Origin of the sequence: Paralcaligenes sp. KSB-10 (assembly GCF_021266465.1) — a bacterium.
GTDB lineage: Bacteria > Pseudomonadota > Gammaproteobacteria > Burkholderiales > Burkholderiaceae_B.
Genome location: NZ_CP089848.1, coordinates 1,891,419 through 1,946,778, shown reverse-complemented (window position 1 = coordinate 1,946,778; position 55,360 = coordinate 1,891,419). Strand labels below are relative to the sequence as shown.

General features: G+C 58.1%; 55 protein-coding genes, 1 tRNA gene, 2 pseudogenes and 1 riboswitch (2 of these 59 only partly in view). Of the genes and pseudogenes, 31 read left to right on the top strand and 27 right to left on the bottom strand.

Annotated features, from left to right (window positions below; all coding sequences use genetic code 11):
• Together truB and typA are read left to right on the top strand one after the other, a co-directional pair.
• Positions 1-482: the 3' portion of a tRNA pseudouridine(55) synthase TruB gene (gene truB, locus LSG25_RS08840; protein WP_232744293.1), read on the top strand. It extends 274 nt beyond the left edge of the window; only the last 482 of its 756 coding nucleotides appear in the window; its start codon lies beyond the left edge, outside the window; its stop codon occupies positions 480-482.
• Entirely contained in the window at positions 479-2,299 is a 1,821-nt protein-coding gene (gene typA, locus LSG25_RS08835; protein ID WP_232744292.1) for a translational GTPase TypA, read from the top strand. The genes truB and typA overlap by 4 nt, the downstream gene beginning before the upstream one ends.
• Positions 2,300-2,420: 121 nt before the next feature.
• Here typA and LSG25_RS08830 read toward each other — a convergent pair whose 3' ends face one another.
• From LSG25_RS08830 to LSG25_RS08820, 3 genes are read right to left on the bottom strand one after another with little or no spacing between them, the layout of a single operon-like run.
• Positions 2,421-3,221: a thiazole synthase gene (locus LSG25_RS08830; protein WP_232744291.1), complete on the bottom strand. Its 801-nt coding sequence runs from the start codon at positions 3,219-3,221 to the stop codon at positions 2,421-2,423.
• 2 nt (positions 3,222-3,223) lie between these two features.
• A complete protein-coding gene (locus tag LSG25_RS08825) occupies positions 3,224-3,445 on the bottom strand; it encodes a sulfur carrier protein ThiS (RefSeq protein ID WP_232744290.1) in 222 nt (73 codons plus the stop codon).
• Positions 3,446-3,461: 16 nt separating this feature from the next.
• Positions 3,462-4,517 carry an FAD-dependent oxidoreductase gene (locus LSG25_RS08820; protein ID WP_232744289.1) on the bottom strand — a complete coding sequence of 352 codons (1,056 nt, stop codon included), beginning with the start codon at positions 4,515-4,517 and terminating at the stop codon, positions 3,462-3,464.
• Between the two features lie 179 nt (positions 4,518-4,696).
• Here LSG25_RS08820 and LSG25_RS08815 point away from each other — a divergent pair, with 179 nt between their 5' ends.
• From LSG25_RS08815 to LSG25_RS08805, 3 genes are read left to right on the top strand one after another with little or no spacing between them, the layout of a single operon-like run.
• A complete protein-coding gene (locus LSG25_RS08815; RefSeq protein ID WP_232744288.1) occupies positions 4,697-5,503 on the top strand; it encodes an IclR family transcriptional regulator in 807 nt (268 codons plus the stop codon).
• 18 nt (positions 5,504-5,521) lie between these two features.
• Positions 5,522-6,502: an AAA family ATPase gene (locus LSG25_RS08810; protein WP_232744287.1), complete on the top strand. Its 981-nt coding sequence runs from the start codon at positions 5,522-5,524 to the stop codon at positions 6,500-6,502.
• A 5-nt stretch (positions 6,503-6,507) separates the two neighbouring features.
• Positions 6,508-8,214, top strand: a complete 1,707-nt coding sequence (locus tag LSG25_RS08805) for a cobalt chelatase (protein WP_232744286.1) — start codon at positions 6,508-6,510, stop codon at positions 8,212-8,214.
• On the opposite strand, the gene pta is transcribed toward LSG25_RS08805, so the two are convergent.
• Positions 8,192-9,208, bottom strand: a complete 1,017-nt coding sequence (gene pta, locus LSG25_RS08800) for a phosphate acetyltransferase (RefSeq protein ID WP_232744285.1) — start codon at positions 9,206-9,208, stop codon at positions 8,192-8,194. The genes LSG25_RS08805 and pta overlap by 23 nt on opposite strands.
• Positions 9,209-9,412: 204 nt before the next feature.
• Entirely contained in the window at positions 9,413-11,209 is a 1,797-nt protein-coding gene (xsc, locus tag LSG25_RS08795; protein ID WP_232744284.1) for a sulfoacetaldehyde acetyltransferase, read from the bottom strand.
• A gap of 440 nt (positions 11,210-11,649) precedes the next feature.
• Here xsc and LSG25_RS08790 point away from each other — a divergent pair, with 440 nt between their 5' ends.
• Together LSG25_RS08790 and LSG25_RS08785 are read left to right on the top strand one after the other, a co-directional pair.
• Positions 11,650-12,042: a nuclear transport factor 2 family protein gene (locus LSG25_RS08790; protein ID WP_232744283.1), complete on the top strand. Its 393-nt coding sequence runs from the start codon at positions 11,650-11,652 to the stop codon at positions 12,040-12,042.
• 74 nt (positions 12,043-12,116) lie between these two features.
• Positions 12,117-13,520 (top strand): FAD-binding oxidoreductase, encoded by a 1,404-nt coding sequence (locus LSG25_RS08785; RefSeq protein ID WP_232744282.1) that lies wholly within the window; start codon positions 12,117-12,119, stop codon positions 13,518-13,520.
• A 134-nt stretch (positions 13,521-13,654) separates the two neighbouring features.
• On the opposite strand, the gene LSG25_RS08780 is transcribed toward LSG25_RS08785, so the two are convergent.
• The 6 genes from LSG25_RS08780 to LSG25_RS08755 form a co-directional block, all read right to left on the bottom strand.
• Positions 13,655-15,178 (bottom strand): PLP-dependent aminotransferase family protein, encoded by a 1,524-nt coding sequence (locus LSG25_RS08780; RefSeq protein WP_232744281.1) that lies wholly within the window; start codon positions 15,176-15,178, stop codon positions 13,655-13,657.
• A gap of 244 nt (positions 15,179-15,422) precedes the next feature.
• Positions 15,423-16,250, bottom strand: a complete 828-nt coding sequence (locus LSG25_RS08775) for an ABC transporter permease subunit (protein ID WP_232744280.1) — start codon at positions 16,248-16,250, stop codon at positions 15,423-15,425.
• Positions 16,243-17,055: a taurine ABC transporter ATP-binding protein gene (locus LSG25_RS08770; protein WP_232744624.1), complete on the bottom strand. Its 813-nt coding sequence runs from the start codon at positions 17,053-17,055 to the stop codon at positions 16,243-16,245. The genes LSG25_RS08775 and LSG25_RS08770 overlap by 8 nt, the downstream gene beginning before the upstream one ends.
• An 88-nt stretch (positions 17,056-17,143) precedes the next feature.
• Positions 17,144-18,181, bottom strand: coding sequence for a taurine ABC transporter substrate-binding protein (tauA, locus tag LSG25_RS08765; protein WP_232744279.1), 1,038 nt, complete (start codon positions 18,179-18,181; stop codon positions 17,144-17,146).
• Positions 18,182-18,529: 348 nt separating this feature from the next.
• Positions 18,530-20,011: an NAD-dependent succinate-semialdehyde dehydrogenase gene (locus LSG25_RS08760; RefSeq protein WP_232744278.1), complete on the bottom strand. Its 1,482-nt coding sequence runs from the start codon at positions 20,009-20,011 to the stop codon at positions 18,530-18,532.
• An 83-nt stretch (positions 20,012-20,094) separates the two neighbouring features.
• Complete coding sequence (locus LSG25_RS08755) at positions 20,095-20,721, bottom strand: TIGR00730 family Rossman fold protein (RefSeq protein ID WP_232744277.1); 627 nt, start codon at positions 20,719-20,721, stop codon at positions 20,095-20,097.
• A 52-nt stretch (positions 20,722-20,773) separates the two neighbouring features.
• Here LSG25_RS08755 and polA point away from each other — a divergent pair, with 52 nt between their 5' ends.
• The 3 genes from polA to LSG25_RS08740 all read left to right on the top strand — a co-directional run bounded on the left by polA (position 20,774) and on the right by LSG25_RS08740 (position 25,395).
• Positions 20,774-23,491: a DNA polymerase I gene (gene polA, locus LSG25_RS08750; protein ID WP_232744276.1), complete on the top strand. Its 2,718-nt coding sequence runs from the start codon at positions 20,774-20,776 to the stop codon at positions 23,489-23,491.
• Positions 23,492-23,539: 48 nt separating this feature from the next.
• Positions 23,540-24,325, top strand: a complete 786-nt coding sequence (locus LSG25_RS08745) for a dienelactone hydrolase family protein (protein ID WP_232744275.1) — start codon at positions 23,540-23,542, stop codon at positions 24,323-24,325.
• An 80-nt stretch (positions 24,326-24,405) separates the two neighbouring features.
• On the top strand, positions 24,406-25,395 hold the full coding sequence (locus LSG25_RS08740; RefSeq protein WP_232744274.1) for a threo-3-hydroxy-L-aspartate ammonia-lyase: 990 nt from the start codon (positions 24,406-24,408) through the stop codon (positions 25,393-25,395).
• A gap of 176 nt (positions 25,396-25,571) precedes the next feature.
• Here LSG25_RS08740 and LSG25_RS08735 read toward each other — a convergent pair.
• Positions 25,572-25,886, bottom strand: a pseudogene (locus LSG25_RS08735) (aldo/keto reductase); the annotation flags it as partial.
• Positions 25,887-25,889: 3 nt separating this feature from the next.
• On the opposite strand from LSG25_RS08735, the pseudogene LSG25_RS08730 reads away from it, so the two are divergent.
• Positions 25,890-26,252, top strand: a pseudogene (locus LSG25_RS08730) (LysR substrate-binding domain-containing protein); the annotation flags it as partial.
• Here LSG25_RS08730 and LSG25_RS20495 read toward each other — a convergent pair.
• Positions 26,157-27,017, bottom strand: coding sequence for a hypothetical protein (locus LSG25_RS20495; protein ID WP_370635974.1), 861 nt, complete (start codon positions 27,015-27,017; stop codon positions 26,157-26,159). The pseudogene LSG25_RS08730 and the gene LSG25_RS20495 overlap by 96 nt on opposite strands.
• A gap of 121 nt (positions 27,018-27,138) precedes the next feature.
• Here LSG25_RS20495 and LSG25_RS08720 point away from each other — a divergent pair, with 121 nt between their 5' ends.
• The 3 genes from LSG25_RS08720 to LSG25_RS08710 all read left to right on the top strand — a co-directional run bounded on the left by LSG25_RS08720 (position 27,139) and on the right by LSG25_RS08710 (position 29,482).
• Positions 27,139-27,291, top strand: coding sequence for a hypothetical protein (locus LSG25_RS08720; RefSeq protein ID WP_232744273.1), 153 nt, complete (start codon positions 27,139-27,141; stop codon positions 27,289-27,291).
• A 204-nt stretch (positions 27,292-27,495) separates the two neighbouring features.
• Positions 27,496-27,909 (top strand): VOC family protein, encoded by a 414-nt coding sequence (locus tag LSG25_RS08715; RefSeq protein ID WP_232744272.1) that lies wholly within the window; start codon positions 27,496-27,498, stop codon positions 27,907-27,909.
• A gap of 61 nt (positions 27,910-27,970) precedes the next feature.
• Positions 27,971-29,482, top strand: a complete 1,512-nt coding sequence (locus LSG25_RS08710; protein ID WP_232744271.1) for a DHA2 family efflux MFS transporter permease subunit — start codon at positions 27,971-27,973, stop codon at positions 29,480-29,482.
• Here LSG25_RS08710 and LSG25_RS08705 read toward each other — a convergent pair.
• Positions 29,479-29,934, bottom strand: a complete 456-nt coding sequence (locus tag LSG25_RS08705; RefSeq protein WP_232744270.1) for a CopD family protein — start codon at positions 29,932-29,934, stop codon at positions 29,479-29,481. The two genes, LSG25_RS08710 and LSG25_RS08705, sit on opposite strands and share 4 nt — an antisense overlap.
• Positions 29,935-29,994: 60 nt before the next feature.
• A riboswitch (FMN riboswitch) is annotated at positions 29,995-30,142 on the top strand.
• A gap of 86 nt (positions 30,143-30,228) precedes the next feature.
• Here LSG25_RS08705 and LSG25_RS08700 point away from each other — a divergent pair.
• The gene (locus tag LSG25_RS08700; RefSeq protein WP_232744269.1) at positions 30,229-30,756 is read left to right on the top strand and encodes a 6,7-dimethyl-8-ribityllumazine synthase; all 528 of its coding nucleotides are present in this window, start codon (positions 30,229-30,231) and stop codon (positions 30,754-30,756) included.
• Here the strand turns inward: LSG25_RS08700 and LSG25_RS08695 are convergent.
• The 6 genes from LSG25_RS08695 to LSG25_RS08670 form a co-directional block, all read right to left on the bottom strand.
• Positions 30,730-30,891: a DUF1328 domain-containing protein gene (locus LSG25_RS08695; RefSeq protein WP_232744268.1), complete on the bottom strand. Its 162-nt coding sequence runs from the start codon at positions 30,889-30,891 to the stop codon at positions 30,730-30,732. The two genes, LSG25_RS08700 and LSG25_RS08695, sit on opposite strands and share 27 nt — an antisense overlap.
• A gap of 19 nt (positions 30,892-30,910) precedes the next feature.
• A complete protein-coding gene (locus LSG25_RS08690; RefSeq protein WP_232744267.1) occupies positions 30,911-31,111 on the bottom strand; it encodes a CsbD family protein in 201 nt (66 codons plus the stop codon).
• A 264-nt stretch (positions 31,112-31,375) separates the two neighbouring features.
• Entirely contained in the window at positions 31,376-33,064 is a 1,689-nt protein-coding gene (locus LSG25_RS08685; protein ID WP_232744266.1) for an ABC-F family ATP-binding cassette domain-containing protein, read from the bottom strand.
• A gap of 205 nt (positions 33,065-33,269) precedes the next feature.
• On the bottom strand, positions 33,270-33,683 hold the full coding sequence (locus LSG25_RS08680; RefSeq protein ID WP_232744265.1) for an RcnB family protein: 414 nt from the start codon (positions 33,681-33,683) through the stop codon (positions 33,270-33,272).
• A 205-nt stretch (positions 33,684-33,888) separates the two neighbouring features.
• Positions 33,889-34,425 (bottom strand): DUF6622 family protein, encoded by a 537-nt coding sequence (locus LSG25_RS08675; RefSeq protein WP_232744264.1) that lies wholly within the window; start codon positions 34,423-34,425, stop codon positions 33,889-33,891.
• A gap of 64 nt (positions 34,426-34,489) precedes the next feature.
• Positions 34,490-34,828: a hypothetical protein gene (locus tag LSG25_RS08670; protein WP_232744263.1), complete on the bottom strand. Its 339-nt coding sequence runs from the start codon at positions 34,826-34,828 to the stop codon at positions 34,490-34,492.
• Between the two features lie 338 nt (positions 34,829-35,166).
• Here LSG25_RS08670 and LSG25_RS08665 point away from each other — a divergent pair, with 338 nt between their 5' ends.
• Together LSG25_RS08665 and LSG25_RS08660 are read left to right on the top strand one after the other, a co-directional pair.
• Entirely contained in the window at positions 35,167-35,541 is a 375-nt protein-coding gene (locus tag LSG25_RS08665; RefSeq protein ID WP_232744262.1) for a DUF3597 domain-containing protein, read from the top strand.
• 197 nt (positions 35,542-35,738) lie between these two features.
• The gene (locus tag LSG25_RS08660) at positions 35,739-36,572 is read left to right on the top strand and encodes an SAM-dependent methyltransferase (RefSeq protein ID WP_232744261.1); all 834 of its coding nucleotides are present in this window, start codon (positions 35,739-35,741) and stop codon (positions 36,570-36,572) included.
• 95 nt (positions 36,573-36,667) lie between these two features.
• Here LSG25_RS08660 and LSG25_RS08655 read toward each other — a convergent pair whose 3' ends face one another.
• From LSG25_RS08655 to LSG25_RS20455, 3 genes are all read right to left on the bottom strand, one after another.
• Positions 36,668-37,375, bottom strand: coding sequence for a Crp/Fnr family transcriptional regulator (locus LSG25_RS08655; protein WP_232744260.1), 708 nt, complete (start codon positions 37,373-37,375; stop codon positions 36,668-36,670).
• Between the two features lie 169 nt (positions 37,376-37,544).
• Entirely contained in the window at positions 37,545-38,264 is a 720-nt protein-coding gene (locus LSG25_RS08650; RefSeq protein WP_232744259.1) for a Crp/Fnr family transcriptional regulator, read from the bottom strand.
• A gap of 235 nt (positions 38,265-38,499) precedes the next feature.
• A complete protein-coding gene (locus LSG25_RS20455; protein ID WP_232744258.1) occupies positions 38,500-38,772 on the bottom strand; it encodes a collagen-like protein in 273 nt (90 codons plus the stop codon).
• 374 nt (positions 38,773-39,146) lie between these two features.
• On the opposite strand from LSG25_RS20455, the gene LSG25_RS08640 reads away from it, so the two are divergent.
• From LSG25_RS08640 to LSG25_RS08630, 3 genes are all read left to right on the top strand, one after another.
• Positions 39,147-39,323 carry a CsbD family protein gene (locus LSG25_RS08640; protein ID WP_232744257.1) on the top strand — a complete coding sequence of 59 codons (177 nt, stop codon included), beginning with the start codon at positions 39,147-39,149 and terminating at the stop codon, positions 39,321-39,323.
• 24 nt (positions 39,324-39,347) lie between these two features.
• Positions 39,348-39,773 carry a PRC-barrel domain-containing protein gene (locus tag LSG25_RS08635; RefSeq protein WP_232744256.1) on the top strand — a complete coding sequence of 142 codons (426 nt, stop codon included), beginning with the start codon at positions 39,348-39,350 and terminating at the stop codon, positions 39,771-39,773.
• An 83-nt stretch (positions 39,774-39,856) separates the two neighbouring features.
• Positions 39,857-42,154 (top strand): nitric-oxide reductase large subunit, encoded by a 2,298-nt coding sequence (locus tag LSG25_RS08630; RefSeq protein ID WP_232744255.1) that lies wholly within the window; start codon positions 39,857-39,859, stop codon positions 42,152-42,154.
• Positions 42,155-42,194: 40 nt separating this feature from the next.
• Here LSG25_RS08630 and LSG25_RS08625 read toward each other — a convergent pair.
• The 3 genes from LSG25_RS08625 to htpX form a co-directional block, all read right to left on the bottom strand.
• A tRNA-Ala gene (locus tag LSG25_RS08625) sits at positions 42,195-42,270 on the bottom strand.
• A gap of 66 nt (positions 42,271-42,336) precedes the next feature.
• Positions 42,337-43,998 (bottom strand): Na/Pi cotransporter family protein, encoded by a 1,662-nt coding sequence (locus tag LSG25_RS08620; protein WP_232744254.1) that lies wholly within the window; start codon positions 43,996-43,998, stop codon positions 42,337-42,339.
• A gap of 222 nt (positions 43,999-44,220) precedes the next feature.
• Positions 44,221-45,102 carry a protease HtpX gene (gene htpX, locus LSG25_RS08615; protein WP_232744253.1) on the bottom strand — a complete coding sequence of 294 codons (882 nt, stop codon included), beginning with the start codon at positions 45,100-45,102 and terminating at the stop codon, positions 44,221-44,223.
• Positions 45,103-45,254: 152 nt separating this feature from the next.
• Here htpX and LSG25_RS08610 point away from each other — a divergent pair, with 152 nt between their 5' ends.
• Together LSG25_RS08610 and LSG25_RS08605 are read left to right on the top strand one after the other, a co-directional pair.
• The gene (locus tag LSG25_RS08610; RefSeq protein ID WP_232744252.1) at positions 45,255-46,151 is read left to right on the top strand and encodes a DMT family transporter; all 897 of its coding nucleotides are present in this window, start codon (positions 45,255-45,257) and stop codon (positions 46,149-46,151) included.
• Positions 46,152-46,162: 11 nt separating this feature from the next.
• Positions 46,163-47,032, top strand: coding sequence for a sulfurtransferase (locus tag LSG25_RS08605; RefSeq protein ID WP_232744251.1), 870 nt, complete (start codon positions 46,163-46,165; stop codon positions 47,030-47,032).
• Between the two features lie 27 nt (positions 47,033-47,059).
• Here the strand turns inward: LSG25_RS08605 and LSG25_RS08600 are convergent, their stop codons facing one another.
• Positions 47,060-48,208, bottom strand: coding sequence for an aromatic ring-hydroxylating dioxygenase subunit alpha (locus LSG25_RS08600; RefSeq protein WP_232744250.1), 1,149 nt, complete (start codon positions 48,206-48,208; stop codon positions 47,060-47,062).
• A gap of 228 nt (positions 48,209-48,436) precedes the next feature.
• On the opposite strand from LSG25_RS08600, the gene LSG25_RS08595 reads away from it, so the two are divergent.
• From LSG25_RS08595 to LSG25_RS08555, 9 genes are all read left to right on the top strand, one after another.
• Positions 48,437-48,739: an exodeoxyribonuclease VII small subunit gene (locus LSG25_RS08595; protein WP_232744249.1), complete on the top strand. Its 303-nt coding sequence runs from the start codon at positions 48,437-48,439 to the stop codon at positions 48,737-48,739.
• Between the two features lie 2 nt (positions 48,740-48,741).
• Complete coding sequence (locus LSG25_RS08590) at positions 48,742-49,656, top strand: polyprenyl synthetase family protein (RefSeq protein ID WP_232744248.1); 915 nt, start codon at positions 48,742-48,744, stop codon at positions 49,654-49,656.
• A gap of 135 nt (positions 49,657-49,791) precedes the next feature.
• Positions 49,792-51,660: a 1-deoxy-D-xylulose-5-phosphate synthase gene (gene dxs, locus LSG25_RS08585; protein WP_232744247.1), complete on the top strand. Its 1,869-nt coding sequence runs from the start codon at positions 49,792-49,794 to the stop codon at positions 51,658-51,660.
• Between the two features lie 152 nt (positions 51,661-51,812).
• The gene (gene folE2 / locus LSG25_RS08580; protein WP_232744246.1) at positions 51,813-52,619 is read left to right on the top strand and encodes a GTP cyclohydrolase FolE2; all 807 of its coding nucleotides are present in this window, start codon (positions 51,813-51,815) and stop codon (positions 52,617-52,619) included.
• Positions 52,620-52,799: 180 nt separating this feature from the next.
• Positions 52,800-53,177, top strand: a complete 378-nt coding sequence (gene rpsF / locus LSG25_RS08575; RefSeq protein WP_232744245.1) for a 30S ribosomal protein S6 — start codon at positions 52,800-52,802, stop codon at positions 53,175-53,177.
• 40 nt (positions 53,178-53,217) lie between these two features.
• Positions 53,218-53,520 carry a primosomal replication protein N gene (gene priB, locus LSG25_RS08570; RefSeq protein ID WP_232744623.1) on the top strand — a complete coding sequence of 101 codons (303 nt, stop codon included), beginning with the start codon at positions 53,218-53,220 and terminating at the stop codon, positions 53,518-53,520.
• A gap of 103 nt (positions 53,521-53,623) precedes the next feature.
• Entirely contained in the window at positions 53,624-53,896 is a 273-nt protein-coding gene (rpsR, locus tag LSG25_RS08565; protein ID WP_232744244.1) for a 30S ribosomal protein S18, read from the top strand.
• 15 nt (positions 53,897-53,911) lie between these two features.
• The gene (rplI, locus tag LSG25_RS08560; protein ID WP_232744243.1) at positions 53,912-54,367 is read left to right on the top strand and encodes a 50S ribosomal protein L9; all 456 of its coding nucleotides are present in this window, start codon (positions 53,912-53,914) and stop codon (positions 54,365-54,367) included.
• Positions 54,368-54,489: 122 nt separating this feature from the next.
• Positions 54,490-55,360: the 5' portion of a replicative DNA helicase gene (locus LSG25_RS08555; protein WP_370636004.1), read on the top strand. It continues 512 nt past the right edge of the window; 871 of the gene's 1,383 nt are visible here — the first part of the coding sequence; it begins with the start codon at positions 54,490-54,492; its stop codon lies off the right edge, out of view.

The window sequence follows — 55,360 nt, the reverse complement described above, 5'->3', positions numbered from 1 at the left end:
ATATTGTGTTTCAGGCCATTGCGCCGTTTCCGGGAATTGCAAGAGACGATCTGGAGCGGGTTCTGCCTGCCTTTCGCGGCGAGATCGAACAGGTCCCGCCTATGTATTCCGCCCTGAAGCGCGACGGCAAGCCGCTGTACGAATATGCGCGACTAGGCATCGAGCTGGATCGGCCGGCTCGGAAAGTAACGATTTACAAACTGGAAATTTTGAGTTTTACCGGGCATGAAGCCCATCTTGCGGTTCATTGCAGTAAAGGCACCTACATCCGGACCTTGGCACAAGACATTGGTCGCCAGCTCGGTTGTGGTGCTCACCTGACTGCATTGCGCCGCACGCAGGTGGGGTCGTTTTCGTTGGACGATGCGGTTGCTCTTGAAGCATTGCAGGCCATGCCCACACCCCAAAACACTTTAATTGCACTCAATGCCTTGCCTGCCGGCTTGTTGCCTGCAACCCTTACACAAAAGGATGAATTATGAATCGCGCTTTGCGCAATGTGGCGATTATCGCTCACGTCGATCATGGCAAAACCACGCTGGTCGATCAGTTGTTACGCCAATCAGGCACTTTCCGCGACTATCAACAAGTATCCGAACGCATCATGGATTCGGGCGACATTGAGCGAGAACGCGGTATTACCATCCTGGCTAAAAACTGTGCCGTCGAATACGAAGGCACGCACATCAATATCATCGATACTCCGGGGCACGCGGACTTCGGCGGCGAAGTGGAACGGGTCCTGTCCATGGTCGACGGCGTATTGCTGCTGGTCGATGCGGTCGAAGGGCCTATGCCTCAAACCCGCTTTGTGACGCGCAAGGCGCTGGCGCTGGGCTTGAAGCCTATCGTAGTGGTCAACAAGGTGGATCGCAATGGAGCGCGCCCAGAGCATGTGGTCAACGCCACGTTCGATTTGTTCGACAAGCTTGGCGCTACCGAAGAGCAGCTGGATTTTCCTGTGATCTATGCGTCGGGCCTGTCGGGTTATGCGGGCTTGACGCCGGACGTGCGCGAGGGCGATATGCGGCCCTTGTTCGACGCCATACTCGAATATGTGCCGCAGCGCGAAGATGATGCCGAAGGTTCGTTCCAGTTGCAGATCATCTCGCTCGATTACAGCAGCTACGTGGGCAAGATAGGCGTGGGCCGCATCAATCGCGGCCGCATCCGTCCCGCGCAGGATGTCGTGGTCAAATTCGGTCCCGAGGGCGACATCATCAAGGGGCGTGTCAACCAGGTCCTCAAGTTCAAGGGGCTGGAACGCGAACTGGTCGATGTGGCCGAGGCCGGCGATATCGTGCTGATCAACGGCATCGAAGATATCGGAATCGGATGCACGCTCATGGATCCTGCCAATCCGGAACCATTGCCGATGCTGCGCATCGACGAGCCGACGCTGACCATGAACTTCATGGTCAATACCTCGCCGCTGGCCGGCCGCGAAGGCAAGTTCGTGACCAGCCGCCAGTTGCGCGATCGTCTCGACAGGGAACTCAAATCCAATGTTGCCTTGCGCGTGAAAGACACCGATGACGACAAAGTGTTCGAAGTATCCGGCCGTGGCGAATTGCATCTGACCATCTTGCTTGAAAACATGCGCCGCGAGGGCTACGAGTTGGCCGTATCGCGCCCGCGAGTCGTTTTCAAGGAAGTGGACGGCGTGCGCCTCGAACCCTATGAGCTGTTGACGGTCGACGTCGAGGACGGCCACCAGGGCGGGGTCATGGAAGAACTGGGCCGGCGCAAGGGCGATCTGCAGGACATGGCCGCCGATGGCCGTGGCCGCACCCGCCTCGAGTACCGCATACCGGCCCGTGGCCTGATCGGTTTCCAGAGCGAGTTCCTGACGCTCACTCGCGGCACGGGGCTGGCCAGCCACATTTTCGACGATTACGCGCCGGTGCGCGAAGGTGGAGTGGGCGAACGCCGCAATGGAGTGCTCATCAGCCAGGACGACGGCGCCGCGGTTGCCTATGCGCTCTGGAAATTGCAGGAGCGTGGCCGCATGTTCGTCGCTCCGGGCGAGCCCTTGTACGAGGGCATGATTATCGGCATCCATAGCCGCGACAATGATCTGGTGGTCAATCCGATCAAGGAAAAAAAGCTCACCAATGTGCGCGCTTCGGGTAAAGACGAGCATATCGATCTGGTGCCGCCCATCCGCATTACGCTGGAATACGCGGTCGAGTTCATCAGCGACGATGAGCTGGTCGAAGTGACTCCCAAGTCGATACGCCTGCGCAAACGTTATCTGACAGACCAGGATCGGCGTCGCATGTCGCGCGAAGCCGCGTAGGGCTTGAAGAATCGGCCCGGGCAGGGCCGGAGAAAACCGCTATGGGGCTACTATTAGCCCATAGCGGTTTTTTTTATACTCATGCCGCACTGGCTACGCTTTTGCAAGCGCAGGGCGTCGGTCAGGCCAGCACAAAAGGCCTGCCTGTTACCGGCGTGGTGGCAACGGCCATGTCCTGTTCGGCCATAATACCGGCCTGATAGGCCTTGTGTCCGGCATCGATGGCGAGCTTGAAGGCCTCGGCCATGAGGACCGGGTTGTGCGCATTGGAGACCGCCGAGTTCAACAGCACCGCGTCGAACCCCAGCTCCATGGCCTGAATGGCATCCATGGGAGAGCCGATACCGGCATCGACAATGAGAGGAACGTCGGTGATGCGCTCGCGCAGGGTGCGCAAGGCGTAGGGGTTGATCAGACCCTGGCCGGAGCCGATCGGGGCCCCCCAGGGCATGAGCACGCGGCAGCCCGCATCGAGCAGGCGATAGCAGGTGACCAGGTCGTCGGTGCAGTAGGGAAAGACTTCAAAACCCTGCTTGACCAGCTCGGCGGCGGCATGCACCAGTTCGACGGGGTCCGGCTGCAGGGTGTAGCTGTCGCCTATGACTTCCAGCTTGATCCAATTGGTATCGAAAACTTCCCGCGCCATCTGGGCCAGTGTGATGGCTTCGGCGGCGGTATGGCAGCCCGCCGTATTGGGCAGCAGGCGCGCGCCGCTTTGCCTGATGAGTTCGAAGTACCCCTGACCCTGGACGTTCGACACAGGCTTGCCGCTGCCTTCGGCCAATTGGCGCTTGAGCCCCACGGTAACGACCTGGGCTCCGGAGGCCTGAATGGCCTGTTCGAGTATGAGCGGCGACGGATAGCCGGCCGTACCTAGAAAAAATCGGCTGGACAGTGTGATATCGGCAATTTCAAAAGACATGTCTAGCCTCCGGTAATGGGTTCGAAGGTGGTGACGACGTCCTGGTCGTTCAGAACCAGGCTGGCACGAGCCTGCCTGGCGACGTGCCTGCCGTTGACGGCGCTGGCGACAGGCGTGTGGCGCTCATCGGGAGAAGGGCGCAGAGCGTTCAGCAGCTCTGCGAGTGTCGACTCCCGGGCGATGGTGTGTTCGGCGCCATTGACGGTAATGCGGATAGTGCTCACAGTTGACTCTATAAGGTTACGCTTCAAAATTCAGCTCGGCCAGCGCATCGTCGACCAGGGCCGGGGCAATCAGCCAGCCATGCCGGAACAGGCCATTGATGCGTGTCAGCCCGGTTTCATGTTCGATGCGCGGCAGATTATCGATCAGGGCCGGGCGCAGATTGGTTTCACTGTGCACCACGCGTGCTTCGGCCAGGGCTGGCATGACGCTGTGGGCCGCGGCCAGCAGTTCGACTGTGCTGCGCAAGGATACCGGAGACCGGTCTTCGCTTTCGAGTTCCGAGGCGCCGACAACAATCACATTGTCCGATCGCGGAACCATATAGACGCGATGGCGGGGATGCAGCAGGCGGATGGGACGGTGTAATTGTACGTTAGGCGCGTGCAGCCAGAAAATTTCACCGCGCACGCCCCTGACGTTTCTGCACGACAGCAGCTTGGCCGGCCCGGCGGGAGCATCGCCGCGCGCGCCCGTACCGCGCACATCGAACACCCAGTCGAAGCGGTAGTCCTGGCTCGACGTGTGCAAGGTGTAGGCCGAAAGAGAGGCTACCCTGCTGTTCCAGTGCCAATGCACGGCGTCGGCCGAGGCATATAGCGCTTGCATGGCTTCGACGGTATTCAGGTGCCCTTCATGGGGCAGCAGCCAGGCTTGCGACGGCCCTTGTATGTCTGGTTCAAGCCGGGCAAGTTCTTGCATGGGCAAGGCTTGCGGCCGGTGCTGCTCGGGCGCCTTTTGCATCAGCAGGTCAATCATGCGGCGAGCTGCCCCCACGTCGTGCCGGTGGGCCAGCAGCAGGCTGCCGGCCCGGTCGAACGAGGCGTGTCGTCGCAGGGAGGGAATGATTTCTGCCCAGCGCTCGATCGAGCGCAGGCCGTGGTTGAAGACATTGATATCGGCCGATTCGAGCTCGGCGGTGGGACTGAGCATGCCTGCTGCGGTCCATCCGGCTGCTCCCCTGGCATCGGGGCCACTGGCGGGATCGAAAACACTAAGCTCGTGGCCCTGCCGAGAGAGCACATAAGCAAGCAGGCGGCCCAGCAAGCCTGCTCCCGCAACACCTATTTTCATTTGCAATACACCTGCCGCGATTTGGGTTCGCCTGTTTGGATACAGTCGAATTCCCGAAAACACCGCATAATTAGTTCCGATATGTTGGATTTTTGTAAAATTTAGGCGTTCTATGCCTTTAAGTCAATATTAAATTCTAAAAAACGGTACAATTTATTCCTATTTTTGAGATTCAGCTTATGGACACTGCGAATACCTCTATTATCGACGAGAACAAAATCGATGGTAATACCCCGACCATGCGCTTGTTCGCCTTGCTCGAGGTTATTGCACAGAAAGATCAGTTTTTTTCTTTGCAAAGCCTGGTCGAGGAACTGGGCTTGCCCAAGCCTACTTTGCATCGCATGCTGCAGCAGCTTGAAGGCGCGGGAATGATCCAGCGCGATGGCGATGGGCGTCAATACAGTACCGGCTTGCGTTTGCGTCGAATGGCTGAAAATTTGTTGCTCAACAACACCGTTCATGGTGCGCGTCATTCGGTGCTGCGTCAATTGGTCGAGGAAGTTGGCGAGAGTTGCAACATCACGACATGTTCCGGCAGCGAGGTGCTGTATCTCGATCGCGTAGAAACCATTGCGCCACTGCGTTTTTACCTGCACCCGGGTTCGCGGGTACCGGTGCACTGCTCGGCCAGCGGCAAGCTGTTTCTGGCGCAAATGACGCAATTGCAGCGCCGTCGTCTGCTGGCGCATGTGCCCTTGACCAAATATACCGACAAGACGCTGATTACCTACGATCATCTCGACAGCGAAATCGAGCGGGTGCGCCGCGATGGCTATGCGGTGGACGACGAAGAGTTTTTCCCGGGGCTGCTGTGCGTGGCGGTGCTGGTGCCGGTCGCCAGCGGTAAATCGAACATGGCTGTTGCGATACAGGCGCCCATTATGCGCATGACGGCCGAGAAGTCCTTGCAAAGCCTGCCGGCTTTGCAGCGGGCCGCAAGGTCCTTGGCGGCAATCGAAGCGGCCAATGGCGAGAACGTTTAGCTTATTCAGGAATTTCTTATGTCCGAGGCCCACTCATTAACGCTGCCGCCGGTTCATTCTGTTTCGGCTCAAGCCTTGTTCGGCCTGGATACGCGTATTGAAGTCCCGGCCTTTGTCGAGCGCGACGAACATGTCCCCGAGATAGATCCGGTCTATCGATTCAATCATGATGTAACGCTGGCGATTCTGGCTGGATTCTCCCGCAATCGGCGCGTGATGGTGCAGGGTTTGCACGGCACGGGAAAGTCCACCCATATCGAGCAAATCGCCGCTCGTTTGAATTGGCCCTGCGTGCGCGTGAACCTGGACGGCCACATCAGCCGTCTGGATCTGGTGGGTAAAGACGCTATTGTGGTGCGCGACGGCCTGCAGATTACCGAATTTCAGGAAGGCATCGTGCCGTGGGCCCTGCAGCGGCCGGTCGCCCTGATTTTCGACGAATACGATGCGGGCAGGCCCGACGTCATGTTCGTGATCCAGCGCATCCTCGAGCGTGAAGGCAGTTTTACCCTCCTGGATCAAAACCGCGTTATACAGCCCCATCCTTATTTCCGTCTGTTTGCGACCTCCAACACGGTGGGCCTGGGCAATCTGAACGGCATGTACCATGGCACTCAAGTGCTTAATCACGCCCAGATCGACCGCTGGAATATTGTCGCAACCCTGAATTACCTCGGCGCTCACGAAGAAGTGGCCATAGTTCTTGCCCGGGTGCCCGAACTGGACACGGAACGGGGGAGGCGCCTGGTCGCCGCCATGGTGAGTGTGGCTGCGCTGACCCGCAAAGGTTTCGAGGTGGGCGACCTGTCCACGCTGATGTCGCCGCGAACGGTCATTACCTGGGCCGAGAACCTGCAGATTTTCGGCGATGTCGAACTGGCGTTTCGCCTGTCGTTCCTGAACAAATGCGAAGAGGTCGAGCGCCCCATCGTGGCCGAGTATTACCAACGCAGTTTCAACGACGAGATTCTCGAATCGAGTCTGCATGCCCTGAGGTAGGGGCCATGGGCGAGCTTCGGCAACGATCGCGCTATCAGCAACAGGTCGAAGAGCTGTGTGCCGCGGCATTGCGGGCCCTGACGGGCAAAGCGCAGGCGCATTTCGAAGGAGGCCGGCTGTACGACGCTCAGCGGCCCGTGCCGGCTTATGCGCCGCACTTGCGCCTGAATCCCGATATCGATACCTTGAGCTCTTATCGGGGAGTGGCCGACGGCCTGGCCCTGCGCCTGCAATTTTCCGATGCCCTTTTACATGAAACGCTGGTTCCCACCGAGCCGGTTGCGCGGCTGATTTTCGAGTGGCTTGAACAGCTGCGCGTGGAATCTCTGGTGCCGGAAGCATTGCCTGGAATGCGGGATAACCTGGAGCGCCGGTATCGTACCTGGAGCGAAGCTTTCCTGAATTCAGGTTCGACGGAAACCAGCTTGGGCATATTGCTTTTTGCCGTATCGCAGATCGTCTGGAGCCGACTCACGGCGCATGAGCTGCCCGAGCCCGTACAGGATTTGCTCGAGCCCACCCGCGCGGCACTGGCGCCGGCGCTGGGCAGTGCTTTTGCCGGGATCCGCCGGCATCGTCGCGACCAGGCCCGCTTTGCCGTCCATGCGCTGGAGATCGCTCGCGACATTGCCTTGCGTGTCGAGAGCGAATACGAAGATAGTCCGCCGGCGGTGTCGGCACGGCAGAATGCGTTCAGCCTGTGGCTCGATTTCGAGCAGGACGAAATCGAGGATTTCGCCACAGTACCGACTGGCGACAGCGCTACCTTCCGCGCGAGCCGAGGGCATTATCGGGCCTTCACGACTCGCTACGATGAGGAGTTGTATGCGCCGGATCTGGTGCGGGCGGCCCTGTTGCAGGAGTATCGCGAACGGCTTGATCGCCGCATCGCGGAGCAGGGGGTCAATGTGGCCCGTTTGTCGCGTTCTTTACAGGCAATTCTGGCTCAGCCGCAGCGCGACGGCTGGCGTTTTGGTGAAGAAGAAGGCGTTATCGACGGCCGCCGCCTGGCGCAGCTGATCAGTTCGCCCAGCGAGCGGCGCCTGTTTCGCCGCGATCAGTACTTGCCGGTTTCCGACAGCGCGGTCAGCTTCCTGATCGATTGTTCCGGGTCCATGAAGCAGCATGTGGAGCCAATTGCCGTGATGGCCGATGTGCTGATGCGCGCGCTCGAGCAGGCCGGCGTCGCAACCGAGATACTGGGTTTTACCACTTCGACCTGGAATGGCGGGCGTGCGCGGCAGGACTGGTTCGCCCAAGGGCGCCCGGCGGCTCCCGGCCGGCTCAACGAGGTGCGCCACTTGGTTTTCAAAAAGGCGGAAACGCCGTGGCGCCGCGCGCGGCGTCCGCTGGGGGCACTGCTGAAGGCCGATCTGTTTCGTGAAGGAGTCGATGGCGAGGCCGTCGAGTGGGCATGCCAGCGCCTGCTGGAACACGACCGGCAGCGCCGGATATTGGTGGTGCTGTCGGATGGCTGCCCCATGGATAGCGCGACCAACCTGGCCAATGATGCCTTCTATCTGGACAATCATCTGAAAGCGGTGATTGCCCGCTACACGCAGCAGCAGTCCATTGAAATTTACGGCATGGGTGTCGGCCTGGATCTCAGTCCCTACTATCCGCGGTCACTGGCGATCGATTTGTCCGAACGCCTGGACAATCGGGTATTCGACGAATTCGTGCAACTGCTCAGCGGTCGCCATCGGCGTTAGCCGTTTGCGCCTGTACGCTGGTTACGGCGATCACGTTATAGACGTCGTTCGCGCTACAGCCGCGCGACAGATCATTGGCGGGCTTGTTCAGCCCCTGCAGCAGTGGGCCTATGGCTGTGGCATGGCCCAGCCTTTCGGTCAGCTTGTAGCCAATATTGGCTGCATCCAGATTGGGGAAAATCAATACATTGGCCTGTCCGTTGATCCTTGAGTCGGGTATCTTTCGGGCAGCGATTTCCGGCACGATCGCCGCATCGAGTTGCACCTCGCCATCGATTGCCAAGGACGGAGCGCGCTCCCGGACCAGAGCCGTTGCATGACTGACTTTCTGGACATCATGATGGTGTGCGCTGCCGTGGGTCGAAAACGAAAGCATGGCCACCTTGGGCTCTGTATCCAGCAATCGCCGGGCGCTGTCGGCGGCGGCGAGCGCGATTTCCGCCAACTCCTGTTCGTTCGGGTTGATGACCAGGCCGCAATCGGAAAAAATCATGGCGTTTGTCGTTGCATGAAAAGGTTCTTCGCGCAGCATGATGAAAAAGCTCGATACCAGCTTTGCATCGGCTTTTGCGCCTATCAATTGAATTGCGTTGCGCACGACGTCGGCAGTGGTATGCGCGGCTCCGGCCACCGAGCCGTCGGCATGGCCCAGGCGCACCATGAGCGCCGCAAAGGTCAGTGGTTCCAGGGCCGCTTTCCCTGCCTGTTCCTGTGTCATGCCGCGCTTGTGCCGCAGTTCCAGCAAAGCCTGAGTGATTTCCGGCAACAGCGGCGAACTGCCCGGTTCGATCAGCTCGATCTGGCCAAGATCAACGTTATGCGCCGCAGCCAGCGCCGTGATGGCGGCCCGGTTGCCGACCATTTTTATCCGGGCGGTCCGGTCGCCGTCGGCTCGCGCGGCCGCCTGAAGTACGCGCAGGTCTTCGCCTTCGCAAAGCACAATGCACTGGGGCGACAGGCGGGCCCGATCCAATATGCGATCCAGGACATTCATGACCGTGAGCTCCATCAACAGCCGGTTCTTGAGAAAATGCCCGCGCCCCTTATAGAGAAGGCACGGGCCTGAATGCGGGAGCAGGCCCTGAGCGCCGGATTTGCCGGCGCTCAGGGCGGGCTCATGAAAAAATGGAACCCTCTCGTCGATCAACGCAGCGAAAATGAGATCGACGTTGGATAGAGAATTCCATGTAAAGCTGCCTTAAACGTAATCCTTGTACTTATCGAGCAGGCGTACGGGCTTGGACAGGGCGTCACGCCGGAACGGATCACCCAGTTCGCGTGTGCACATGATCTCGACGATAGTGGTCTTGCCGTGATTCATCTGCAGATCGATTGCTTTTTTAAGCGCAGGGCCGACATCTTCCAGCTTGTCGACCACAATGCCTTCGGCACCCATGGCCTTGGCAATTCCGGCAAAGCTTTGGTTGTCGAGCTCGCCCGCCACGAAACGGCGGTTATAGAAGTCGACCTGGTTTTTCTTCTCGGCGCCCCATTGGCGGTTATGGAATACCACCGCCGTCACAGGAATATTGTGGCGCACGCAAGTCATGGTTTCCATCAGGCTCATACCCCAGGCTCCGTCGCCGGCATACGACACGGCAGGGCGATGGGGCGCGGCGACTTTGGCTCCGATAATGGTCGGGAAAGCGTATCCGCAATTGCCCCAGCTCATGGCGGCAAAAAAGCTGCGTGGTTTTTCGAAACGCAGATAGCTGTTGGAAACCGAGTTGATATTGCCGATATCGGTCGAAACCATGACGTCGGGCGGCATGGCCTTTTCGAGTTCGCGCAACACCTGGCGTGGATGCAGATAATTGCCGGGCTCCTTGCTTTGCTCCTCGATCATGTCGAGGCTGAAGGGATCTTTTTCATGAGTCCATTCATCCAGCTCTTTTTCCCATGCGGCTTTTTCGGCCTGGATTTCCTTGGCGCGCGATGCCTTGGTCGCATCGCTGGCCAGGGTCTTGTTGCTTAAACGCTGTGTCAGCGCGACGGCGGCCGCTTTGGCGTCGCCGCAGATGCCGACCGATATTTTCTTGACCAGGCCGAGCATCTTGTTGTCGGCATCGACCTGGATGATCTTGGCTTCTTTCGGCCAATAGTCCATGCCGTGCTGAGGCAGGGTGCCGAAAGGTCCGAGGCGCGAGCCCAGCGCCAGGACGACATCGGCCTTGGCGATGAGCTTCATGGCTGCCTTGGATCCCTGGTAGCCCAGCGGGCCGCACCAGAGGGGGTGGCTGGCGGGGAAGGAGTCGTTATGCAGATAGCTGTTGACCACAGGTGCGCCCAGGCGCTCGGCCAAGGCCTTGCATTCCTCGACGCCATCGGCCATCACGACACCGCCGCCCGAAATAATGACGGGAAATTTGGCGTTGGCCAGAAGCTCGGCCGCTTCGTTCAGGCTGTTTTCGCCGCCCGCGCCCCGGTCCAGCCGTTGCGGCTGCGGGATTTCAGCCTTGATTTCGCCGTAGAAATAATCGCGCGGAATGTTCAACTGCGTGGGGCCCATTTCGGACTGGGCGCGGTCGAAGCAGCGTGCCGTGTATTCGGCCATGCGGGCTGGATGGGTAACGTGGCCCTGATATTTAGTGAATTCCTGGAACATCGGGAGCTGCTTGGCCTCCTGGAAGCCGCCCAGCCCTATGCCCATGGTGCCGGCTTCGGGTGTGACGATCACAACGGGCGAGTGGGCCCAGTAGGCGGCGGCAATGGCTGTAACGCAGTTGCTGATCCCCGGGCCGTTTTGTCCGATGACTACGCCGTGGCGGCCGCTGACTCGGGCATAGCCGTCGGCCATGTGACCCGCGCCTTGTTCGTGCACGACGGGGATCAGCCGGATGCCGGCTGGGGCGAATATGTCCATGGCATCCATGAAGGCGGAGCCCATGATGCCAAACATGTCGGTCACGCCGTTGGCGGCCAGGGTTTCAACAAAAGCCTCGGACGGCGTCATTTTCTGTGGGCCGGAGGTTGAGGTAGGGGTGGTGGCGCTCATTTGATCTCTTCCTGTGGTGGGGTGATCCGGCCTTTTAGCTAAGGATCCGTAAAATAAAATATTTGATATTGGTATGATTTATTCCAATATTTAATATTTTTAGAGACTTTATGAGCTTTGTTTTTAAAAGTCAATAGAAATAATTAAATTCGGAACGTTTTGTATCGTTTGAATGTTTCCATCTGATTTTTGGACCAGGCGCCCATATTCTGATTTTTCCGTGGCGCCCGTATTGTCAAAGCGGCCCGGGCGCAATCAATCTTGAGCTTTGAGGCGCGGGCATGTCAATACCCTGGGTCGCGGCTTATGCAAAACAGACGAACTGGCGCATGCGAAACGTTGCCTCTGGATCTAGACCCGAAATCCGCGATCTCCTAACTTAGCAACATTGAAATGCGATTTTCCGCTTGAACATAAATAAACCACCAGGAGATAACACAATGTCCGACGAAGCTCTGATGCGCGTTCTGGAAAAATTCGGCGACGCGTGGAACCGGCACGATATCGATGCGCTGATGGCGTGCATGCATAACGATTGTGTATTTGAAACCGTGGCCGGCCCGGAAGTCTACGGCGCGCGGCATGATGGCCCGGCGGCGGTGCGCAAGGCTTTCGAAGCCGCGTGGCAAACGATTCCCGATGCCCAATGGCTGAATGCCAAAGTATGGGTGAAGGGCGATCAGGGGGTCATGGAATCCACGTTTACAGGCACGGCGGCCGATGGCGCGCGCATAGAGGCCAATATGGTCGATCTGATTGTGTTCCGCGATGGGAAAATCTTGCGCAAGAATGCGTTCCGAAAAAATCGGCCGCCGATTCCGGCGAAGGTCTGAGGCCTGGCTTTTATCGCAATCGGCGCGGCGAAATCGCGCAATAACGTTACTCAAAACCCATCAGCGGAGTCACCATGGCTGCCAGTCCCGAAGTTGTTAACGGCACTAATCCAGGGCCGTACAGTGCCTACGATCCTTTGTATGATCCTCTGGTTTCCCGAACGGGCCAGGGGCAGGCTTATGCGCCGACCTACTGGGTCGGCACGGCGGGCACCCCTCCTGAAGACGATGGCCCCATCCAGTCCGATGTGGATGCCGATGTGGTGATTGTCGGGTCGGGGTTTACGGGTCTGGCTACCGCACTGAACCTGGCCCAGGAACATGGCGTCAAGGCGATTGTGCTCGAAGCCAATCGAACCGCCTGGGGCTGTACCAGCCGTAACGGCGGCCAGGGGCAGAACGCTTCGGGTCGCCTGTATCGTTCGCAATGGATACAGCGCTGGGGCCTGGATACTGCCAAACGGCTCGATGCTGAAATCCGCGGCGGGTTCGAATACTGGAAAAGCATGGTGGCAACCATCGATTGCGACGCCCAGCCGGGTGGCCATTTGTATACCGCGCATCGTGCCAAGAAGATGCCTTTTCTTGAGAATGAAGCGCGGGTCATGAAAGAGGTATTCGGCTATAACACGCGTATGCTGTCGCGCGCCGAGCTGCATGAGAACTACATTGCCGATCAAGAGGCCATGGGGGCATTGCATGAGCCCGATGGTGTGGGCATTCATCCCCTCAAGCTGGCTTTCGGCTACATACGCAAGGCGCGGGCCTTGGGGGTGAAGATTCATCCCTCCAGCCCGGTCCTGGGCTGGGAAACGATCAATGGAGTGCATCATTTACGCACGCCCGGTGGCATCGTCCGCGCCCGGCGCGTGGCGGTTGCAACCGGCGGCTATACACCGCAAGGGCTGCACAAAAGCCTGAGCGGCAAGATCATGCCGATCTTGTCGAATTCTATGGTGACGCGCCCGCTGACTGCCGACGAGCGCGCTCAGGCCGGCCTCAAGAGCACCACGTTTGTTACCGATACCCGGACCTTGCGTTTTTATTATCGCCTGTTGCCTGACGGCTCGATGCAAATTGGCAGCCGTAGCGCCGTAACGGGTGCCGATGCAAAGAACCCCCGTCATCTGGAATTGCTGAAGGAGGGCTTGTACCGGAAGTTTCCCAGCCTGCGCAATATCCCCATTGCCTATTCCTGGTGGGGCTGGGTCGATGTCAGTCACGACATGATGCCGCGTATTACTCAGCCGGACCCCAAAGAGCAAATATTCTATGCATTTGGCTATGGCGGCAATGGCGTTTCCTTTTCGTCTCATGCCGGACGCCGGCTGGCCGAACGCATCATGGGCAAGGGCGGGGATCAGTGGAACCTGCCGATTTACAATTCGCCTTTGCCAGGCCACCTGTTTGCGCCGTTCCGTCGCCTGGGGCAGGCCATGCTCTATAAATATTATTATCTGCGCGACGAGCATCTGTAAATCGACAGGCATGGCGGCGTGCGGCCACGAGGGCCGCCCGACGGATCGGGCGGTGTTTCCATGTTTTGATTGGGCGGCATTTTCGTGTTTTGCAGGGGTGGGCCTCGTGCCCACCCTGGCCCAATGGGCTCGGCTCAGGGGCTGGGATATAACTGACGGTACACCTTGCCGAGCCGTTCGATTCCGGGCGCAATGTGCTTGCTGTCGATGGCGCTGAAGCCCAGGCGCATATAGTTATGCTTGCCATGCAGGGCATTGTGGAAGAAGACATGGCCGGGTTCGATAAACACTCCCTGCGTCACGGCATGATTGGCCAGCTCCTGCGTGTCGACGTGCGAAGGGGCCTTGACCCAGCACCAGGAGCCGCCGCTGAGCGGAATGTGCTCGAATTCAGGCAAATGGGTGCTCAGCGCTTCGGTCAGGACGTGAGAGCGTTCCTGATAAATCACGGATAGCCGGCGCAAAAGGGCATGGTGGTGGCCAAGTGAAATAAACAGGGCGAATGCGCGTTGAATGTACGCCGAGGGATGGCGCAGCATCAAACGGCGCAAGGCACGCAATTCGTAGGTCAGCTCCTTGGGTGCAACAATGTAGCCGATGCGCAAGCCTGGCGCGAAGCTTTTCGACAGGCTGCCCACGTAGATGACGCGGCCGTTCTTGTCCAGGCTCTTGAGTGCCGGGGTCGGCTTGTTGTCATAGCGGTTTTCCGTTTCGTAATCGTCTTCGATAATAATGCTGTCGGCCTCGTCCGCCATGGCAAGCAATGCTTCGCGCCGTGCCAGCGGTAACGTAACCGTGGTCGGGCATTGATGGCTGGGAGTGACGAACAGGTAGTCGCAGTCGAGCAGCTGAGGGGTAATGCACAAACCCTGCTCGTCGATGGGCAGCGGCAACAAACGTTCGGTTCTGTGTATGAAGATATTGCGCGCGTCGGGATAGCCAGGGTCTTCCATGCCTACGACTGAATGTTTCTGTACAAGCAGATCGGCCAGCAGGTACAGCGCGTGCTGAGCGCCCACTGTAACCACAATTTCTTCTTTTTCCGCCCAAACGCCACGTCGTGGCAGGACTTGAGTGCGGATTTCTTCAATGAGTGCCGAATCGTCGTTGCTGATCAGATCGGGAGCCCAGCTGCGGATATCGAGTACCGACAGTGCCTTGGTGCAGCACTCCCTCCATTCGGCCGTGGGAAATTGAGAGGCGTCGAATTGTGCGTAGACAAAGGGATAGGGAAGTTTCTGCCAGTCGGCGGGCTTGACGATGTTGCGTTGATGCGAGGGATGAAAACTGAGACGCTTGCCCCAGGAGGCGCGCCTGGGCGTTTCAGCTTGAGTCTGCGGTTCTGAAGACGAGGATAGTGCCAGGCGTCCGCTCATGACATCGTCGGCGACGAAATGGCCGCTACGCTCTCGTGAAACCAGATAGCCCTCGGAGACGAGTTGCTGGTAGGCAAAAACCACGGTATTTCGGGCTATGCCAAGCTTGTCCGACAGCAGGCGGCTGGAGGGCACTGACATGCCTGGCGGCAAATGCCCCGACAGGATCGCCGATACCAGCATTTGACGGATGCGACCCTGCAGGCTGAGGTTCGGATCGCTCACACGCTCGAATAGCGAAGCCCATAAAACGGGTTGCCTGGACGCAACTGGCTGCGGCATGATGCGTAGTGTCCTCCATGAGTGAATCGGACTCCGTCCGAACGGTATAAATCCGCCCGACAGGATAGCGCTTCATACAATACCAGAATATGGGGGAATCTCCTCTTGCCTTCTGAACAATCGATGCGCCTTGGTGGATAGGCGGGCATTTAAAAGCCTCGCACGAGTGTGTCGAGCGAGGCCGGATGGGGCAAAAAAGGCCTGCCGGTTTACCGGCAGGCCCTGCAAGGCATGGACCAGGATGTCAGGCCTTTCCTTTCCAGGGAATCAGTATTTTTTCGAGGTATCTCACCAGTAAATCGAATACAAAGGCGAAAAAGCCGATGACGATAATTCCCATGATGACGGTGTCGCTGGCCAGGTACTGCGCGGCGTTCAGCACCATGAAGCCCAGGCCGCGCGAAGCCGCCACCATTTCCGCAGCCACCAGCGTGGTCCAGCCCACGCCGATGCCGATACGCATGCCGGTGAAGATTTCCGGCATGGCGGCCTTGAGTATGACGTGCCAGATAATCTGGCTGCTGCTTGCTCCCATGGCGTAGGAAGCATGGATTTGTTCGATGGATACCGATTTGACTCCGGCCCGTGCGGCGATCGCCATCGGCGCAAAAATTGCCAGATAGATCAGGAAGACCTTGGGAAATTCGCCGATGCCGAACCAGATAATTACCAAGGGCAGATAAGCCAGGGGGGGCAGGGGCCGATAGAATTCGATGACCGGATCCCACAGGCCGCGAACGATGCGGTTCACGCCCATCAGAACGCCTATGGGCACCGCGGTAACCAGGGCAAGAAAAAAGGCGCCCATGACGCGGCTCAAGCTGGCTGCGGTGTGCTGTGCAAGCGTCGAGTTGGCGACGCCCTGGGTCATGGCCTCGATGAATTTATCGTAGACCGCAATAGGTGAGGGCAGAAAAATGGGCTTGACCAGGCCCAGCTTGGTGATGAGGAACCACAGGGCAATCAGTACGACTGCAGTCATGAAGCTGATGAAACCGCTTTGACCGGCTCCCGGCGCGCCATATACCTTGCCGGGCGTGGAAGGCTTGCCCAAAAAGAGTTTCTTAGACATGGATGGGCTCCGCGGTTTCGGCAGCGCGTTCGTCGCCGTAAATGATGCCCAGGATGGTTTCGCGCATGTTGATGAAGTCTTTGCTTGATTTGATGGCACGGGCATCCCTCGTTTCCAAAAATCGTTTGTTGAAATCCAGTTCGTAGGTATTGGTGATGCGGCCGGGCCTTGGCGACATCACAACCAGCCGTGAGCCCAGGAAAAGGGCTTCTTCCACGCTATGGGTAATAAAGAAGAACATTTTGTGAGTCAATTGCCATACATCCAGCAATAGCTCCTGGATGGTTTCGCGGGTGAGCGCGTCCAGAGCGGCCATGGGCTCGTCCATGAGCAGCATCGCGGGATTGCAGGTGAGGGCGCGCGCAATTCCGACGCGTTGCTGCATGCCGCCCGACAATTGGTAAATCATGTGTTTATGAAAATCCTGCAGGCCAACCAGTTCGAGATTTTTAGCTGCGGTCGCCCTGCGTTTGCTTTTTTCGACTCCCTGCAGCTTGAGTCCGAATTCGGTGTTTTCCATGACGTTCAGCCAGGGCAGCAAGGCGTGCTTCTGGAACACCACGCCGCGGTCGGGGCCCGGTCCGACTATCGGCCGCTCGCCAAGCAGCAATTGCCCTTGGGTCGGCGACAGAAATCCGGCCAATAGATTCAGGAGGGTTGTCTTGCCGCATCCCGATGCGCCGAGCGCGACCACGAAATCTCCGGAATTGATTTGCAAATTGACATCTTGCAGCGCAACGACAGAGCCACCATGCTGTAAACCCGGATAGGTCACACTGACTCCGTTGACGTGTAGATTTCCCATGGGAGCTGTCATGCTGATTCCTTGGCTTATGTAGGGTGGGTGGCAGCCCGGGCCTGCTGTGGAAGCCAGGCCCGGGCCAGCATTACTGCTACTTGCTGGCCGCTTCGGCGTAGCTGCTGTTGACGAAAGGTGTGTAGTCGCCAAGCACCTTGTCGATCTGGCGTTGGGATTTCAGGAAATCGGCGCTGGCGGTCAGGGCACGTACCGCACCGCCGTCTTTGCCGCCGCCCAGCCAGGTTTTGGAAGCTTGCTCCTGTGCCGAGGGGAAAATCAGCAATTTGAGCGCCGAGAGGATGTCGTCCGGCTTGCCGCCGATCATTTTGATAATGCCTTTGATGCCGGCGTCGCCGCTGGTCATTTTTGCGCTATTGGCGTTGTAATCACTGTACGATTGTGCCAGCACCTTGGTAAACGCCGCCATGAACTTGGGGTTCTTTGCTCCCCAGTCTTTGCCAACCACGAGACCGTCGAAGGTGGGAACGCTCTTCGCACCGATCTCTGCCGAGTCGGTAATGACTTTGCCGGTTTTTTCGATTTCGGTAAGTGCGGGCGGCCATACATAGGCTGCGTCGATGTCGCCCCGCTGCCATGCCGCCACGATTTGCGGCGGCTGCATATTCAGGATATTGACCTTGCTCGGATCCATTTTCCAGAGCTTGGTCAGGCCGACAAGAAGGTGAAAGTGCGAGGTCGACACAAAGGGCACGGCCACTTTCTTGCCGATCAGGTCTTCGGGTTTGGTGATGCCCGACCCATTGCGGGCCACCAGAGCCTCGGATTTGCCGATATTGTCCAGGATCCAGAAAAGCTGGATATCGACGCCGCGAGTAGTAGCCGCGGTTATACCGGTTGAACCGAGTACGCCAACCGGTACATCGCCGGAAGCCAGCGCGCTGGAAATGTCGCCCGCCGAGCTGAATTGCCGCCAGTCGATTTTGTATCCCGCTTCTTTGGCCGCCTTGTCGAAGCTGCCGTTGGCGATGGCGCTGACAAAGGGTCCCACAATTTGCTGATAACCCACTACAACGGTGGTTTCTGCCTGTGCAACTGTAGCGCTGAGCGCAAGTGCTCCGGATGTCAGCCCGAGCAGGGCCAATTTGCGGGCACGGCGAAATAAGGTTTCCATGCTTAGTCTCCATCCTGTTTGTCGTGCACTTATGCTAGTGCTACATGTATTAATGTCGCTGCGTGGATAAATAGTGCCTACAGTCCAGGCAAGCGCCTAGGTCCAGTTGATTTTATTAGATAGAGCCAGTTTCAGGTAAGGATTCTGACAAATCCTTTGACAGCGCATTCCAGCAGGGAAACGGGATGCCTGGCGCGGGCCTGGTCACTGTACCCCTAGGGTAAACGCTGAGGCGCGTCGGTGTGGGGCCAGGCCGCCTGCCATAACCCGATCCGCAGACGGATGTGGATTATGGCTTTGCGAGCCCTGTTTTGTGGTTTAGGGGCTCGCCATGGCAGGTTGGACGTGCTAAATGCCGCCCAGGCATACATATTTGAGTTCCATGAAGTCGTCCATGCCGTAGATGGAGCCTTCACGGCCTAGCCCGGACTGCTTGACGCCGCCGAAAGGAGCGACTTCGTTGGAAATCAGGCCGGTGTTGACGCCCACCATGCCATATTCCAGCGCTTCGGCAATGCGGAATATGCGGCCGATGTCGCGGCTGTAGAAATACGCTGCCAGCCCGTATTCGGTGTTGTTGGCCAGTTCAACGACATGTGCTTCATCGGTGAATTTGACTACCGGGGCGAGCGGGCCGAAGGTTTCTTCGCGCATGCAAAGCATTTCTTCGTTGACGTTGGACAGGATGGTTGGCTCGAAAAAGCGTCCGCCCAGTGCATGGGTCTTTCCGCCGGTCACGACCTGTGCGCCTTTGCCTATGGCGTCTTTTACATGTTCCTGCACTTTGGCCACCGCGGCATCGTCGATCAGGGGGCCTTGTGTGACGGTATCGGCAAAGCCGTCGCCGACTTTCAGGCTGCTGGCCACTTTGGCGGCCAGTTTTTTCACGAATTGATCGTATACCGCTTCATGTACGTAGAAGCGATTGGTGCATACGCAGGTTTGGCCGGCATTGCGGTATTTGGAGGCTACAGCGCCATCGACCGCGGCATCCAGGTCGGCGTCGTCGAACACAATGAACGGTGCCAGGCCGCCCAGCTCAAGCGAGAGCTTCTTGATGGTGGGGGCGCTTTGCTGCATCAGGATGCGACCCACGGCCGTCGAGCCTGTAAAGGTCACTTTCTTGACGATGGGGCTGGCGCACAGCACTTTGCCAATGGCGATTGACCGGTCGCTGTCGGCGGCAATGATATTGAGCACGCCGGCTGGAATGCCCGCCCGTTCGGCCAGTTCGGCCAGTGCCAATGCCGACAGCGGTGTTTGTTCGGCGGGTTTGAGAACCACGGTGCAACCGGCGGCCAGGGCCGGCGCCACCTTGCGGGTGATCATGGCGTTGGGGAAGTTCCATGGCGTGATCGCGGCGCAAACGCCGATGGGTTCACGCATGACCAGCATGCGATTGGCATTGGGCGAACCCAGGATGTCGCCTGTAACACGCTTGGCCTGCTCGGCGAACCATTCAACGAATGAAGCGCCATAGACAATTTCACCGCGAGACTCCGAAATCGGTTTGCCCTGTTCGAGTGTCATGATCTGTGCCAGATCTTCGGCATTCGCGAGGATCAGATCGAACCAGCGGCGCAACAGCTTGGCGCGATCTTTGCCGGTGCGCGCGCGCCAGGCTTTTTGCGCCTTGTTGGCGGCATTGATGGCGCTATGGGCTTCGGCTTCGCCCAGATTGCAGACCTGGGCAATGATGGCGCCGTTGGACGGGTTGTCGACGGCAAAAGTGCTGCCGTCGCTGGATCGTACCCACTGGCCGTCAATGTACGACTGGGTGCGATAAAGGGTGGAATCGTTCAGGTGAATCGGAAGTTGTAGGGTAGTCATGGTAGTGAGTGGCAAATGGCCGTTGAAAGGAGAAGGTATCGGTAATTATTGTATGCCCGCGCAGTGGGGTGTGTTCGCGCAGGCTATTCGGGCAATGCCGGGACGCAATCGAATTGTTCCGCGTAATCGGCACGAAATGTTTCGATCAGGCTCATGACCTCGTCGATATTGTCGGAAACCGTGAGCAAGTCGGGGTCGTGCGGACTGATCAGTTTATTGCTCAGCAATTGATCCCGGATCCATTGGATCAGGCCGGCCCAATAAGGGCTTCCCATCAATATAATGGGGGCGGGCGGCAGCTTGCCGGTCTGGACCAGCGTAATGACTTCGAATAGTTCGTCGAGGGTGCCGAATCCACCCGGCAGCACGATGTAGGCGGCGCTGTGCATGAAAAAAGTGGCTTTGCGCGACGTGAAATAGTCGAAATGCAGGCTATGGGTCTGGTAAGGATTATTGGTGGTTTCGTGCGGCAGCCGTATATTCAGGCCTACGCTTTTGCCGCCAGCCTCGTAAGCCCCTTTGTTGACGGCCTCCATAATGCCAGGGCCGCCGCCGGCGATGACCGTCAGGCCGGCTTTGGCAATGCGTGTTCCAACCTCCTGGGCCAGGGCATAGTAGGGGGAGTCGGATTTGAGACGGGCACTGCCAAAAACGCTGACACCCCAGCCAATTTCTTTCAACTGGTCGGCAGCGGCCTTCATCTCTGACATAATTCGGGGTATCTGCTGATCTACGGGCGTACGGACCGTTTTACTTATTGTCATGAAAAAAACCTTGTTGCTTGTTGATGGATCCAGCTATCTGTACCGGGCATATCATGCCATGCCCGATCTGCGAAACGCCAAAGGAGAACCGACGGGCGCCCTCTATGGTGTCATATCCATGTTACGAAGACTGTTACAGGATTACAAGGCAGATTACGCTGCTTGTGTCTTTGATGCAAAAGGCGGTACGTTTCGTGACGATATTTATCCTCAGTACAAAGCGCAGCGGCCGTCCATGCCTGAAGATCTGGCCGCGCAAATACCGCCCATCCATGCGGCCGTGGCGGCGCTGGGCTGGCCGGTGCTGGCAGTGCCTGGCGTCGAAGCCGACGATATCATCGGCACCCTGGCCGAGCAAGCCACCCGGGCAGGCATGCATACGATCATTTCCACCGGCGATAAAGACCTGGCGCAACTCGTCAACGAGCATGTGGAACTGGTCAACACCATGAGCGGCGATCGGCAGGATATGGCCGGCGTAATCAAAAAATTCGGAGTGGCTCCAGCGCAGATCGTGGATTACCTCATGCTGATCGGCGATAGCGTCGATAACGTGCCCGGAGTCGAAAAGGTCGGACCCAAGACCGCCGCCAAGTGGCTGGCTGAATACAAGTCCATCGATGGCCTGGTTGCCAATGCCGAGGCCATCAAAGGAGTGGCGGGCAACAACTTGCGGGCGGCCATCCCCAATTTCGAGATGACGCGCAACTTGCTGACCCTGAAACTCGATTGCAAGATTCCAGAGGTTTCCGACGATCTGCACGAATTGGCGCCCAAGCCTATCGATCATGACACCCTGATCAAACTCTACGATCATTACGGTTTCCGCAGTTGGTTGCGCGAATTGAGCGGCGAGCCCGATCGGGTTCCGGACAACGACAGCCGGGTGGCGCCCGATTTGCCGCAAGCCCCCGATACTGTCCAGTACGACACGGTGCTGGATTGGCCGGCATTCGACGCGTGGCTGAGCAAGATCGAGTCGGCCAGGCTTGTTGCGATCGATACTGAAACCACCTCGCTCGATCCCATGCAGGCCCGTCTGGTGGGGATTTCCCTGTCGGTCGTGCCAGGCGAGGCCTGCTACATTCCTGTGGGTCATCGCGGTCCGGATCGAGTCACTCAGCTTTCCCGGCAGGAAGTGCTTGAGCGCTTGCGCCCCTGGCTTGAGAATCCGGGTGCGGCAAAGCTTTTGCATAATGCCAAGTACGATGCGCACGTGTTCACGAACGAGGGCGTAAAGCTTGCGGGCATACGTGAAGACACTATGTTGCAGGCCTATGTGCTCGAATCGCACCGTCGCGTGGGATTGCAGGATCTGGCCGGGCAATGGCTGGGACGCACCGGTGTTGCCTACGAAGACCTATGCGGCAAGGGCGCGAAACAGATCGGCTTCGACGAGGTCGAACTCGCCAGGGCCTCGTATTACGCCAGCGAGGATGCCGACTTTACACTGCAACTCCATAATGTTCTGCGCCCCCAGGTTGCCCGCGAACCTGGCCTCGAGGCTACATACCTGCTCGAAGTCCAAGCCTCGGCCGTGCTGACCACGATAGAACGCAATGGCGTGCGCATCGACGCTCATGCCCTGGCAATGCAAAGCCATGAAATCGGCCAGCAACTGATACAGCTTGAGCAGAAAGCCTACGAGTTGGCGCAGCAGCCTTTCAATTTGAATTCCCCCAAGCAATTGGGCGAAATTCTGTTCGAGCGTATGCGTTTGCCTGTGGTCCGCAAAACGGCGGGCGGCGCGCCGTCGACGGACGAAGATGTGCTCACGCGCCTGGCGCAGGATTACCCTTTGCCTCAGGTATTGCTCGAGTATCGGGGCCTGGCCAAGCTTAAATCCACCTATACCGACAAATTGCCCAAAATGATCAATCCCGATACGCAGCGCGTGCATACACGCTATGCGCAGGCGGCCGTCGTGACGGGGCGGCTTGCGTCGTCGGACCCCAATTTGCAGAATATCCCCGTTCGCACGCCTGAGGGCCGGCGGGTGCGTACGGCTTTCATTGCCACCGCGGGCCAGATTATCTCCGCCGATTATTCGCAAATCGAATTGCGAGTCATGGCTCATGTCTCGGGTGACGAAAACCTGCAGCGCGCTTTTGCACAGAGTGAAGACATCCACCGAGCCACGGCGTCCGAGGTGTTCGGCGTGGCGCTTGGCGAGGTGTCGTCCGAGCAGCGCCGTGCCGCCAAGGCCATCAATTTTGGCCTTATCTATGGCATGGGTGAATTCGGCCTGGCATCGAATCTGGGTATTACACGCGATGCCGCCAAAGCGTATATCGACCGGTATTTCGCGCGTTACCCGGGCGTCGCCGCTTACATGGCCCAAACGCGCCTGAAGGCCAAGGAGCAGGGCTATGTCGAAACGGTTTTCGGCCGGCGCCTGTGGTTCCCCGAGCTCCGCGGCGCCAGCGGGCCGCGGCAGGCGGCAGCCCAGCGCGCGGCTATCAACGCGCCCATGCAGGGTACCGCGGCCGACCTCATCAAGAAGGCGATGGTGGCTGTCCAAAACTGGCTCGATGCCGAGCAGCTCAGAACATTGATGGTCATGCAGGTTCACGATGAACTGGTTTTCGATGTGCCCGACAACGAAGTCGAAATTGTGGCGCAGCATTTGCCCGGCCTGATGTGCAATGTAGCGCAATTGAGTGTGCCGCTGGTGGCCGAAGTGGGTGTTGGCCCGAACTGGGAACAGGCGCACTGACGGGGTGATACCGTCTATGATATTTATTGATTTTCACCAGGAGCTGAAATGTCGTTTTCCCCAATTACCGGTGCGGCCGACACCACTTTGCATACCTCGGTCGAGGGCTTGAAGCATGGCCTGATCGATATGCCCACATTCGACGGCACGATCAAAGCCTATTTTGCCGCGCCGGCCAATCAGGCTCAACGGCCGGTGATATTGGTCATACAGGAAATCTTCGGCCTGCACGAACATATTCAGGATGTATGCCGCCGCTTTGCGCACGAGGGCTATTTTGCGATTGCGGTCGAGCTGTATCAGCGCCAGGGCGACGCCGGCGCCTATAGCGATATACCTGGCCTGGTGCGCGATATTGTCGCCAAGGTGCCCGACGAACAGGTAATGGCCGACCTCGATGCCAGCGCACAGTGGGCAGCCGCGCAAGGGGCCGATGCAAAGCGTCTGGGCGTAACAGGATTCTGCTGGGGCGGCCGGCAGGCGTGGCTGTACGCTGCGCATAATCCGGTCTGCAAGGCCGCCGTGGCCTGGTATGGGCGTCTGGTTAGCGGCCACGGGCCATTGCAGGTTCGCAATCCTGTCGATATAGCCGCTGCCGTGCATGCGCCGGTGTTGGGGTTGTACGGTGGCCTGGACGCCAGCATTCCGCTCGACACCGTACATCAGGTTGAAGCGGTGCTGGCCCACGGTGGTGTGGCGTCGAAGGCTTCCCGCTTTGTGGTGTATCCCGAATCGGGCCATGCCTTCTACTCCGATTATCGTCCCAGCTATCGCAAGGCCGACGCCGACGACGCCTGGCAAAAGGCGCTGGACTGGTTTCGCCGCTATCTGTGAGCCGCATGCATCGCGTGCGCCAAGCGGTGCCGCGGTGGGCGTGATTTTCAATGCGCGTTCGCCCGGTTTTATTGCCCCGAATGGAAACTCCAATGAAACTCCCTCTCTATGACGACGTTGTTGCGGCTGCCCGGCGCCTTGAAAATCACGCCCACCGCACGCCCGTCCTGACATCGAGCACGGTGAATGCCGAGTTCGGCGCCCAGCTCTTTTTCAAATGCGAAAATTTCCAGCGCATGGGCGCTTTCAAGTTTCGCGGCGCCTTCAACGCGCTGTCGCGCTTCAATGATGAACAGCGCAAGGCGGGGGTCGTGGCTTTCTCTTCAGGCAACCATGCCCAGGCCATTGCGCTGGCCGCGCGCATACTGGGTATAGCGGCCACAATTCTTATGCCTCACGATGCTCCTGCCGCAAAGGTGGCGGCCACCAAAGGCTATGGCGGCCAAGTTGTGGTCTATGACCGCTACAAGGAAGACCGCGAGGCCATAGGCAACAAGCTGGCCGAGGAAAAGGGCCTGACCCTGATCCCGCCCTACGATCATCCCGATGTGATCGCTGGGCAGGGTACGGCGGCCAAAGAACTATTCGAGGAAATCGGTGAACTGGATGGTCTGTTCGTGCCTTTGGGCGGGGGCGGCCTGCTTTCCGGTTCTGCACTATCGATGCAAGCCTTGTCGCCCCAATGCAGGCTTTATGGCGTTGAACCGGAAGCCGGCAACGATGGGCAGCAGTCCTTCCGGAGCGGGTCCATTGTGCATATCGATACACCGCGTACGATTGCCGACGGCGCCCAGACCCAGCATCTGGGAGCCTATACTTTCCCGATCATCCGTCGCGATGTGCACGATATCGTGACGGCAAGCGACGCGGACCTGATCGAGAGCATGCGATTTTTTGCGTCGCGCATGAAAATGCTGGCCGAACCCACCGGCTGCCTGGGGTTCGCCGCGGCTCGCCGCATGAAGGAACAACTAAAAGGCCAGCGCATCGGCATCGTCATCAGCGGCGGCAATGTCGACCTCGAACGTTTCAGCGAATTGCTGGCGCCCCCGGCTGCCGCGAAGGGGTAGATAGCCCCGCGCAAGATCACGGCAGCTATCTGGCTCGATCGTTCTCCTCGCCCGCATGAGTTCGCGGGAGCCGCCCGCTGGGTCTGCTTCTCAGGCGATGCGTCGCCCTTCAACCGGATATCCGGATTCGGTATATCCAGGTATCAATAGTCCGCTATGTATGCTCCATTCTTTGCTTAGCGGTCAACCCGCTTTTGCAGATGTTCCGGGTACCGGGCGCCTTCCACCGTGACCTTGGCGAGAACGCCCTCGATGGCGCGCAGATCGTCGGGTGTCAATTCCAGCGCTGCGCCGCCGAGATTTTCTTCCAGGCGATGCAGCTTGGTGGTGCCGGGGATGGGGACGATCCAGGGCTTTTGCGCCAACAGCCATGCAAGGGCGATCTGGGCCGGCGTAGCCTGCTTTTTGCTGGCGATCTCGCCAAGCAGAGTGATCAGTTCCTGGTTCGCTTTGCGAGCCTGTGTCGAGAAGCGCGGGACGATGTTGCGAAAGACATGATCGCTGTGCGCATAGGGCCGGATATGAGAATGGCCGTCGTCGGATCGCCGGACTATTTTTCGCGTCGCCCGCTGCCCGATAACCCTCGTGAACTTGCGGCCCATGAATGCATCAATTTGCGGCTCCCAACTCACGGGGGGCTGCTGACCTGGGATTTTGAGAAAGATGGCGATGCGCTGAACGTGCGTGTCGAAGGCCAATTGGTGTTCAACAGCAGCACCCCGACACTCAAGGCGGCGCTGGCTGGATTCGGCCCTGCCTTTCTACCGGAAGATCTGACACGAGAGTCTGTCGCCGAAGGGCGCCTTGAACGAGTGCTGGAAGACTGGTGCCTCGCCTTTCCCGGTTACCATCTCTATTACCCAAGCTGGCGCCAGTCCTCGCCGGCTTTCACCCTGGTGGTGGACGCATTGCGCCACCAGCGTTGATACATTGTATTCTACGCCGCTGTGCACACCCAGTTGCTGATGATCGCGGAGCGCTTCCGCCACGGCGGCCGGCAGCGTGCCCACACCGAGCTGCACCGTCGCACGATCCGGGATGAGCGCCGCCACCTGCCGCGCGACGGTCCGCTCGACCGCAGAGGGTTCAGGGTCCGGCATGTCAATGATGCGTTCGTCGTTTTCCACCAGGATATCGATGTCCGCGCTGTTTACGATGGCGTCGCCGCCCATGGCTGGAAGCGCGGGATTGAGTAGCGCGACAACCAGCCGCGCCTGTTGGATCATGGCCTGCGTGAAATCGCTGATAACGCCGAGCGTGAAACCGCCGGCCGGCAGTGGTTTGACCTGGATCAGCGCAACGTCCAGGCGCAATTGGCCAGAACGGAGCAGCGCTGGAATCGCACTGACATGGCCGGGAAAGATATCCGCCAGTGCTGTCACACGCCGGCTGGTTCCTGCGCCATTCAGTGCATGAAATCCGAAGTGGTCGGCAATTTCGGGGCGAAGCGTCCCGGATTGCGTGAGCCCGAAGAGCAACACCGGCGCTTCCAGCTCTGCGCGCTGCGCCACCAGAACTTCAGTCAATGCGAGCGGTTCGCCGGGCCCTTGGGGCCAGCCGATGATGTCCTTCGGTTTCAAATGCTCAACAAACCGCAACTGGGAAAGCGTGAACTTGCGCATGGGGATACCCACTCGATCTAGATGTATGTGTGCTTGCAGTGTATGAAGCAGGCGCACTCTGGGTCCATGGCGTTTTTTGGGACACGGTGTACAACTTTGCAGAACGATCCAATCAAGCATCATGAGAAACACTTCGCCACAGAGAAATCTCGGGATCGTTTGCAAGACAAACCGGCAGGTTGGGCGGACAGGCAGGATTGTCGCGCCGCTGGTGCACGAGGTGTTGATCACCACCAAGGAAGTGTTCGAGGAAATGCGGGCCGAAGAGGGTTAGGCGCTGCGAAGGTGAAGGGCATGCCGAGCCCGCTCGGGTTCGAGTTGGCAGCTTGAATCGCCCGTCATCTTATTTTTATGTGGACACTGTATATTGCCTCTGTTATCGTATTGTGTACGGTGTACACAATCAGTAACACACCCTTCGTCCGGGCAAGCTCTTTCGAGGCCATGCCTTTCACTTCATTTCTGAATAGGTGACATCATGCAAGTGCAACCCTATCTGTTTTTCGAAGGTCGCTGCGAAGAAGCGATCGAGTTCTATCGCAAGACGCTCGGCGCCGAGACGGACATGCTCATGCGTTACAAAGATGGCCCGGAGCCCACACCCGACTGCCAGATGCCGCCGGGCAGCGAGAACAAGGTCATGCATGCCAGTTTGCGCATTGGCGAATCGACGGTGATGGCCTCCGATGGCCGCTGCAGCGGCAAATCCAGTTTTCAAGGTTTTTCCCTATCGTTCAAGGCGCCCGACGATGCTTCGGCCGCGCGGACGTTTGCCGCACTGGGCGAAGGTGGCCAAGTGCAGATGCCGCTGGCCAAGACCTTCTTTGCTTCGAGCTTCGGCATGGTTGCGGATCGGTTCGGCGTATCGTGGATGGTTATCGTTGAGCCCTGAGGCCCGGCTTGTTGTTATTTCTTTATGTCAGTCGAAATACTTTGGCTGAAAGGGGGGAGTTATGGTCGATGCGATTGACGGCCGCAAGCGCTGGCTGGCGCTGGTGGTTCTTTGTCTCGGGGTCTTGATGATCGTCCTCGACACAACGATTGTGAACGTTGCCCTGCCGTCAATCGGGGCCGACCTGGGTTTTTCAGAAACCTCGCTGGTCTGGGTTGTGAACGCGTACATGCTCACCTTCGGCGGCTTTTTGCTGCTCGGCGGTCGCCTGGGTGATCTTTTTGGCCAGCGCAGGCTGTTCCTGATCGGAATCATTGGCTTTACGCTGGCCTCGCTGGCGTGTGGCCTGGCAAGCTCGCAGGTCTTGCTGATCGGCGCGAGGGCGGTACAGGGGTTTGGCGGCGCCGTGGTTTCGGCCGTTTCGCTTTCGCTCATCATGAACTTGTTTGTCGAGCCGGCCGATCGGGCCAAGGCCATGGGTGTGTATGGATTCGTATGCGCCGGGGGAGGCAGCATTGGCGTTCTTGTGGGCGGCCTTTTGACAGGGGCCTTCAGCTGGCACTGGATTTTCCTTGTCAATCTTCCGATCGGTATTGCGGTGTACATGCTTTGCCGCCTGTTGCTGCCGGATGACCGCGGGCAGGCGAACTCCAGGCGTCTGGATATGGCAGGGGCTGCAACGATAACGGGCTCACTGATGCTTGCCGTTTATGCTGTTGTAAATGGCAACGAGGCGGGGTGGACCTCGGTATCGACGCTTGGCCTGTTCGCTTTGGCGGCCTTGCTCTTCGCGGTATTCATCGGTATTGAGGTCCGGGTGAGCGCTCCATTGGTTCCGCTCGGATTATTCCGGTCGCGCAACGTCACGACAGCCAATATTGTCGGCATTCTGTGGGCCGCCGCAATGTTCGCCTGGTTTTTCATCTCGGCGCTTTACCTGCAGCGCGTGCTTGCTTATAGTCCGCTGCAGGTCGGTCTGGGCTTTTTGCCCGCCAATCTGATCATGGCGGCGTTTTCGGTGGGTCTTTCGGCCACCATTGTCATGCGCTTCGGTATCAGGGTTCCACTGGCTGCGGGGCTGTTGCTGGCGGCAATGGGATTGATGCTGTTTGCACGGGCGCCGGTAGACGGCAATTTTGTTGTCGATGTATTGCCGGGAATGATTCTGCTGGGCCTCGGCGCGGGCATGGCCTTCAATCCGGTATTGCTTGCCGCGATGAGCGGCGTGGCGCCTGGCGAATCCGGCCTGGCTTCGGGCGTTGTCAATACTTCGTTCATGATGGGCGGAGCGTTGGGCCTGGCAATCCTCGCCAGCCTGGCTTCGGCGCGCACAAACGCGCTGCATGCTTCCGGAGTGGATGCGCTCGCGGCACTCAACAGCGGTTACCACAGGGCCTTTGCAGTTGGGGCGGCGTTTGCTGCTATGGCAGCCCTGCTGGGCGGCTTGTTTCTGCGCACAGGGCTGCATGGATCGGTGCATCACGAAGAGGAGGCCGATGGCAGAACCGATTCCGATCCGGGAACGCAGGGCGTTTCAGGACACGCCACCGAATCGGCGGCTACCCGGATTTAAAGATAAGAACCCGCGCCGGCAATACAGACAACCAACAAGCCCAGACCCAGATTCACTGCAATCAGGATACGGATCTGATTGAGTTTGCGGCCTCCCTGCGGCCAGTCGCTTTGAGCGACGGCCTGTTTGAGCCGGCGGAATGGCCCATAGTAGATATGCATGAATATCAGCATCATGACAATGCCAAGCGTCATCATCAAGTGCACATGCATGCCGGCCTTGGCCATTCCTCCGTATGCGCCGAAAATCATCCAGAGCCCGGTGATCAGCAAAACCAGTACTGTCAGCCAGACCCAGGGGAAAAATCGGCTGAATACCTGCGTCCAGAGCTGCAGCCGGACAGGCGGCTCAAGGAGGCTGCCGGCAACGGGGCGCAATGCCATGTAGGCGAAAAACATGCCTCCGACCCAAATGATGGCGGCCAGAAGATGCAAGGTAATAGCTAAAGGCATGGGGAAGCTCCGTGAGTGGTCGATTTCATGATATATTTTTTCATGCGATGTGGTTTGTCGCAACGTTCTCAGGGCGGGGTGGAAATCCCCACCGGCGGTAATTGCCTATAGCATAGCCCGCGAGCGCTTGCCGCCTCCAGCGGCAAGGACAGCAGACCTGGTGAGATTCCGGGGCCGACGGTTAAAGTCCGGATGAAAGAGAACGGGATTCCTGTTGTGTGGCATTTCCCCGGACATGTGCCTTCGTGGTCCCGTGCGCCCTATTTATTTTTGTATAAATAGGAGCTTCAAAGAATGTATTCCCATCGAGTCAACCTCACTCCAGGTGCTGCCCGAATTGCATTTGTTCAATCGTGCTGGCATAGGGAGATCGTCGATCAGTGCCGCCTTGGCTTTATCGACGAATTAAACAAGCTCGCCGCGGCAGAGTACGACATTGATTTTTTCGAAGTCGCCGGAGCTTTCGAGATCCCGCTGCAAGCCAAGCGCCTTGCGCAAAATGGCCGGTACAGGGCGGTGGTTGCGGCCGGGCTGGTTGTCGACGGAGGAATCTACAGGCACGAGTTCGTCGCCCAGGCAGTCGTTTCTGGTTTGATGCAAGTACAGCTGGAATTGTCGGTTCCCGTCATATCCGCGGTTTTGACGCCGCAGCATTTCAATGGACAGGGTGAGCATATCGGGTTTTTCCGCGAGCATTTTCTTGTGAAGGGCGCGGAAGCCGCACGGGCATGCGTTGAAACGGTGGAAAGGTTGCGGCAGCTCGATCGCACGAGCGTGCCGGCGTCCTGCGGGACGCTACCTTCTGAGTACACCACGCAATAGCGTCAGTATGGCCAGGATGATGAAAATATAGAACAGGATCTGGGCGATGGAGGCAGCCCCTGCGGCGATGCCGCCAAACCCCAGAACGGCCGCGATAATGGCGATAACGAAAAATACAACAGCGTAGTAGAGCATAGTGTTTCTCCCGTTCAGCTTAGCGATTGCGGTCAAAAAAATCCTTGACTTCGCGTTGCGCCTCGTCGCGAGTCCTGCCGTACTTTTCTTGTATCAGGCCCGCCAGGCGCTCGGCGTTGCCATTGATCTTGGCCAGATCGTCATCCGTGAGCTCGCCCCATGCCGTTTTTGCCTTGCCTGAAAGCTGCTTCCATTGACCTTCGAGGGTATCTTTGTTCATGGTATCAACTCCTGTTTCCGATGACGAGGCTGAAAGCGGAATCGCTTTTTTCGCCTGTCATTGATTGAGTTGTGCCGCGTCAAGGCACGTGACTACCCTAACGTCCGGCAAAGATATAGGTCAAGCTCAGATGCCAGCGAATGTAACAATACGGGAGTCACAAAAACCTTGCGATCATGCATGCGTTTTGCAGTGACGTCGGCCGAATAACTGCTGGGCTTGCTCGCAACATACCGTTAACAATAAGACGGATTTGTAACGCCGCTATGCAAGTATGCGAGCCGCTTGCCGCGCGTCCGCCGCGGTTTCCCGGCGGCGGCGGGCTTCGTCCAGCAAATAGATCTGGTAATCGTCCAGGTCGCCGTTGAAATCTGTCATGCCGCCGCGCGATACCAGCCAGAATTCGTCGCATACCGAGCGCAGCAGGGCACGGTCGTGGCTGACCAGCATTACCGAGCCTTCGAATTCGTTCAACGCCACGCTCAAGGCTTCGCGGGTTGCCAGATCCAGGTGATTGGTTGGCTCATCGAGCAGCAGTAGATTGGGACGCTGCCAGACGATCATGCACAACACCAGGCGAGCTTTTTCGCCGCCGCTCATGCTGCCGACAGATTGTTTCACCATATCGCCGCTGAAATTGAAAGTGCCCAGAAAGTTTCGCAATCCCTGTTCGCGGCAGTCCATGGCACTGGGGCGTACGCCGGCCGGCGTGTCCCGCACCAGGCGGAGCATATGATCGAGCGGATTGTCGCCCGGCCGCAAGACATCGAGCTCCTGCTGCGAAAAATAGCCGATATTCAAGCCCTTGCCGGTAATGATTTCGCCTGCGATGGGTCGTAGCGCGCCGGCTATGGTTTTCACCAGCGTCGACTTGCCCTGGCCGTTGGCCCCCAAGATACCTATCCGCTGCCCGGCCAATACCGACCGGTTGATGTTGCGCACGATCACGGTGGAGGGCGTGCCCGCCGGTGCCGCCCCGGAAGGCGGATAGCCGAAGCTCGCACCGGTCATCGACAGCATGGGGTTGGGCAGGTTGAATGGTTCTTTGAACTCAAACTGGAACTCGGCATCGGCCAGCATCGGCGCAATCTTCTCCATGCGCTCCAGTGCCTTGACGCGGCTCTGTGCCTGCTTGGCCTTGCTGGCTTTTGCCTTGAAGCGATCGATGAATTTTTGCAGATGCGCAACCTTTTCCTGCTGCTTCACCTGAGCGGCCTGCTGCAATACCATTTGTTCGGCGCGCATGTCTTCGAATTTGCTGTAGTTGCCACCGTAGCGCACCAGCTTGCCGTGATCGATATGCAATGTGACGCCGGTTACGGCATCGAGAAATTCCCGGTCGTGGCTGATCACCACCATGGTGCCGGCATAGTTCTTCAGCCAGGCTTCCAGCCATACCAGTGCGTCCAGATCCAGGTGGTTGGTCGGCTCATCAAGCAGCAGCAAATCAGATGGGCACATCAGCGCGCGAGCCAGCTGCAGCCGCATGCGCCAGCCTCCGGAGAAGCTGTTCACGGGCTTATCGAGTTCGGCCACACTGAAACCCAGCCCCAGGATCAATGCCTGTGCCCGGGCCGGCGCATCGTACATGCCGGCATCGTACAAAGCCGTATAGGCGTGTGCCATCTGCATGCCGTCGTCGCTGGCTTCCGCCGCGGCTACTTCGGCTTGCGCGGCAAGCAAAAGCGTGTCGCCGTCAACCACAAAATCCGTGGCGCTTTGCGTGGTTTCAGGCATGTCCTGCGCCACTTGCGCCATGCGCCATTGCGCGGGAACGGAAAACTCGCCGCCGTCTTCGTGCAGCGTGCCGTTGAGAACGGCAAATAGCGACGATTTTCCCGCGCCATTGCGGCCGACCAGGCCCACTTTTTCGCCGGGGTTGAGCGTGACGGAGGCACCGTCGAGCAATACTTTGCTGCCGCGACGCAGGGTCACGTTCTTAAGAGTGATCATTGGGGAGTGCCTTTACTCGTAATGTGTTCCGAGCAGGACAATAAGAAACCATGCAAGAGGGCAGGGATTGTAGCACCAGGCTGCCTCTTGATCCGGTGGCCCAGGGCTGGAGCTTCGGGCAAAGAAAAACCCCAAGAGCCAAGAGGGCTTGGGGTTTGGTCTTCCGGGGCCAGGGACTCCCCGCGTGTGACCCTGGTGACCGGACTCAGTTGCTGAGTATGATTTGCGTGATGATGCCTGTGGCGATGGCTGCCAGTACAAAATCGCTGCCGGTCTGGACCCAATAATAGCCGCGGGGCGGGGGGCTCAAGTGGTGGCCGCGCCAGTCATCGATGACGTATTGCCTGCTGCGGTATTCCGAAGGAAGGCGTCCACCCCTGTAAAAATTGTGCCCGGGCCCGGCTCCGCGACCATGGTGGATCTCGTGCCCGCGTACCGGAGCCCTGCGGGGGGGAGGAGCATGGCGCTCGTCATGGCCGTGTCCTCGATCCTGGACGCCATGCGGGGGTGGCATATTGTGCCCTTTATCGTTGCGATGGTCGTAATTCTGGGCGAAAGCGGAACCACCCATCGTCACACATACTGCCACGAAGGCAGAGCCAAGCATTTTGCTATTCATATATAAGCTCCTGTTGCGGCATTGCAATCGGAGAGGGGCGATGATGCGTCGACAATCCTGCTTCGGTGTCAGCGCATTGGCTCTTTCCACTTGCCTGCCTGGAACCCATTTAAGCATCAAAGATGTTTCAAACCAATGGCTGTCGGACGGTCAGGGTTACAAAACATATCCCGGTTATTTTGCACTGGAAATTCAGTGTTGGACTTCAACCCTTGGCGGATGCGAGGGCGGCCAAATCGGTGTCTTGGGAATCACGGTATTTTTGATAATAATTCCACACGCGGCCGATAAACAGGCCGGCTACCAGGCCGGAAATGCCTGCGTCGAAAAAAACATACAGGCTTGATTGCGCAGCGGCCGGGTCGATGGCCGACTGATACCCAAGCACATATTTTGCGGCAAAAATCGCCAGGATGAGGACCAGCGTAAATGGGCTGCCGGGCAGTTCGATCAGCCCGCGGGATTTGTTGGCGCGTATGGCCACGCCGCGCGCCGCCAAACCACCCAGGTAGCAGCCGACGATAATCGCCACTATCCAGGTGCCTGTGCTAAACGCGGTGAATCGCAGTGTCGTCAGCAGGCCAGCCAGGCCCCATATCGTGAAAACCAGCGGAATGATCAGCAGGCGCCAAAACTGCATGACAGTCGTTTTTGTTGCCTTGATTCCCCGGATGATCAAATAAACCAGCAAAACCCACACCCAGGCTGGGGTGCCGCTTACTATGTTTGTAATGGCACCCATGAGTGCGTCTCCTATTTTGTATTTCGGCTACTTTATAGCGAAATACAATTGGATACAAGGAGCGTCAACGATAGCGGTAATGCCGGTCATTTCTGTAATAGCCGCGATCATACCGCTGCTGGACAAAGCGTTCGTCGACGCGCCGGTCGTAGCTGCGATAACGGCCACGATCGCGATGCCCGCGGCCTTCGGTAAGCACATTGCCCAGCAGTCCGCCCGCAGCGGCTCCGCCCAGTGTCAGCACGGGGTCCCCGTCGGACAGCATGGCGCCGGCCACCGCGCCCAGTCCGACGCCCAGCAAGGTATTGGTGGTCCTGCGGTCGGAAGCCAGCGCCGTACTCGATAAAGCAAGCACCAGCAGGCCGGAAACGGCGAAGCTGGCAAGATAGCGTTGTGTGTTCATGGTGAAGCTCCAGTAAATGGCAGAGACAGGCTCAGCGTACGAGTACGATTGAGCGCATGCAAGCGTTTGAGGCGGTTTTGCAGCGCATTGAAATAGAAATCGGCCAGGTGCAGAAGCTTGTTACGTTTTTGTGTCTGTTTGGTGCCATGAAAAGACTGGCGGGGCCGTCATCCGGGGCGGAACCGGTATTTGCGGATAACCGCAGAATTGAACAATGGCGGAATTCATTGCCGTCCAGAAAGACTCTGTAACCAAACAGGCAATGTGAATCTGTGGCGCTTGCTAGAATTGGCTGGCGGTGCCAAACCGCTTTATCCAACTACAGAGGGGTTCAGTCTATGTCTATTTTCAGTAGCATTCTCGCCAAAATTTTTCCTGCGGGACATCCGGCTAACAGCACTGCGGATGCAACACCTGCCGATACCTCCGATAGTTCGGCAACACAGGCCAGCGAAGCGGTAGACGTGGATGCGATTCTTAGCGACATGCAATCGAAAAACTCCGAAAAGCTGAATTGGAAAACATCGATAGTTGACCTTCTCAAACTTCTGGGCCTCGATAGCAGCCTTGCCGCCCGCAAACAACTTGCGGCCGAACTGAGCTATACAGGGAGTACAGACGATTCGGCCTCCATGAATATCTGGCTTCACAAAGAAGTGATGCGCAAGTTCGGCGAGAACGGCGGCAAAGTTCCCGACGATTTAAAAGGCTAAGCGCCAGTTAAGTGAGGGGCGGGATTTTACCTGCTCCTCGCTCCTTTCCGCCGGCCTTGGGCGGGCCACGTTGGATGCTTATGCCTCACCCATGGTGACGGTCGGCGACCGATTATTAGTAGATTATCGATATATACCCAAGATTGGTTAAACTTGGCGGCTACCTTCCTTAATGACCCGGCCAAGCTGCACCCTCCATGTCTTCTTCACACGAAATCCGTCCCGAGCAGTCCATTGAGTTATTGAAGGCTCTGCACATCCTTACGCGCGACGGCAAGATGAATCAGGACAGTCGGCGCAAGCTCAAGCAGGTCTATCATCTTTTCCAGTTCATCGAGCCGCTGCTCAAAGACTTGAAGCAGGATCGCGACGGTATCACGCTGGTGGATCATGGCGCCGGCAAATCCTACCTGGGATTCATTCTGTACGACCTGTTCTTCAAGCAGTTGAAAGACCAGTCGCACTTGTACGGCATCGAAACACGGGAAGAACTGGTCAGGAGTGCCGCCGACCTGGCGCAGCGACTGGGGTTTCCGGGCATGTCCTTCCTGAATCTGTCGGTTGCCGACTCCATCGCATCGGATCGCTTGCCGGCGCGGGTAGACATGGTCACGGCATTGCATGCCTGCAATACAGCGACCGACGACGCCATACGATTTGCCCTGTACAAACAGGCCAGGTATATCGTTGTCGTGCCCTGTTGTCAGGCGGAAGTGGCCACCGTGTTGCGCAGCAAAAAATCCCTGTCGCTGGGAGCTGGGGCTTTGGCGGAAATGTGGCGCCATCCCTTGCATACGCGCGAATTCGGCAGTCAGGCCACGAACGTGTTACGTAGCCTGCAACTGGAAGCTCACGGCTATCAAGTCACCGTGACCGAACTGGTGGGCTGGGAACATTCGATGAAAAACGAACTGATCATTGCTTCGTATAAAAACCTGCCGCGCCGCAAAGCCACCGAACGGCTCGACAATCTGCTGAATATGTTGGGCCTGGAAGAAATGCGCGACCGGTTTTTTGCGCCGGAAGCTTAATTTCCGGCCATGTCGATCGCGCGCAAACCTTCCGTGGTATTGCGGGCGGCTTCCCACGTGTATGGCAAAAATTCTTTGCGAGGCCGAGGTGTCTGCTAAACCATCGTATGGGTGTAGCCCGCTTTGTCGACTTCATAGCAGGAGCACGATGCTTTGTTGAGGCCATCGAGATCAAGAATTGTAATATTCCCACGGCTATAACTGATCAGTTTTTGATTTTGTAGCGAAGTGGCCGCTTTGGTCACGCCGACCCGGCGCACCCCCAGCATATAGGCCAGAAATTCGTGAGTAATGTGGAACGTGTTCGAGTGAGCCCGGTCTTGCGTCATGAGTAGCCAGCGAGCAAGACGCTGCTCGACAACATGAAAGCGGGTGCAGGCGGCTGTTTGCGCAAGCTGACCGAGGATCACATAAAGATAGCGTTTCAGGCGTTGTTGCAGCGCCGCGCTGAGTTCCAGTTCGCGGCGAAATGACACTGCGCTCATGCGTAACGCGGATCCCGAGCCCTGCACCAGCGCATGTAGCGGCGAGACGTTCACTCCCAATAACAGGGAGATGCCGAGCATGCCCTCGTCACCGACCAAGCCCACCTCCAGGCTCGCACGGCCATCAATCGGCGCAACCAGTGAAATAAAGCTGTTCTTCGGGAAGTAAATATGGCGAATGCGCTCTCCTGGCTCGGCAAGAATCTCGGCAAGTGCGAGTTCTACAGGTTCGCAATGCGCGAGAAATTGGTCGCGGTCTTTGCGCGGCAACCCTGCAATCAAACGATTGGCGCCTGAAGTAGGTGTAAGCAATGGCATGAGAGGCTCCAGGTATTGATAAATACGGCAAATCGCGCATGCAAAGGGGAGAATGTGCTGGTTAATGAGATTGATTAACCTTGCCAGGTTCACTGTAGTCTGCGGCATTAATCCGCGCTTGTCTGGACGCTAACGCACTAAGCCCGCCGCCATGGTGCCTTGCGGAGCATCAGGAAGCCGTTGTCTTCGGAAGCAGACGGTCACACTCCGTTTTAACCACGGCATAGCATTCGCAGGCCCGCGCCTCCAGGCCCGGCCGGTCGAGCACCGTGATGTGGCCACGGCGATATTCGATCAGGCCCACTCTTTGCAGGTTTCCGGCCGCTTCAGTAACACCTTCGCGGCGCACCCCAAGCATATTGGCGATGAGCTCCTGTGTCATGACCAGTTCGTTGGACTGCAAGCGGTCTAGGCTCAGCAGCAACCAGCGGCAGAGCTGCTGATCCAGTGAATGATGACGATTGCACACTGCCGTCTGCGCCATCTGCGTCAACAAGGACTGGGTATAACGCAGCAATAGATGCTGCATTGGGCCGTTTCGATAGAACTCGTCCTTCAGCTGTTGTCCTTTTAGCTGATAAGCCTGGCCGGCGCTTTGCACGACAGCTCGGCTAGGAGTGGTCTCGCCGCCCATGAAGAGAGAGACGCCAACGATTCCCTCTTTGCCTACCACGGCAATTTCGGCCGATGCGCCGTTTTCCATGACGTACAGCAGAGAAACTATTGACGAGGTGGGGAAATAGACGGAGCGCATCTGCACGCCCGATTCGTAAAGCACATCGCCAAGCAGCATTGAAATGGGTTCCAGGCTGGGCAACAAGCGTTGGTAGTCATCTGCCGGCAATGCCGCGAGAAGGTGGTTTTGACGAGGGTCGTCGGGAGCAGGCATGAGCAATTCCTCAATCAATCACTAAGATCGCATAGCGCGATTGGCATGCTTCAATCAATGGCCTGAAGTGTTCCGATTATAAGGCGCTTCTCCTTTCTATGTATTTAAGCGCACATAACCGTATTCACATGTATCTACCTTCCCTCTTGATTTCCGATGCCTCCCGATAGAGAGGCTCCTGTCTGCGTAGCCAATTCCATCGATTCCGTGCATTGAGTTTTGGCGTAGGCTGTGTCTAGCGGGCCGGAACGATGACTGTGGTGCCGCCACCACTGGTAACACCTCCTCGAGCGCCGGTACTTCCCCGCGCGCCTGTCCTACCCGTCGCGCCTGTATCGCCGGTGTATCCCGGCGCCCCCTGTCCGCCCGTGGCTCCGGTATCGCCAGTGGCGCCTGTATAGCCTGTGTTGCCCGTATTGCCTGTCATGCCTTGCGGACCGGCGGGCCCGGTGCAGGCGCTCAAGGTAAGTGCCGCCAGAGCGGCAAGAGCTAGATTTGAATATTTCATGATGATTCATCCTATTTGAATTACGAGAACCACGCACGTTATTGTGAGCAATCCCTACAGATGCGATCCTTAACCAATGAAAATAATTGGCGGCGGCGGATCAGACCATCGCCATTGCGAAAGCGGATTGACGGTCGACTGGCAACCTCCGCCAGGGAGGCATGATTTCGGCGCGTTACCGTTCCCGATAAGACTATGGGTATTTCTTCGTCATGTCTGTACGCTGTCGCTCATACATGCTCAACCTGGTGAGCGACTTCGTACGATAACGCACAGACGGCATACCGCTGTGTGTTCATTCTTGTCGGGACGGCCGGCGCCTGTTCTGTATAAGGTGCCGGTTTATTGCACGAACAGTTAATCAGGAGAGTGAAATGAACAGAGATCAAGTCAAAGGCCGTGTGGGACAAGTGGAAGGCCAGGTTAAGGAAACGACCGGCAAGGTTGTCGGCAAAAACGACCTTCAAGAAAAGGGCAAGTTGCAGAAAGACATTGGAAAAATCCGTTCGGGTTTTGGCGACCTCAAGGAGGACCTGAAGAACAAGCGCTAGATTACCTACCGGCGGGAGATGGGCATGGGCTACAAAAATCCGGATGCGGGTGCAGCGAGATTTATGGGGGCGGATGCGAATATTGTCAGCATCGGCGCTGTTCATGACACCAGCCTGATGGGGGCTCGGTACCTGGTCGGCAGCGCTGTCCAGAGTCATAAGGGCGAAGACCTGGGCGAAATCAAGGAGGTCATGCTGGACATATGCACGGGCCAGGTGGGCTATGCGGTGCTATGCTTTGGCGGCGGCTTCCTTGGCATGGGAAAGAAGCTCTTCGCGGTGCCTTGGGATGCGCTGATGTTTGATGCGCGCAGTGGGTTCGTCGTGCTGCAGGTGGATAAAGACCGTCTTAGGCGCGCGTCCGGGTTTGATAAAGATAGTTGGCCCAGCAGAGTGGACGATTCGTACTGGTGGCAGGGAATCCAATCTTACTATCGGCATAGTTCCTAGTGCTGCGCGGGTAGCAAACAGTAGGGCTGCCATTGCCTCTTCGACAACCGGCCCCATTGCCATTTAACCAAAGAGAACAAACCATGGACCAAGCCGCACAACCCAAGAGCGAGCCGGAAGAAATACGGCTTTCGCGCTGGTGGATACGCTCGGTATTGATTGTGATGGTGCTCGGCTTTGCCGGGTTGTTGGCTATAACGACGCTGGCCTATCGCAACGCGCCTCCTATTCCTGCCCAAACGGTGGATGAGGCCGGCGCCGTAGTGTTCACCGGCCGGGACATCAGCGACGGCCAGGCCATATTCCTGCGTTATGGACTGATGGACAACGGCACCATCTGGGGCCATGGCGCTTATCTTGGTCCGGACTATTCAGCCGAGGCCTTGCATCGCATCGGTCAAGATACCGCTGCCGCCCTGGCCCAACAACGGTACGGCAAGCCCGTTGCCTCATTGACTCCCGAGCAGGCCGCTGCAGTTGGCGGCGAAGTCGCGGTGACCCTGAAGACCAATCGTTTTGACGCTGCCAGCAATACACTGCATCTGACACGCGCCGAAACCATTGCTTATCGCCAGCAGATAAACTACTGGACAAATTATTTTCGCGACCCGACTCGTAATGGCGGATTGAAGCCCGATCTGATCACCGATCCCATCGAACTACATCAACTCACGGCCTTCATTACCTGGGCTGCCTGGGCATCGGTTGCCAATCGTCCCGGCGCCAATTACTCCTACACCAATAATTTTCCGTACGATCCCAGTGTCGGCAACCTGGCCGTGCCAGGCGCTTTACTATGGAGTGCCCTGAGCCTGGTGGTCCTGCTTATTGGCATCGGCGTGGTGTTGTTGGCCTTTGGCAAGTTCGACTACCTGGGCTGGATCACCCGAGGCCACCGCGTGCACCCGCAAGTCATTCCCGGACAGGCCAGCCCGGGGCAGCGCGCACTGGTAAAGTTTTTCGTGGTGGTGGCGTTGCTGTTCTTGATGCAGACTCTGATTGGTGGCGGTGTGGCGCATTTCCGGGCCGACCCGGGTAGCTTCTACGGTTTTCAGCTGGAGAAAATATTCCCCAGCAATCTGCTGCGTACCTGGCATCTGCAAACCGCTATTTTCTGGATCGCCACGGCCTATGTGGCGGCGGCCTTGTTTTTAGCCCGCTCGCTGCGCGCCGATGAGCCCGGCTGGCTGGCGCCGGCCACCCACGCACTGTTTGCCGCTTTCGCCTTGGTGATTGGCGCGAGCCTGCTGGGTGAATGGGCTGGCATGTCGGGCTGGTTTGGCGATTGGTGGTTCTGGTTTGGCAACCAGGGCTGGGAGTACCTGGAAATTGGTCGCTTCTGGCAATACCTGCTGGTGGCGGGCCTGCTGGCCTGGTTTGCAATGCTGTGGTGGCTGGCGCGGCCGCGTGCGGTGGCCAACCCCAATGCCCGGCCTTTGGCGCGACTGTTTTTGTATGCGGCGCTGGCCATCCCGGTGTTTTATATTCCCGCCTTGTTTTTCGGAGCCAAAACCAACTTCACCGTGGTCGATACCTGGCGCTTCTGGATTATCCATTTATGGGTGGAGGGTTTTTTTGAGTTCTTCGCCACAACAGTGGTTGCCCTGACATTTTTCCAGCTTGGCCTGACTCGTCGCAATACGGCGCTGCGGGTCATTTATCTTGACGCCATCCTGTATTTTCTTGGGGGGCTGATCGGCACGGGCCATCATTGGTATTTTACCGGGCACAGCCAATTCAATATGGCCATGTCCGCCTTGTTCTCGGTGCTGGAAGTGGTTCCGCTAACTTTGCTGACCTTGGATGCCTGGGATTTTGTAAAGACCACCCGTGGAGATTGCGACGAGTGCGGCAAACCCGTAGCGGTTCCTCACAAATGGACGTTTTATTTCCTGATGGCCGTGGGTTTCTGGAATTTCCTTGGCGCCGGGGTATTCGGTTTTCTGCTTAACCTGCCTATCGTCAGCTATTACGAAGTGGGCACCATCCTTACCCCCAACCATGGCCATGCCGCCATGATGGGCGTGTTCGGCATGCTGGCCATTGCGCTGATGGTGTTCGTGCTGCGCCAGACAACAGATGATACTCATTGGCCAGATATCGAAAAATACATCAAGGTCGCGTTCTGGGGCACTAATATTGGTTTGTTGATGATGATTGCGCTGAGCCTGTTTCCGGGCGGCGTGCTGCAGGTGTGGGATGTTGTCCAGCACGGCTACTGGCATGCCCGCAGCCTGGCCTACACGGGCACCGATACCTCGCGTCTGATCGAATGGCTGCGTCTTCCGGGCGACCTGGTGTTCATCATTTTTGGCGCCTTGCCCTTGACCATCGCCGCGATCAAGAGCTACTTCAGCCTGCGCGTCACGGCACAGTCCTGAATCGCACGCCAGCCATTCAGGACTGTTACGGAACGGTAATTGGTGGAGAAGAGGAGGATCGAACTCCCGACCTCTGCATTGCGAACGCAGCGCTCTCCCAGCTGAGCTACTTCCCCGTGGGAACGATATTCTAGCAAATTGATGCCGTTCGTGGTGAGCGGCATCGAATTTTTTGCCAGACCTTATGTTTCAGTGTCGCGTACACGGTTGGGCAAGAGTTCATTATGCTTGGCCAAAACCGGGTAGGCGGCGGCGCCGACCAGATACGAGTTGATGGTTTTCACGTCGCGCAGGATTTCAAGGTAAAACGAGCCGAGCTCTGCGGAATCGACCTGGCCGGATTTGATTTTTTCGAGCTGGCGCTCGGCGGCGGCGGATTCAATGGCGCGAAACTGATCTTTCTCGAGCGCCAGGTAGCGGGCGCTTTTCAGGTCTTCGGCGACAAACAGGGCGGCGGTCTGGCGCTGGTTGCGCAGCAGCCTGTCCAGGATATTGCTGAGTTCTTCGCGTTGTTCGGGTTTGAGCACCCAGCCTTTCTTGCGCAAGGTGGTGGTGTGTCCGAGCAGGCCGGTCGTGGTGACGCTGGCGGCGTGAGAGATGTTCGACGAGAAAGTCAGAACCTCGTCAAGGCGGCGATGGTCGTCGACGCTCATGCTTTCCTGATCGAGCGTGGCCAGGTAGGTGGTGATGAGGTTGTCCAGATGGCCGATTGCATTGTTGATATCGCGGGCCGGGCCGATGCGGTGGCGGTTGTCGCGGCGAAAACCGGCGCGGGATATGTTCAGCAGGGTTTGCAACATGTCCGACAGGCGCAGCGCTTCGCGTGCGGCATTGCCCAACGCCACGGCTGGCACTTCATGCGCGGATTCGTCCAGGTACAGGGGTTTGCTGGGATCGTTCGGATCTATGCGCTTGGGGAGCCATCTTATAAGCAAACGCGTATAGGGTTTGAGCAGGGGCAGGAAAATCGCGGCTGCCACGACGTTGAACAGGGTATGGAAATTGGCGACACTGCGGGCCGGGTCTTGGGACAGATGGCCCATGAGGGCTGGAATCCAGGGCAGCAGGATAAGCGCTATGAGGCAGGCGCCGATGCGCAGACCCAGATTGCCCAAAGGCAGGCGTCGGGTGGCCGGGTCGCTGCTGGTTACGCCTTCGAGCAGGGGATTGACCGAGGTTCCCAGGTTGGCGCCCAGCACCAGGGCGTACGCGACGGGCGGGGTGACCAGCCCGTGGCTGGCCAAAGACATGATCAGCACCACCACGGCAACGCTTGAATGCGAGGCCCAGGCCAGCAATGCGGCAAGCGCCAGGGCGAGCACCGGTTGGGTGGCCAGGGCGTTGAGGAGGATCTCGAGCAGGTAGGAGTGCTGGATGGGCGCAAAAAGCGTAACGAGCTCGTGCAGGGCCAGCAAGAGCAGCCCCAGGCCAATGAAAACGCGGCCCAGGTCGCGCCGGCGACCGGGCAGATAGCGCCTGAACAGCCAGACGCCGGCCAGTATGAAAATAGGGGCAAGCGCGGTCAGGTTGAATGACAGGAGCTGGACGATCAGGGTCGTGCCGACGTTGGCGCCCAGCATGGCGGCCAGGGCCGGAGTCAGTGCCACCAGGCCTCCCGCGGCAAAACCGGTGATCATCAGGCCGGTGGCCGTGCTGCTTTGCAGGGCCGCGGTGATGCCCAGGCCTGCCGCGAAGGCGCGCAGGCGTGTGCCCAGGGCGTGGCCCAACATGGCATCGAGTGCGGCCCCAAAGGCCCGCTGTACGCCGCTTTGCACCATGTGCACACCCCAAAGCAAGAGGGCGACATAGCCCCCGAAATTAAGGAGTGCAAAAACTTCGTTCATAGGCTTTTGTACGGTTCGAGCAGGTTAAAAGAGGTCAGACACCATGTTCAATGACAGGATACAGAAGTTTGCGCTGAAATGCCCGCAGTGACAACGCCCTGTTCGGGCGGTGCAAAGTGTGGTGAGGCGTGTTGGCTGTGGGCAGGGCATGCCGGGCTTGGCGCGGATCGGCGGCCAATTGCGTGCTGCGGCTTGCCCTGGCAGGCCGCAGCAGCGTCGGTCTTAAATGCGCTGCGTGGCCTGCAGTGCCCGGATGCGGGCTGCGATGGGGGGGTGCGAGGCAAAGATGGCGCTGATGGCCTGGCCGCCGGAAATACCCGAGGCCTGGAATGTTTTCGGCAGCTCTCCGGCCTCGACTCCGCCCAGGCGCGCCAGGGCGTGAATCATGGGTTCGCGCGAACCGAGCAGCCGCGCCGAGCCCGCATCGGCACGGTATTCGCGTTGGCGTGAAAACCAGGCCACGATGGTCGATGCCAGAATGCCGAAAATCAGCTCGCACACGATAACCGTCGCGTAATAACCCAGGCCAATGTCTTTGTCGTTCTTGAGCAGGACACGGTCCACGAAATACCCGACGACGCGCGCCAGGAACACCACAAAGGTATTGACCACGCCCTGGATCAGGGTCAGGGTAATCATGTCGCCGTTGGCGATGTGAGAGACTTCATGACCGAGCACACCGGCGACTTCTTCTTCGGTCATGCTTTCGAGCAGACCCGTCGATACGGCTACCAGGGCATCGTTCTTGAACGCGCCGGTGGCAAAGGCATTGGGAGCTCCTTCATAGATTGCGACCTCGGGGCGCCCGATACCAGCGCGATCGGCCAGTTGGTGAACGGTGTCGACCAGCCAGGCTTCCCGCGCATTGGCCGGGGCCTGCGGGTCGATGACGCGTGCGCCGGTGCTGGTTTTGGCCATCCATTTGCTGATCAGCAGGGAAATGATCGATCCCGTGAACCCGACCAGTGCCGAAAAAATCAGGAGTTGCGACAGGTTCAGGCCGTTGGCGGTCAGGTAGCGCCCGACCCCCAGGACGTTCATGGTGGCGCTGAGCACCACCATGACGGCGATGTTGGTCAGCAAGAATAAGAATACTCGTTTCATGGTTCAGGATCCCCCTGCGATTGAAGCTACTGCCTTGGACATGTTCATATGGAGGCCAGTTCTTGCATTTAAAGCCCACAACGCAAAAAATAGCCATGTTGCGGAGTATAGTATCGACTTTCTGGATTTAAATTTGAACTTCGGTTGACCACATGCAGTCTCTCTGGATGTTATTGGCTTGCGTCATGTTTGCAATCATGGGGGCCTGTGTAAAGGTAGCGTCCGATTTTGGCGCCTCTTTGTCTGAAGTGGTGCTGTTTCGCGGGATCCCCTCCATTATTTTCCTGTTCGTGTGGGCCAAGTTTTACCGCCGAACCATAGCTCCCAGCAGTTGGAAGCTTCACTTCTGGCGAAATGTCTCCGGTGTGACCTCGATGTGGCTCGGTTTCTACGCCCTGGCGCACTTGCCGCTGTCGACCGCCATCAGTCTGAATTACACCGCACCCCTGTTTATTGCCGGCTGGATGCTCGGCTGGGGCGGCTCGCAGCGCGACCCGGTTCGGATCCTTGCCGTTCTATTCGGTTTCCTGGGGGTTGTGGGGGTCTTGCGTCCCAGCATTGAACACGATCACTGGCTTGCCGCGATTCTGGGTCTGGGCGCGGGGGCGTTCTCGGCGGTGGCCATGATGCAGATTCGGGAATTGGGCCGGGTCGGCGAGCCCGAGTGGCGCACCGTGCTGATATTTTCCAGTTGCGTCTGCGCCAGCAGCCTGGTCGGGCTGAGTTTCGGCGGCTGGCGTCCCCTCAGTTGGGAAGCGTGGCTGGCTTTGTTCGGGATCGGATCGTCGGGCATGATAGGCCAACTGGCGATGACGCGCGCATTTGGCCTGGGTTCGGCCTTGTTGACGGCGGCCCTGCAGTACACCACAATTATCTTTGCCGCTTTGCTGGGCGTTGCATTTTGGGGCGATCGGCCCGATGCCATTGCCTGGGGGGGCATGGCGCTTATTATCGCTTCAGGCTTGCTGTCCATTTGGCGCACAGTTAGTGAAGACCGCATCATGCGGGGCACGACGATGCAGTCGGCAACGGCAAGCAGTATTGATTAAAAGGATCCGTAGTGTTCAATTTGCTTATCGGCGCGGCCGAATTACAGGCGGGCATTCAAACCGGGCAATGGCTGATTTTCGATGTCCGCCACGATCTTAAAGATCACCAGGCGGGGCGCCGCGCCTACGAGCAGGGCCATATACCGGGTGCAATTTATCTGGATCACGAAAGCCGTCTGTCGGCCCCGAAAACCGGGCGCAATGGCCGTCATCCGCTGCCGGAATTCGCCGATTTTGCGGCACTCATGCAGGCCTGCGGCCTGACTGCCGCGTCGAAAGTGGCCATATACGATGCCGATACAGGCATGTTTGCCGCTCACTTATGGTGGATGCTGCGCTGGCTCGGGCATGAGCAGGTGGCGGTTCTCGATGGCGGGTGGCGTGCCTGGCTGGCCGGCGGCGGTCCAGTCCAATCCGGCACGAACGATGAAAAAGCCATTGAAGCCCAGTCCGTGCGCGGCATGGGCGCCGCAGGCGGTCCGGCCATGCCTGTGGTCGATGCCGACGGGGTGCTGGCCAATTTGCACAAGCCTGTATTTACGGTGATCGATGCGCGTGCCGGCAACCGTTACGCGGGCGAGGTCGAACCCATGGATCCGGTTGCCGGGCATATACCGGGAGCCCTGAATCGGCCCAATACCCTGAATCTGCAGGCCGATGGGCATTTCAAGGCGCCGGCGGTGTTGCGTGCCGAGTTCGATGCATTGCTGGAGGGGCGGCCCGCAAACCAGATCGTGCATCAATGCGGCTCCGGCATTACCGCCTGCCATAACCTGTTTTCCATGGAGTTGGCCGGATTGAAAGGCTCGGCGCTTTATCCGGGCTCGTGGAGCGAGTGGTGCAGCGACGCTTCCCGGCCGGTTGCCCGGGGCTCGGCCTGATTCCCGGCGGCTGTGGCGCCGGGGGGGTTAACGCCCGGTGTCCATCAGGCGCCGATACCATTCGTGGAAGTGCATCATGCCATCTTCCATCGGCGACTGGTAAGGGCCGGTTTCGTTGGTGCCTCGCAGCATGAGCGCCTTGCGGCCGGCATCCATGCGTTCGGCGATTTCATCGTCTTCGATGGCGGTTTCCATGTAGGCGGCGCGCTGTGCTTGAACGAATTCACGCTCGAACGCGGCAATGTCTTCGGGGTAATAGAACTCGACAATGTTCACGGTTTCTTGCGGGCCGACCGGATGCAGCGTGGACAGCACCACCACGTGCGGATAAAGTTCGATCATGTGGGTTGGAAAATAAGTAACCCATACCGCTCCGAATTCGGGGGCATCGCCGGCACGGTACTCGAGCAGGCGGTCGTGCCAGTCTTTGTACACACCGGTGCCGGGTTGCGTCAGGGCCTTGTGCACGCCGACCCGCTGGGCGCTGTACCAGTCGGAAAATTCCCAGCTTAAATCGTTGCAGGTTACGAACTGGCCCAGGCCCGGATGAAAAGGGCCTACATGGTAGTCTTCGAGGTAGACCTCGATAAAGGTTTTCCAGTTGTATCGGCAGCGATGAATTTCGACATGATCGAGCACATAATCGGAGAAATCGAACTCCGGCCGATGAAACAGGGCCGCCATGTCGTGCGCAGGGTTGCGCGCCCCTTCGAACAACAGGCCGTGGCAGTTCTTGAGCGTGAATTTTTGCAGATTCGAGCAAGGCTTGTTGTCGAAATGAGGGGCGCCTATCAGTTGGCCCTGCTGGCTGTATGTCCATCGATGCACCGGGCATACGATATTGCCGCCGGTATCGCGCAGGTTGCCGCTGGATTTCTGTGGGTCGGTCACATTGCCGGCTGCCCCGCCCAGCATGATGGCTTGGCGATGGCGGCAGACATTGGACAGCAATTCAACCCCTAGAGCGTTGCGCACCAGTACGCGGCCGGCGTGCTCGTGCGGCAGCGTACGCCAGTCGCCGACTTCGGGAACAAGTTTTTCGTGCCCAACGTACAGAGCAGAGTTTTTGAAAATGAGTTCTTGCTCGCGGGCAAAAATGGCTTCGTCAAAATAACTGCTGACCGAAAGTTGCGTACGTGCGGGCGCCAAATGCGCCACCCGACCGATGTCGGTCATGATTCCCCCCGCCAGGAAAAAACCAGGCCTGCACATCCGGTCTGGTGCGAAGAAAAAACGGATTGGCCGATGAAATAAGTTAAGGAGAGGGATTGTACCCTAAATTTTCTCTTATAAAACAAGACCTATCCCCAATATGGCGGCACATGCGGCGGGCATCTCGTACAATCACGGAAGGGCTTGAAACCCATGCGGCATTTGCCGCACTCCTATTTCTGGATAAGCACGATGGTTGATAAAAATTCCACTCCCGGCGAGAAGCCAGGCAAACCCTCCGCCGGTACGGCGTCGACGGGTGCGACTGCGCTTCCTCAGGATTTCGAAACGGCGCTGGCTCAGCTCGAGGCTTTGGTGGTGCAAATGGAAAACGGCACGCTGGCGCTTGACCAGTCGCTGGCCGCCTATGAAAAAGGTGTGGAACTGGCGCGAATTTGCCAGCAGCGTCTTGATGCCGCCGAACAGCAGGTCCGTGTTTTGCAGGACAACCTGCTCAAGCCACTGGTCGATAGCGCCAGCGATGGCGAGGGTTGAGCATGGGCGCCAAGCACCTTGAGTTTTCTGCCTGGCTGGCCGCGCGAGTCCAGTATACCGAGGCGATGCTCGGGCGCGTCCTGCCCGAGGCCGACGCTGTACCGGAAACCCTGCATCAAGCCATGCGGTACGCTGTTTTGGGCGGTGGCAAGCGTGTACGCGCGGCGTTGGTGTACGCCGCGGGCGAAGCCTGCAAGCCGGTCGGCACCGCCACGACAGCCCAGGATATGGCGCTCGATCATGCGGCGGCAGCGGTCGAGCTGATTCATGCATATTCATTGGTACACGACGATTTGCCCTGCATGGACGACGACGCTTTGCGGCGCGGCCGGCCCACGGTCCATGTGCAATTCGACGAGGCTACGGCCATGCTGGCGGGCGATGCGCTGCAGCCCCTGGCGTTCGAGCTGCTGGCGCAAATGCCGATTGCTCCGGCCTTGATCGTGCAGGCTGTGCAAATACTGGCACATTCGGCGGGAAGCATGGGCATGGCCGGGGGGCAGGCGATTGATTGCAGCAATGTAGGCAATACGCTGTCGCGCGAGCAGCTGCAAACCATGCACAGCATGAAAACCGGTGCCATGCTGGGCGCGAGCGTGCTGTTGGGCGGTATCGTTGCCGGAGCCAGTTCCACCACCCGCGACGGGCTGGAATCGTACGCGGCTGCCATCGGCCTGGCTTTTCAGGTGGTGGACGACATCCTGGATGTCACGTCCGATACGGCTACACTTGGAAAAACGGCCGGCAAGGATATGGCCGAAAACAAGCCGACCTATGTTTCATTGATGGGCCTGGACGCCTCGCGCCAGTTGCTGGAAGTCTTGCGGGCGGAAGCGCACGCCGCCTTGTTGCCGCTTGGGACGGCCGGGGTCCGGCTGGGCGAAATAGCCGACTACATCGTAGGCCGTGATCATTAGCAATGCCGGGGTTTTTCCCTGTGCGCATCAGGCTTGCGCCATAAGTTCTAGAATAATGGGTGCGGCACGATGCCCGCACCGCTTCTTTGTCCCCGGGATTGCCATTAGGCGTTCGCTGTCAATTTACCTATTTGTATGACTACTGTCTCGCTCGATCAAATTCAGTCGCCCGCCGATCTGCGGCCATTGGGGCGTCGTGAGCTTAAAGAAGTCGCGGCGCAGTTGCGCGAGTTTGTGCTGCAGTCGGTTTCCAGGACCGGCGGCCATCTGTCGTCCAACCTGGGCACGGTGGAACTGACCATTGCTTTGCATCATGTGTTCAACACGCCCGATGATCGTATCGTGTGGGATGTAGGGCATCAGTCCTATCCTCATAAAATATTGACCGGGCGGCGCGAGCAGATGGGGCGCTTGCGGCAAATGGGTGGAATGTCGGGCTTTCCCAAGCGCAGCGAGTCCGAATACGATGCGTTTGGCACGGCGCATTCTTCGACCTCGATCTCGGCGGCCTTGGGCATGGCGGTAGCGTCGCGCAATCTGGGGCTGCAGCGCCAGCACATCGCCGTCATCGGCGACGGCGCAATGACGGCAGGCATGGCCTTCGAGGCCCTGAATAACGCGGGAGTTACCCAGGGGGTCAATCTGCTGGTGGTATTGAACGACAATGACATGTCGATTTCGCCGCCCGTGGGGGCGCTCAACCGTTATTTGGCCCGATTGCTGTCAGGCGGGTTTTATGCCGCCGCCAAAAACGTCGGGCGAGCCGTATTGCAGCATGTGCCGCCGGTTCTCGAGCTGGCTCGCCGCTTTGAAGGGCATGCCAAAGGCATGGTGTCCTCGGCAACGCTTTTCGAGGAACTGGGTTTCAACTATGTAGGGCCCATCGATGGGCATGATCTGGATGCCCTGGTCCCTACTCTGGAAAATCTGCAGGCTTTGGGTGGTTTGCAGTTTTTGCACGTCGTCACCAAAAAAGGCCAGGGCTATAAGCTGGCCGAGGCCGATCCGGTGTTGTATCACGGCCCTGGAAAATTCGATCCCAGCATCGGCATACAGAAATCCAAGGTGCCTGCCAAGCAGACCTTTACCCAGGTATTTGGCCACTGGCTGTGCGATATGGCCCAGGCTGATGAGCGGCTCTATGGCATTACTCCCGCCATGCGTGAAGGCAGCGGCCTGGTCGAGTTCGAGCAGCGTTTCCCGGCCCGGTATTTCGACGTCGGTATCGCTGAACAGCACGCTGTTACATTTGCGGCAGGCCTGGCGTGTGAAGGGCAAAAACCGGTTGTGGCTATTTACTCCACTTTTCTGCAGCGCGGATACGACCAGTTCATTCATGACGTGGCCTTGCAGAATCTGGATGTTACGTTTGCGCTGGACCGGGCGGGCATCGTAGGCGCCGATGGCGCAACGCATGCCGGGAACTACGATATTGCCTTTTTGCGCTGCGTGCCCAATATGGTGGTGGCAGCCCCGTCCGACGAAAATGAAGCCCGTTTGTTGCTGAGTACCTGTTTCCAGCATCCTGGACCGGCTTCCGTGCGTTACCCTCGCGGCGCCGGGTGCGGTGCTCAGGTTGTGGCCGGGCTTGAAACCGTCGAGATAGGCAAGGCCGTGCTTCGGCGCGCCGGGCGCCGCATCGCCATTCTGGGGTTTGGCACGCTGGTGCAGCCTGGCTTGCAGGCGGCCCAGGCCCTGGATGTCAGCCTGGTCGATATGCGCTTTGTCAAGCCGCTCGATGAAGCCATGCTGCGGTCGCTGGCCGCCACACACGATGCCTTTGTCACGCTCGAAGAGGCTGCCGTCATGGGGGGGGCCGGAAGCGCGGTGCTTGAGTTCCTCAGCGCCGAGGGTATCGATCTCCCAGTACTGCAGCTTGGCTTGCCCGACCGGTTTATCGATCATGGTGAGCAGGCCGTGTTGTTGCAAGGCCTGGGACTGGACGCGGCGGGAATCGAGGCCTCGATTCGCGGGCGTTTTTCGACACTGCTGGAGCTCGCATAAGCTTATTGCTCGATTTCCCAGAGTGGCTTGTGGTGTAATGTCCTAATACCATTAGGGTTTTAGGGTGATATCCAATCCGCGCATTCCATAATGGAAAACTTGTCTATTTGGTCAAGACCCAGCCTGGGCTGAGCGTCTTTTAGGTTGTTACTATGAATTCTCTGATTGATCCTGCGGTTGCCATGCCAGATGTACAGAGCAGCGTCGATACCCGGCATTTGCCGATCCAGCGCGTGGGCGTGCGCGGTGTGCGCCATCCCATGTTCGTGGCGGGCGCCGATGGGCAGGCTATGCCCACCGTGGCAACCTGGGAGCTCACTGTTGCCTTGCCGCCCGAAGAAAAGGGTACACACATGTCGCGTTTCGTGGCCTTGCTCGAGCAGCATCGTGCCACCGCCATGACACCGGCGTTGTTTTGCGATATGGCGCAAAGCATGCTGTTGTTGCTGCATGCCGAAAAGGGCGATATTGCGGCTTCGTTCCCGTATTTCATCAACAAGGTGGCCCCGGTTTCGGGAGTGGCAAGTCTGATGGATTACGAGGTCAAGTGGATTGCCCGCGTGCAGTCCAATGGCGCTGTCGAGTTCGAACTGTCGGTGCTGGTGCCTGTCACCAGCCTGTGCCCGTGTTCCAAGGCCATTTCCGAGTATGGAGCGCATAATCAGCGTTCGCATGTCACCGTCAACGTCGTATTTGCCGGCCGCGCCGACGTCGATCTCGATGGTTTGATCCGTTCGATCGAAGCCCAGGCTTCGTGCGAGCTTTGGGGCTTGCTGAAACGTGTCGATGAAAAATTCGTTACCGAGCGTGCCTACGAAAACCCTAAATTTGTTGAAGATCTGGTGCGGGATGTCGCGGTACAGATTAAAAATGTTGCTGGCATGCAACGCTTCAGGATCGAGGCTGAAAACTTTGAATCCATACACAACCATTCGGCTTATGCGGTGGTTGAAGGGTAGTTTTGCTTGTCCCCAAGATGATTCCATTATGAACTGCCCGCCCCAGGCGTGCTAGAATAGCTGGTTTCTTGCTCGACTCTTCGCCTATTTGCGGGGGGCGGGCTGCCCCTTCCGGTAGCTGTAAGCACAGCGCATTGCGTGTCGATGCCGCCGGAAGATATCCTTAAGGAGTGTAGTTTTATGCGTCACTACGAAGTAGTGTTTATTGTGCATCCCGATCAAAGCGAGCAAGTGCCTGCCATGGTCGAGCGCTATCAATCGGTTGTTACCGGTAATGGTGGCCAGGTGCACCGTTTCGAAGACTGGGGTCGCCGCCAACTGGCTTACCCTATCCAGAAACTCGTCAAAGCCCATTATGTATGCTTGAACATCGAATGTGGACAGACCACGCTCGACGAGCTCGAACATTCGTTCCGCTATAACGATGCGGTGCTTCGTCATTTGGTCATCAAAACCAAAAAGGCTCAAACGACTCCGTCCATCATGATGAAGTCGGTTGAACGCGAAGAGGCGCGCAAGGCAACGGCCGAAGCTGCACCGGCAACGCAAGCGGAATAATTTTGCCTTTGTTCCGGGTTGCAGCGTGAATCAGGTCGTCATGACCGCCACGGCTCTGGAGGTCAAGCCTCTCAGATATACCCCAGCGGGTTTGCCGGCGATCGAGATGGTGCTGAATCACGAATCGGAAGTTCAGGAGGCAGGCCATCCACGCCGCGTCGAACTGGTACTTTCCGCCGTAGCCCTGGGCGACATTGCCTTGTTGTTGGCCGATACGCCACTAGGTGCCGCCTTGTCGATAGAGGGTTTTTTGGCCCCGACCCGAAAAGGCTCGAACAAAGTGGTTTTGCATATACAGCAGGCAAACCGGATTTTTGCTGGCGGCGCCACGGCGCTGGTTTAGCTGAAATCCACAGGCAAATTCAAACAGTGCGAGTCGCCTGGCGATTCGATGCATAGTAAATATTGATTGGGGCGTAAAGCTCCGAAAACTCAAGAGGCACATTATGGCTTTCTTCAAAAAGAGCAAAGAAAAACGTAAGTTCACCCAGCAAAATCCGCTGTTCAAACGCCGCAAGTTCTGCCGTTTCAGCGCTGCTGGCGTCGACGAAATCGACTACAAAGACCTGGATACCTTGCGCGATTTCATCCAGGAAAACGGCAAAATCATTCCTGCCCGCTTAACCGGTACCAAGGCTCACTATCAGCGCCAGCTCGACACCGCGATCAAGCGTGCCCGGTTTCTGGCCCTGTTGCCTTACACCGATAACCACAACTAATCCGGGGCTATAGTCATGCAAGTTATTCTGCTTGAAAAAGTTGTCAATCTGGGTAATCTCGGTGAAGTCGTGCGTGTGCGCGACGGCTATGCCCGCAATTACCTGATTCCTCAAAAAATTGCCCGCCGGGCTACCGATGCCGCCTTGAAAGAATTCGAAGCCCGCCGTGCCGAGCTCGAAAAAATTCAGGCCGAAAAATTGGCTGCCGCGCAATCCGCCGGCGAAAAGCTTTCGGGCCTGACGCTCAAGATTTCGCAAAAATCCGGTGTTGACGGCCGTTTGTTCGGTTCGGTTACCAATATGGATATCGCCGTCGCTTTGCATAAAGAAGGTTTTACGACAGTCGAGAAATCGCAGATTCGTTTGCCCGACGGCTCACTCAAGGCCATTGGCGAATACTCGGTTCAGGTGGCGCTTCACGCCGACGTAGTGTCCGACATTACTGTCGTGGTGCAAGGCGAAATGGCTTAAGTGTCCGTTCGATGACGCGTCGCCCGGCCGAGTGCGGGGCGTTCGTTATCGCTTGCCTTTACTGAAAAGCCGGTGTAAACCGGCTTTTCTACTTTCGTCTTCCCGCTTATATCGAGGTGCTGATTTTGGATAGCAAAACTACAGGCGGCGATCCGCAACTGGATTATTTACGCGTACCGCCGCACTCGGTCGAGGCAGAGCAGTCTGTGCTCGGCGGCCTGTTGCTCGATAACGCCGCCTGGGATCGAATCACCGATGTGCTGGGCGACGAGGATTTTTATCGTTTCGACCATCGCATTATCTGGCAGCATATTTCGCGGCTGATCGGCCTGGCTCGGCCGGCCGATGTGGTGACGGTCAACGAGTCTTTGGCCAGCGCGGGCAAGGCCGACGAAGTAGGGGGCCTGGCATACCTGAATGCCCTGGCGCACAACACGCCTTCGGCGGCCAATATACGGCGCTATGCTGAAATCGTGCGCGAACGCTCCATGCTGCGCAAGCTGGTGTCGGTGGCCGACGAAATTTCGGCCGCCGCCTTTAACCCGCAAGGCAAAGAAGCCCGTCAGCTTCTCGATGAAGCCGAGTCGCGAGTGTTCCAGATCGCCCAGGAGGGTTCGCGCGGTGTGTCGGGCTTTCAGGACATTCAGCCTTTGCTGACGCAAGTGGTGGAGCGCATCGACGAGCTTTATCATCGCGAAGGCGGCTCGGATATTACCGGCGTACCAACCGGTTTCACCGATCTGGATCGCATGACCTCGGGCCTGCAGGCGGGCGATCTGGTGATTGTGGCGGGGCGGCCTTCAATGGGTAAAACGTCGTTCTCCATGAACATCGGCGAGCACGTCGCCATTGAGCAAGGCTTGCCGGTGGCGGTGTTTTCCATGGAAATGGGCGCCGTTCAGCTGGCCATGCGCATGGTCGGCTCGGTAGGCATGCTCGACCAGCAGCGCATGCGTACCGGCAAGCTGACTGCCGATGATTGGCCGCGCCTGA

What these genes read in the sequence shown, in the direction of transcription:
- typA (WP_232744292.1), top strand. Translation starts at nt 479, where the DNA reads ATGAATCGCGCTTTGCGCAATGTGGCGATTATCGCTCACGTCGATCAT.
- LSG25_RS08830 (WP_232744291.1), bottom strand. Translation starts at nt 3,221, where the DNA reads ATGTCTTTTGAAATTGCCGATATCACACTGTCCAGCCGATTTTTTCTA.
- LSG25_RS08820 (WP_232744289.1), bottom strand. Translation starts at nt 4,517, where the DNA reads ATGAAAATAGGTGTTGCGGGAGCAGGCTTGCTGGGCCGCCTGCTTGCT.
- LSG25_RS08815 (WP_232744288.1), top strand. Translation starts at nt 4,697, where the DNA reads ATGGACACTGCGAATACCTCTATTATCGACGAGAACAAAATCGATGGT.
- LSG25_RS08810 (WP_232744287.1), top strand. Translation starts at nt 5,522, where the DNA reads ATGTCCGAGGCCCACTCATTAACGCTGCCGCCGGTTCATTCTGTTTCG.
- LSG25_RS08805 (WP_232744286.1), top strand. Translation starts at nt 6,508, where the DNA reads ATGGGCGAGCTTCGGCAACGATCGCGCTATCAGCAACAGGTCGAAGAG.
- pta (WP_232744285.1), bottom strand. Translation starts at nt 9,208, where the DNA reads ATGAATGTCCTGGATCGCATATTGGATCGGGCCCGCCTGTCGCCCCAG.
- xsc (WP_232744284.1), bottom strand. Translation starts at nt 11,209, where the DNA reads ATGAGCGCCACCACCCCTACCTCAACCTCCGGCCCACAGAAAATGACG.
- LSG25_RS08790 (WP_232744283.1), top strand. Translation starts at nt 11,650, where the DNA reads ATGTCCGACGAAGCTCTGATGCGCGTTCTGGAAAAATTCGGCGACGCG.
- LSG25_RS08785 (WP_232744282.1), top strand. Translation starts at nt 12,117, where the DNA reads ATGGCTGCCAGTCCCGAAGTTGTTAACGGCACTAATCCAGGGCCGTAC.
- LSG25_RS08780 (WP_232744281.1), bottom strand. Translation starts at nt 15,178, where the DNA reads ATGCCGCAGCCAGTTGCGTCCAGGCAACCCGTTTTATGGGCTTCGCTA.
- LSG25_RS08775 (WP_232744280.1), bottom strand. Translation starts at nt 16,250, where the DNA reads ATGTCTAAGAAACTCTTTTTGGGCAAGCCTTCCACGCCCGGCAAGGTA.
- LSG25_RS08770 (WP_232744624.1), bottom strand. Translation starts at nt 17,055, where the DNA reads ATGGGAAATCTACACGTCAACGGAGTCAGTGTGACCTATCCGGGTTTA.
- tauA (WP_232744279.1), bottom strand. Translation starts at nt 18,181, where the DNA reads ATGGAAACCTTATTTCGCCGTGCCCGCAAATTGGCCCTGCTCGGGCTG.
- LSG25_RS08760 (WP_232744278.1), bottom strand. Translation starts at nt 20,011, where the DNA reads ATGACTACCCTACAACTTCCGATTCACCTGAACGATTCCACCCTTTAT.
- LSG25_RS08755 (WP_232744277.1), bottom strand. Translation starts at nt 20,721, where the DNA reads ATGTCAGAGATGAAGGCCGCTGCCGACCAGTTGAAAGAAATTGGCTGG.
- polA (WP_232744276.1), top strand. Translation starts at nt 20,774, where the DNA reads ATGAAAAAAACCTTGTTGCTTGTTGATGGATCCAGCTATCTGTACCGG.
- LSG25_RS08745 (WP_232744275.1), top strand. Translation starts at nt 23,540, where the DNA reads ATGTCGTTTTCCCCAATTACCGGTGCGGCCGACACCACTTTGCATACC.
- LSG25_RS08740 (WP_232744274.1), top strand. Translation starts at nt 24,406, where the DNA reads ATGGAAACTCCAATGAAACTCCCTCTCTATGACGACGTTGTTGCGGCT.
- LSG25_RS20495 (WP_370635974.1), bottom strand. Translation starts at nt 27,017, where the DNA reads ATGCGCAAGTTCACGCTTTCCCAGTTGCGGTTTGTTGAGCATTTGAAA.
- LSG25_RS08720 (WP_232744273.1), top strand. Translation starts at nt 27,139, where the DNA reads ATGAGAAACACTTCGCCACAGAGAAATCTCGGGATCGTTTGCAAGACA.
- LSG25_RS08715 (WP_232744272.1), top strand. Translation starts at nt 27,496, where the DNA reads ATGCAAGTGCAACCCTATCTGTTTTTCGAAGGTCGCTGCGAAGAAGCG.
- LSG25_RS08710 (WP_232744271.1), top strand. Translation starts at nt 27,971, where the DNA reads ATGGTCGATGCGATTGACGGCCGCAAGCGCTGGCTGGCGCTGGTGGTT.
- LSG25_RS08705 (WP_232744270.1), bottom strand. Translation starts at nt 29,934, where the DNA reads ATGCCTTTAGCTATTACCTTGCATCTTCTGGCCGCCATCATTTGGGTC.
- LSG25_RS08700 (WP_232744269.1), top strand. Translation starts at nt 30,229, where the DNA reads ATGTATTCCCATCGAGTCAACCTCACTCCAGGTGCTGCCCGAATTGCA.
- LSG25_RS08695 (WP_232744268.1), bottom strand. Translation starts at nt 30,891, where the DNA reads ATGCTCTACTACGCTGTTGTATTTTTCGTTATCGCCATTATCGCGGCC.
- LSG25_RS08690 (WP_232744267.1), bottom strand. Translation starts at nt 31,111, where the DNA reads ATGAACAAAGATACCCTCGAAGGTCAATGGAAGCAGCTTTCAGGCAAG.
- LSG25_RS08685 (WP_232744266.1), bottom strand. Translation starts at nt 33,064, where the DNA reads ATGATCACTCTTAAGAACGTGACCCTGCGTCGCGGCAGCAAAGTATTG.
- LSG25_RS08680 (WP_232744265.1), bottom strand. Translation starts at nt 33,683, where the DNA reads ATGAATAGCAAAATGCTTGGCTCTGCCTTCGTGGCAGTATGTGTGACG.
- LSG25_RS08675 (WP_232744264.1), bottom strand. Translation starts at nt 34,425, where the DNA reads ATGGGTGCCATTACAAACATAGTAAGCGGCACCCCAGCCTGGGTGTGG.
- LSG25_RS08670 (WP_232744263.1), bottom strand. Translation starts at nt 34,828, where the DNA reads ATGAACACACAACGCTATCTTGCCAGCTTCGCCGTTTCCGGCCTGCTG.
- LSG25_RS08665 (WP_232744262.1), top strand. Translation starts at nt 35,167, where the DNA reads ATGTCTATTTTCAGTAGCATTCTCGCCAAAATTTTTCCTGCGGGACAT.
- LSG25_RS08660 (WP_232744261.1), top strand. Translation starts at nt 35,739, where the DNA reads ATGTCTTCTTCACACGAAATCCGTCCCGAGCAGTCCATTGAGTTATTG.
- LSG25_RS08655 (WP_232744260.1), bottom strand. Translation starts at nt 37,375, where the DNA reads ATGCCATTGCTTACACCTACTTCAGGCGCCAATCGTTTGATTGCAGGG.
- LSG25_RS08650 (WP_232744259.1), bottom strand. Translation starts at nt 38,264, where the DNA reads ATGCCTGCTCCCGACGACCCTCGTCAAAACCACCTTCTCGCGGCATTG.
- LSG25_RS20455 (WP_232744258.1), bottom strand. Translation starts at nt 38,772, where the DNA reads ATGAAATATTCAAATCTAGCTCTTGCCGCTCTGGCGGCACTTACCTTG.
- LSG25_RS08640 (WP_232744257.1), top strand. Translation starts at nt 39,147, where the DNA reads ATGAACAGAGATCAAGTCAAAGGCCGTGTGGGACAAGTGGAAGGCCAG.
- LSG25_RS08635 (WP_232744256.1), top strand. Translation starts at nt 39,348, where the DNA reads ATGGGCTACAAAAATCCGGATGCGGGTGCAGCGAGATTTATGGGGGCG.
- LSG25_RS08630 (WP_232744255.1), top strand. Translation starts at nt 39,857, where the DNA reads ATGGACCAAGCCGCACAACCCAAGAGCGAGCCGGAAGAAATACGGCTT.
- LSG25_RS08620 (WP_232744254.1), bottom strand. Translation starts at nt 43,998, where the DNA reads ATGAACGAAGTTTTTGCACTCCTTAATTTCGGGGGCTATGTCGCCCTC.
- htpX (WP_232744253.1), bottom strand. Translation starts at nt 45,102, where the DNA reads ATGAAACGAGTATTCTTATTCTTGCTGACCAACATCGCCGTCATGGTG.
- LSG25_RS08610 (WP_232744252.1), top strand. Translation starts at nt 45,255, where the DNA reads ATGCAGTCTCTCTGGATGTTATTGGCTTGCGTCATGTTTGCAATCATG.
- LSG25_RS08600 (WP_232744250.1), bottom strand. Translation starts at nt 48,208, where the DNA reads ATGACCGACATCGGTCGGGTGGCGCATTTGGCGCCCGCACGTACGCAA.
- LSG25_RS08595 (WP_232744249.1), top strand. Translation starts at nt 48,437, where the DNA reads ATGGTTGATAAAAATTCCACTCCCGGCGAGAAGCCAGGCAAACCCTCC.
- LSG25_RS08590 (WP_232744248.1), top strand. Translation starts at nt 48,742, where the DNA reads ATGGGCGCCAAGCACCTTGAGTTTTCTGCCTGGCTGGCCGCGCGAGTC.
- dxs (WP_232744247.1), top strand. Translation starts at nt 49,792, where the DNA reads ATGACTACTGTCTCGCTCGATCAAATTCAGTCGCCCGCCGATCTGCGG.
- folE2 (WP_232744246.1), top strand. Translation starts at nt 51,813, where the DNA reads ATGAATTCTCTGATTGATCCTGCGGTTGCCATGCCAGATGTACAGAGC.
- rpsF (WP_232744245.1), top strand. Translation starts at nt 52,800, where the DNA reads ATGCGTCACTACGAAGTAGTGTTTATTGTGCATCCCGATCAAAGCGAG.
- priB (WP_232744623.1), top strand. Translation starts at nt 53,218, where the DNA reads ATGACCGCCACGGCTCTGGAGGTCAAGCCTCTCAGATATACCCCAGCG.
- rpsR (WP_232744244.1), top strand. Translation starts at nt 53,624, where the DNA reads ATGGCTTTCTTCAAAAAGAGCAAAGAAAAACGTAAGTTCACCCAGCAA.
- rplI (WP_232744243.1), top strand. Translation starts at nt 53,912, where the DNA reads ATGCAAGTTATTCTGCTTGAAAAAGTTGTCAATCTGGGTAATCTCGGT.